The following is a 56,255-nucleotide window of genomic DNA, read 5'->3' on the forward strand; positions in this document are numbered from 1 at the left end:
ACGCCGTACATGTTCGGCGCGTACGCGGTGATGCCCGAGTCGAACTGGCCGCCGCTGAGCGTGTACTTGTTGCCGCCGACGGCCGGCTGGAGCGACTGGGTGACGATCGTGGCGCCGTCCTCGATCTGGGTGGTCGAGGCGTACACCTCGTACGTCTCGTCCCAGGTGACGGTGTTGTTGAGCATCGGGCGGAAGGTCAGCCAGGAGACCGGGATACCGCTGCGGATGGACTTGACGATGGTGACGCACTGGTCGGCGGCGGCCAGGGTCTGCAGGCCGTCGCTGTCGAACGCGATGGCGAGCTGATAGCTGGTCATGAAATCTCCTCCTTGGGAACGGCTGTCGGCTATCCGGCAGCCGGCATTCTGAATTCACCGATTCGGTCGCGTGTCGATGCGTTCGGCATTGTTGATCCCGAGCCAGTACGACTGCTTCCACGCCGCCCCTTTCCGATCTCCGAGCTCCGATGTGGACCGGCTTTTCCTGCGCCTTTCCACGGAGTTCAAACTAGGGCGACTCAGGCAACTTGGGCTGCGGAATTGCGAGGATCGTCAGGGTTTCCTGACGATTCGTCGTATTGGCGACTGCTCCACCCGTCCGCATCTGTCACGCTGGTTCGTCGTGCAGAGCGGAGAAGACTTGATCTGGCCCTATCTGTCGCCGTCCTTCGCCGGCTGGGAATGGGTCCCCGAACCGCGCGGCGCGCTGCGGCGGCTTCTCATTCCCCCGCTGTCGCCGGCGTCGTTCCCGACCGCCGCGGGCGCGCGTACCGCGCTCACGCTGGACGTCCTGGGCGGTCTTGACTCCCTGCTGCGGGCGGTCGAGTCCGATTCGCTGCTGCTCATCGCCGAGGCGTACCGGCGGGGGGCTTCCTGGGCACAGATCGCCGGGCGGCTCGGCCGCTCCAAACAGACCGTCCACGAGCGTTACCAGGCCAAGGTCAGCGCGCCGCAGACCGAGAACACGCTCCTCGACGATCTCGCGTACGCGCACCACCGCGCCCGGCACATCCACGAGCTGGGCGGCAGCCCGGACGATCGCGCGCGGGCGACGGCCTTCCTGCACCGCCATCCCCGGCCCCGGCAGAGCCGCCGCAAATAGCCCCCGGTCCGCCGGCTCCCGGTCCGCTGGCTCCCAGTCGGGCTGATTCCCGTCGGCTGGGTCCCGTCGGCGGCCCGGCCGCGTTCAGCGGCTCGCCGCCGCCAGGGACTGGCGCGCCAGCAGGTCCAGCTCCTCGGGGGTGCCGCCGAGGACGTCGCGGGCCAGCGCGTACTGGTCGTCGAGGGTGCCGCCGAACAGCAGCGGGTCGTCGGTGCCGAGCGCCACCGGGACCCCCGCGGCCAGGAAGGCCCGCAGCGGAATCTCCTCGACGCCGCGCACGACGCCGAGCGGCGCGTACGAGGTGGGGCAGAGTTCGATCGTGACGCCCCGGTCCGCCAGCAGGTCCAGCACGGCGGGATCGGTCGCGGCCGTGATGCCGTGGCCGATGCGGTCGGCGCCGAGCAGGCGTACGCAGTCCGCGACGTGGCCGGCGGGCTCGTAGAAGCCGGCGTGCGGCACGACGCGCAGCCCGGCCGCGGCCGCGATCGCCGCCGCCGGGACGAAATCGGCCACCCGGCCCAGCCGCTCGTCGTGGGACAGGCCGAAGCCGGTGACGCCGCGGGTCGCGTACCGGGCGGCGAGGGCGGCCAGGCGTTCGGCGTGCTCCGGCGGGCGTGCCCAGCTCGACGCGACGATCACGCTGCCGCGCCCGGGATCGACGCCGGCCAGGACCGCCTCGACGACCGCCTCCGGGCTGCCGAGCACCGGGGCGAGCGAGGTCGGGTCGATCTGGATCTCCGTCCACACCGCGCCGCAGGCGGCGTCGTCCTGGATCGCCTCCCGGGCCACCCGCGCCACGTCCTCGGCCGTCCGCAGGACCGCCCGGGCCAGGTCGTAGCGGCGCTGGAACTCCGGCCAGGTGTGCGTACCCGCGGGATCGAGAGGGGGCGGCTGGGGCAGGCCGAGGCGGTCGGCGTACTCGACGAGGGTGGTGGTCCTCATCGAGCCGGTGAGATGCAGGTGCAGGTTGGCGCGGGTCACGCGCGGAAGCTCTCGCCGCGCAGGACCGGGACGGCCGCGCTCTGCCCGAGTTCGGCGGCGATCGCGACGTCGAGCGGGTAGCCGTGGCCGATCAGCTCGCGGCCGCTGGCGCAGTCGTGCAGGGCCTCGCTGATGCGCCCCTCGACCTGCCGGTACGCGACGGCCGCGGCCTCCGCCTCGGGTGAGCGCCCGAGGGCCGGCAGGTACGCGACGAACGCCCCGGCGCCCCAGAGGTCCTCGACCGCCGGGCGCAGGGAACCGTCCTCGTCCCAGCGCTCCCCCGCCGGGATCACGGCGACGAAGTCGTCCTCGGAGAGCCGGGCCGCGACCCAGGCCGCCGCGGCGGCCGCGTTGCGCAGCGACACCCCGAGGACGGTGGTGCCGAGCTCGGCGAGGACGCGGGCGATCGTGGAACCGTTGGGAGACGGCAGGACCAGCCGCGTCAGCGACTCCGCGGCGCGGACGGTGGCCGGGGACAGGCTCACCTGGCCGGGCACCGAGCGGCCGACCGCCAGCGTGGCGTCGCGCTCGGCGGCGAAGGCCGCGGCCCGCTCGTCCTTCCACCGGTACGGGAACACCTCGACGCCCCGGTCGGCGGCGACGGTGAGCGTGGTCGTGAAGGACAGCACGTCCACGACGGCCACGAACCGGGCCCCGGCGCCGACCGTACGCGCGCCCACCGGGCCCCAGTCGAGGCGTACGCGGTGACCGGACTGCGCGTACGGGTTGATCATGAGGTCACTCTAGCCGACCGGCCGAGAGCGCTCCGGACACAGTCCACAGTGGTCTCCGCGAGAGCAGGTCGCGGATCGGGGAATCTCGCGGATCGGGGAAACCTCGCGAAGCGGGCGTCCGTTAGTCCTCCGGGAAGGGGGACCGGATGACCACTCGCCTGCGGGGCCTCGACGGCCTGCGCGCGCTCGCGGTGGCCGCCGTCGTCGCCTTCCACCTCGACGCCCCCTGGCTGCCCGGCGGCTTCCTCGGCGTCGACCTGTTCTTCGTCCTGTCCGGCTTCCTGATCACACGCCGGCTGCTGCGTACGGACCTGCGGCTGCGCGACTTCTACGCCGGCCGGGCCCGGCGCATCCTGCCCGCCGCCGTCGTGGTCGTCGTCGCGTGCGTCGCCGCCGGCCTCGTCCTCTGGCGCCACCAGGGCGGCCAGCTGCGCGGCGACGTCCTGGCCGCGCTGGCCTTCGCCACCAACTGGTGGGAGATCACCCGCGACGCGTCCTACTTCGTCGCCGCCGGCCCGCCCTCCCCGCTGCGCCACTTCTGGTCGCTCGCCGTCGAGGAGCAGTTCTATCTCCTCTGGCCGTGCGTGGTCGCCCTCGCCTTCCGCGGGTACGCCCTCCGCCCAGACGCCCATCACCCAGACGCCCCTCACCGGTACGCCCTTCGCCGGTACGCCCTTCGCCGGTACGCGTGGACAGGCGGTCTGGCTCTCGCGGGCGCGCTCGCCTCGGCCGCGGCGATGGCGGGGCTCGCGATCGCCCGCGACGTCCCGTTCAACGCCGACCCGTCCCGGGTGTACTACGGCACCGACACGCACGCGATGGGCCTGCTGCTCGGCGCGGCCGCGGCGGCGTGGCTGCCCCGGCGCCGGATCGTCGAGCCGGTCCCGTGGCTCACCGACGCCACCGGCTTCGGCTGCCTGGCCGTCCTGGCCGCCGCCATGCTCACCGCCGACCAGTCCAGCCCCGGGCTCTACCGGGGCGGCTTCCTGCTGCTGAGCATCGCCGCCCTCGGCCTGGTCCTGGCGACCGGGCGGCCGGGGTCGCTGCCGGGCCGGCTGCTGGATGTGGCGCCGCTGCGGTGGATCGGCGTACGCAGCTATGAGATCTACCTGTGGCACTGGCCGGTGATCGCCCTGCTGACCGACCTGGGCGTCGTCGGCACGGCCCGCGCGGCGGTCGCGGTACCCGCGGCGGTGGCGCTGGCCGCCGCCACCCACAAGTACGTGACCCGTCCGATCTGGCACCCAGAACCCACGACTGCGCCGACTACGACTGTGCCAACTGCGACTGTGCAAACTACGACCGTGCCGCTTCTGCGTCCGCGCACGCTGGCGGTCTGCGCGGGCGTCGTCGCGCTGGTCGCCGCGGCCCTGCCGCTGAGCAACCCGCCCCCGCCGGTCACGGCGACGATGCCCGCCGTGGACCCGTCCCCCGCTCCGCTGCCGTCCGCCCCGCCCGCGCCGGCCGGCGGGCCGATCTTCCAGCACCCGTCGTGGGTGCAGGGGCCGATCTCGGCGTTCGGCGACTCGGTGATGCTCGGCGCGCAGGACGCGATGTCGGCCTCCATGCCGCGCATCCGCTGCCTGGCGACCGTCAGCGCCTCCCCCGACCTGATCTTCAGCCGCGTCTACGAGGCGCGCAGCCGCGGCCGCCTCGCCCACGTCGTCGTCGTGCACGCCGGGGACAACGGCCTGCTGCGCCCCTCCGACGTCGACCAGCTGCTGGCCACCCTGGCCGACCGGACCCTCGTCGTCCTCGTGACCGACAAGATCCCGGAGGCGTACGGGCGGCGCAACAACTCGGTCCTCACGAGCGTGGCCGCCCGGCATCCCAACGCGGTGATCGCGGACTGGGCCCGGGCGAGTCGCGGCCACGACGGCTGGTTCGCGTACGACCAGACGCACCTGCAGCCGGCCGGGGCCAGAGCGTTCGCCCAGCTCATCACCGACGCCATCGCCATCGGCCCCCGCTGACCCGCTCCCCCTCCCGCTCTGTGGCGGGAGTCGGGGTGGCGGGGGTCAGGCGCTGCGGCCGATCAGGCGGTGGTGGTGACCCAGGTGCCGTCGATCCAGGTGGGTTCGCCGTCGAGCATCGGCGCCATCACCGTCTGGTACCACTTGTCCTGTTCGGGGTCGTCGGCCAGCGCCATGTACTGCTCCTTGCTGGCGAACTGGACGGCCACCACGACCGTCTCGCCGTCGTCGCCCGTCAGCGCGTCGGTACGCACATAACCGTCGACGTGCCGCTCGGCGTTCCACTTCTCGGACGCCGTGAACATCTCCGCGGGGTCGCCCTTGAACTTGCCGATCATGACTGTTCCGTACATGGTTCACACCCCCTGAAAGCCCTCCCCGTCACCGATTCTCCTCCGCTCGGCCCGGTCGCGAGTTCGAATCGGCGGGCCGGGACCCCGGCTTCGGCGTACCGCCCGGGTCGCCCGCCCCGCCGGACTTGACAGGGTCCCCGGTCCGGAGTGGACCATTCCCGCGTGGACATTCTTGTGGTGGGCGGCAGCGGCCTCATCGGCTCCCATGTCGTCGACGTTCTCCGCGAACGCGGGCACACCGCCCGGACGGTCGCGCGTACGCCGGGACCGGCCGTCGACCACGTCGCCGACATCGGCACGGCCACCGTCGACGAGCTGCGACCGGTGCTGCGCGGCTGTGACGGGGTGGTGTACGCGGCGCGTACCGATGAGCAGACGCCGCTGAAGAAGCCGCTCTACCCGGTGTTCCGCCGCGACCTCGTAGACCCCGTGGTACGCCTGTTCACCGCGGCCCGGGCGGAAGGACTGACGCGGGGTGTCCTCATGGGTTCGTACTACACGTACTTCCACCGGCATCATCCGGAGTGGACGCTGCCGGAGCGGCACACCTACATCCGCTGCCGGCTGGAGCAGGCCGCCGAGGGCCGTGCCGCCGCCGGGCCCGACCTGCCGGTGGCGGTGATCGAGCTGCCGTTCGTGTACGGCGTCGGCACCGGGATCAGCGGCGGCCGCCTGCCGAACTGGGCCGGACCGCTGGACCGGTGGGCGCGTTCGGGCTGGCCGCTGCTGGCACCGCCCGGCGGTTCGGCGGCCACCTCGGCGCGGCATGTGGCGGAGGCCGCCGTCGCCGCCCTGGAGCAGCGCGACGGCGGGGACCTGCCGATCGCCGACGAGAACCAGAGCTGGCACGACCTGATCGGCGGCATCGCGGCGGCCGTGGGAAGGCCGCGCCGGGTCCGGCGCCTGCCGGCCGCGATCGCCCGCGGCGCGATGAGACTCGGCGGGGCGCTCCAGGCGCTGGGCGGCAAGGAAGCCGGCATCAACGTCCGGCACGTCGACCGGCTCATGCTGATCGACCTGTTCGTCGAACCGGCGACCGGACGCCCCCTCGACGACGCCGTACGCGAGACGTTCGCCCCGTGACCGGCGCTCCGCCCTGATCGGGATTCGGGCCATGATCGGCTTCGCGGCTACAGTCGGCGTGTGCTGCCGCAGGAACACCTGATCGAACGCGTACGCGAACTCTGCCTGGCCGATGACGGCCTCGTCGCCGCCCTGACCTACGGGTCCTTTCCGCAGGGCTGCGGCGACGAGCACAGCGACGTCGAGTTCTGGCTGTTCGGGCGGCCCGACCCGGCGGCCGCGCGGGCCTGGCTCGACCGGATCGGCGAGATCCGGCACGTGGTGGTCAACGAGTTCGGCACCCACGTGGTCTTCTTCCCGGGCCTCGTACGCGGCGAGTTCCATTTCGCCGCCGCCGACGAGATCGCCGCGGTCGCACAGTGGCCAGCGCGCAGCGCGCCCGTCGACCGGATGATCATCCTGGATCGGACCGGCGCGCTGCGGGCGGCACTCACCTCGCTGCCGGACGCGGCCCGCGTACCGGTGGGCGGGCCGGCGGTCGAGGAACTCTGCGGGCGGTTCGCGAACTGGCTGCTGCTGGCCCACCACGTCGCCGCCCGGGGCGAACTGCTGCGCGCGCTCGACGCCCTGACCCACGTCCAGCGGCATCTGCTCTGGATGAGCCGCCTCGCGGCCGGGCAGACGCACACCTGGCTGACGCCGTCCCGCCGGGCGGAGACCGATCTCGACGGGCCCTCCGTCGGCGCGGTCGCCGCCGTCGCCGCCACCGCCGACGCGGCCGCCGTCCGGGAAGCCCTCGCGGCTGCGTGGCGCCGCGGCCGGGAGCTGTGGATCGAGCTGGCCGGCCGGACCGGCCGACCGGTGCCCGAGAAGCTGTTCGCCGACTTCGACGCGACCTTGCACCCACGACCGCCGCGGTGAATGACACCGACCTCCCGTTGGCACCTGACGTGCCATGGTCCGCGTACGCGTACTCCCTGACCAGCGGCGACGGGCGGCCGATGGGCGTACTGTCGTTCCCGTACCAGCCGGGCGCGCCTGCCGGAAGCACCGGAGTCGAGCAGGGCGGACCCGTGACGGTCCAGGCGAGACCGCTGATCCAGGCGAGAATGCTGATCCAGGAACGCGTGATCCAGGAACGCACGGCGACCCACCGGTACGCCGTCCGGGAAGGGCCAGGCGATGCAGCGCCGCCCCGATGAACCGAACAACTGTGAACCGAACAGCCGTGAATCGAACGGCTGTGAATCGAAAAGCCGTGAACAGGACGGCTGTGGCGCGACGGTGGGAACGTGCTTCGCGGTCACGCGTACCGATCTCGCGGACGCGATCGTGCTGACCGTCACCGGCTCGCTGGACGCCTTCACCGCGCCGGCGTGCGATCAGGCGATGGTCCGGGTGCTGGCCGCGGTCGCGCCCGGGCGGCTGCTCCTGCTCGATCTGCGGCGGCTGGACTTCCTCGCCGCCACCGGGGTCCGGACGCTGTCGCGGACCGTCGAGGCCGCCCGGCGTGCCTCGATCCCGATCCGGGTGGTCGTCGGGCCCGGCCAGTCCACGCGGCTGATCCTCGACCGGATCGACGTGGACGCCCGCATCCCGGTGGCCGGGCGGCTCGCCGGGCCGGACGGTAGGACACCGGCGGGGTGGGACCCGTCGAGGTACAGGAGGTGCGGGACCGATGAGCGGCAGTCACCACCACGACGCGCTGCCGTACGCCGACACCGGCGAGCTGTGCGCCGCCGTCGTGGCCGCACTGCGGGCGGAGGCAGGCCCGGATGACGTCGTCGTGCTGGCCGGCCGGCCGGAGCACGGCGACATGCTCGCCACGGCGGTCCGCGGACGGCTGCCCGGACTGCGGAGAGTGGTACGGGCGGACCCGCCGGTCGTCCACAATAGACCGGCGGTGGCCCTCGCGGCCCAGCGACGCCTCGCCCAGGAAGCGGCCCGCCAAGCCACCCGGCAGACGGATCAGCAGACCTCGCAGCATACGGCTCGGCAGGCCGCCCAGCAGACAGTCGTCCTGCCGACAGCCGTGCCCCTGACAGCCGAGCCCCTGAAAGCCGAGCCCCTGAAAGCCGTGCCGCCGACAGCCGCGCCTCTGACAGCCGAGCGCTCGACTGCGGAACAGGCAGCCGCCGCACGCGTCTGGTACATCGCCGAGCCCGACGTCGGGACCACCCGCGTCGCCTGGCGGCGGGCCGCGGACTACGAGGCCGCCTGCGGGTTCGCACTCGCCTCGTGCGCGCTGACGACCGTGTGCGCGTACCCGCGGTCGATGTTCGGCCCGGTCCTGGAGACAGTTCGGCGTACGCATCCGCGGCTGCTCACGGCCGACGGTCCGGTGCCCAATCCGGCGTACCGCGACGTGCTGCCGGCCGGGCTCGGGAACGGCCCCGCCCTACCGGAACCGGCCGGATCCCCCGTGCTGCACATCGCGGGTTCGGTCACGCTCGCCGAGGTCGCCGGCATCCGCGCCCGGCTCGCCGAGGCCCTGCGCGACGTGCCGGCGCTCGTCCGGACCGACTTCGTCGCCGCGGTCAACGAGGTGCTCACGAACGCGTACCTGCACGGGATTCCGCCGGTCGACCTCACGGTGTGGGCGTCGGCGGCGTGGATCGAGGGCCGCGTCACCGATCGCGGCCGCGGGTTCACCGATCCGCTCGCCGGATACGTGCCCGAATCCGACGGGCGGCGGGCGCACGCGGGGCTGTGGCTCGTCCGCCAGGCGTGCGACGAGTTCGACACGTGGCGTACGCCGGCGGGGTTCACCGTCCGCGTGGCGACACCGGTCACCGCCGACCTGCGGCTGTACACGGCCGGCCGGTGAGGAAGCGCGGCCCTGCTACCGTCGGGCGATGTTCACCGCACCGCAGGTCAACATCTACTCCGCGGACGTGCTCCGCGCGGTCGCGTTCTATTGCGGCTTCGGGTTCCGCGAAACCTTCCGTACGCCCCGCGACGGCGTACCGATCCATGTGGAGCTGCGGCTCGACGGGTTCACGATCGGCGTGGCGTCGGCCGCGTCGGCCGTCGCCGATCACGGGCTCGATCTCGGCGGCGACGCCCGGGGCATGGAGATCGTGCTGTGGACCGACGACACCGACGGCGCGTACGCGCGGCTCGTGGCGGCCGGCGCGCCGAGCCTGTCGGCGCCGAAGGACTGGCTGGGCAACCTGCGCGTGGCGTGGGTCGCCGACCCGGACGGCAATCCCGTCGAGCTCGTGCAGCGACGGCGTACGTGACAGGGCCCGGCGTTCGCCGGGCCCTGCTGTGACATGCCGACTGGCGCGGACGCTCAGCAGGTCCAGATCGCCGGGATCGACGTGTGCCCGCTCGACACGTCGCCGACGACGGTCCCGGTGTCGGCGATGAAGGCGCCGTGGACGGACTGTCCCTTCGCGAGCGGGGGCAGCGTGGCCACCCCGTCCGGCCGGAACACCTTGCCGGTCCTGTTGACGGCGGCGCCCAGCGCGTTCACGTCGGTGCCGATCTCCTGCGGCAGCACGCGTACCGCACCGGTGCGGATGTTCCAGACCGCCAGGGTGCCGTCATGGCCGGCCCGCCAGACGCCGCCGGTGGCCCAGTCGCCCCGGACCGCGTACGCGACCGCGGTCGTGCCCTGCGGCGCGTCCAGTTTCCGCCCGTGCCCCTGCACATCCCACACGTACGCGTCGCGGCCGGCGCCGTCGGCGTACGTGCCGCCGGCGATGGTGTTGTCGTCGGTGATCCCGAAGATCCCCGCCGAGTTCTTCGTGCCCGTGGGCAGCGGGAGCTTCTCGGCCGTCGTGCTGCCCGGCCGCCACAGCAGGGTCACGCCCCCGACGCCGCCGCTGTTGCCCTGCGGCTCGGCGTTGACCAGGACGTACCCGGCATCGTTGAGGTACGCCTGCGGGTAGTAGTGCCACCGCCCGGGCAGCCCGTTCAGCTTGGTGGCGTGCCCGTGCTCGTACCGGAACACCCACTCGGTCGCGAAGTCCGCCGAACTCGCGACGCCGGCCGCCGCGCCGGACCGGTTGACCGCGCCGATCTCGGCCGACGGCGCCCCCACGTCCAGCCTCGCCGGTACGCCGTCGGTCCACAGGATCGGCAGCGACCCGGAGCCGTGCACCGACCACCCGGCCACGTACCGGCCGGACGGGTCGATCGCGGTCACGGTGACACCCTGGGCGCCCGACGGCACCGCCAGTTCCCGCCCCTGGCAGGTCACCGCGACGGGCGACGGGCTGGCGCCGGACGCCGCCGCCTGCTCGATCACCGCGGCCGGATCCGCCGCCCCCGGCGTGGCCGGCGCATGGTCGCGTACCGCCGCCGGAACCGTGACCGCCGCCGCGACCGCCGCGATCACGGCCACCCCGCCGCACGCCTCGGCCACGCGCCGGCGCGTACGCCGACGCCGCCCGGCGCGCACCACCGTCTCCAGGTCCACACCGGACACCGGCGCCGCCGTCGCGTGCAGCAGCTCACGCGCGTCGTCCTCGTTCATGCTCACCGCTCCTCCACCTTCCCCACGCGGGCGGCCGTCACCGGTACGCCCCCCATCAGTTCGCGCAGTGTCGCCAGGCCGCGGGCGGACTGGCTCTTGACGTTCCCGGTCGAGCACCCCAGCGCCTCGGCGGTCTCCTCCACCGACAGGTCGCACAGGAACCGCAGGACCACGACAGCCCGCTGACCCCGGGGTACGCCCCGCAGCGCGGTCACCACGGCATCGCGGTCCTCGACCGGCGTACCGGCGGGATCCGGGCGTTCGGGCAGGCTGTCGGACAGCACGACACGCGCCCACGCCGACCGGCGCTCGTCGAGGAACCGGCGTACCAGGATGCGGTGCACGTAGCCCTCGATGTTGTCGGCGCCGCGGGCCCGGCCCCACTTCGCGTACAGGGAGACGAGCGTGGCCTGGACGATGTCGTCGGCCCGGGTGGCGTCCCCGCACAGCAGGTACGCCGCCCGGTGCAGGCGCGGCATCCGCCCGGTCACGTACTCGACGAACTCGCGTTCGACGTCGGCTCGCATGTTGTGTCCTCCCCGCTGTCCGGCCCACCCTTCTGTCGATCCCGGACCCGTGGGGGGTTGCAGTGTGGGGAATCAGAAAATCAAGATCTTTTTAGGCGTCAACGTTCATGCAGCGTGGGCCGGAATGCCACCTCACCCGCGGGCAGGGCCACTCAACGGGCCACTCGTTCACAACGCGAAGGCTTGATCAAGTTCCCGATTCCTGCAGAAAACAGGCCGATTCCGCAGCTCCAGGGAACTTGATCAAACCATGGAGATCAACTACTACAGAATCCGGGCACTTGATCGAGGCCCGGGCCATCGCCCGCAGATCAAGATCTTTTTTGTCCCGGGTTCGTCGATCTCACCTCCGCTCCTCCCGCGGGAGACCGTTCCGCCCCTATCGCTGCGCTCCGGGGACTCCACTGCCACCTGAGTGGGGCGAAGCATCATCCACCGTCGCCCGGTCGCCGTTTCGCGCCAACCCCCGACCGGCCCTTGTCGCGACTGTCCGACTGGTGCGACTGGTGGACCGTATACGTACCGCACGATCATCGCGCCCTCGCAAGCGAATGGAGGGCGCTGCGTTCGCGCAAGATCGCCGAGAAGCAGGCGGGGTGGGTTATGCGGCGGGGCGCTCCGCCTCCAGCATCACCGAGCCGTTGACGTCGTCCACTGTGAACAGTGTTCCCGGCGGGTAGTTCTCCAGCATCGCCGGCGGCAGCTGGACAGTGCCGTCCCCGGCGACCACCGCGAACTCGCGCCCGCCGCGGCCCTCGGCGCCGACCCGCCCGTCGCGGATCGTGACGACCCGGCCGAACGCCTCGCCGACCGCCGCGTCGTGCGTGACCGCGACGATCGTCGTGCCGCGCTCGGCGTTGACCCGGTCGAGCGCGTCGAGCACCTCGTCGCGGGCGTCGTGGTCGAGCTGGCTGGTGGGCTCGTCGACGAGCAGCAGGCCCGGCGACGCGGCCAGGCCGACGGCCAGCGCCGCCCGCTGCTGCGCGCCCGGCGACAGGTCGCGGATACGCCGGTGGCCGAAGCCGAGCAGGCCGACGAGGGCCGCGACCGACTCCGCCGGTTCGACGTCGGCCGGGCGTACCTTGCGGGCGCGCCGCTGGGCCAGCCAGAGGTTCTCCTCCAGGGTCGCGTACGGCAGGAGGTTGCGGGTCGCGCCCTGCAGGACGACGCCGATGTCGGTGCCCCGCAACCGGGCCAGCTCGCCGGCGGTCAGCTTGCCGATGTCGGCCAGCCCCACCTGCACCCGGCCGGCGCTGGGCCGCATCAGGCCGGACAGCAGCGCGATCAGGGTCGACTTGCCCGAGCCCGAGGGGCCCACGAGAGCCACTTTCTCACCGGGCGCGATCTCCAGATCCACCCCGGCCAGGGCCACGACGTCGCCGCCCTCGGCCCGGTAGATCTGCACGACCCGGCGGCAGATGACCGCGAGACCGTTCACTGTGGACTCCTCTCGACGGCGCGCCGCAGGGCGGCCACGGTGATCGCACTGGTGACGAGCAGCAGGACGGCGGCGGCCGCCGTGGTCACCCCGACCAGGTCGGCGCGGGGCAGCAGCGCCGGCGTCCGGGGAGCGTACCCGCTGTCGGCGAAGAACGGCACGACCGCCCGGGCGACCCACCACGCCAGCGCCGATGCCCCCGTCCCGGCGATCGCGGCAGCCAGCGTGAGCAGCGCGTACCCGCCGAAGGACTGGGCCAGCACGGCGCGCGCGGGCAGGCCCTGCACGCGCAGCGCCCGCATCATGCGCCGCTGCTCCTCGCTCTCCGCGGCCGCCGCGACCAGCAGCGCCCCGAGCCCCAGCAGGATCGCGGTCAGCGACACCACCAGGTAGAAGCGCAGCGCGAGCGCCGGCCCCGATCGATCCAGTTCCCGGGTACGCGCGGCGGCGGTCACGTCGCCGATGACGTCGAGCCCCTGCGACCGCAGCGCGTCGCGCAGACCGGCCGGGGCGTCGGCCGCCAGCCACACCTGCGGCTCCCGCACGGGCGACGCGGTCGACACGAGCGCGCCGAGGTACTCCATGTCCACGAGGCCGCCGGCTCCGCCGAGCCTCGGCAGCGCCGGCACCTGACCGGCCAGTTCCACGCCGACCGAATCCGCCGTCGCCTGTACGCGTTCGCGCGGCTGCGACACCCCGATCATCGGCAGCGTGGATCCCGGGGAGGCGCTGGGGTGCAACAGTTCCGCGGCCTGTCGCAACGAGACGGTGGCGTCCTGACTCCAGAACCCGACCGAGGCCAGCCGCGGGGAGTCCACGGCCAGCGCCGGGAACCGCTGATCACGCAACCGGTACGCCGCCATCGCGTACTTCCCGGTCGGGTCGGCGGCCCGGACGGCCTTGAGGAGTTCGGCGGCCGTCAGCGGGCGGACCTGGAGGACTTCGGGGGCGCCGACGTCGAGGCGGGCGCGCTCGGCGCGGGCGTCGGCACCGGTGGCCGTCGCGGCGACCGCGAACCCGACGACGCCGAACAGCACGACCAGCAGGGTCAGCAGCCGCGCCAGGCTCGGCCGGCGGGCCACCGACAGGGCGAACATCGCCGCGTTGAGCCGGCCCCGGCGCAGTCCCGCCCGGCCGGCGCGCTCGGCGAGCAGGGCCACGATCCGGCGGGCCACGAGACCGGTCGCGACCGCGACGAGCACCGGGGTCAGCAGCGCCACCCCGGACGGGTGGGCGTCCGCGGTGATCTGGTAGCCGGCGGCCACCGTCAGCAGCACCACGAACACCTCGCCCAGCCCCGCGACGACCGCCCGGCGCCGGGCCGGCGTACGCCGCATCAGGTCGGCGACGGGGCCGCGGGCGGCCCGCCACTGGGCGACGCTGCTCAGCACGGCGACCGCGGCGACGGCGATCGCGGCGTAGACGAGCGCCTGGACGGTGAGGTGCACGCTCGGCGCGCCCGGCAGTGCCCGCGCGGACAGGATCCGCACCAGCAAGAGTCCGGTGAGCAGGCCGATCGGTGCCCCGAGCACGGCCGGGAGCAGGTACTCGGCCGACGCGATCCACCACCGCGTCCCGCCCGGTACGCCGCGCAGCCCCGACAGCCCGAACTCCGACCGGCGGCGCAGCACCCCGGCGGTGACCGCGAGGTACAGCACGACCAGCGTCAGCAGGACCAGCGGCAGCGCGGCCACCTGGATCGAGCGGTCGAGCACCGACCGGTTGGCCTCGATCCGGGCGGCGAGATCGGCCATGCTGGTGTTCGCGGCGTACCCGTTCTCCTCGGCGAGGTCGGCCTCGTCCTGCGCCACGTAACGGACGTAGTCGAGGTCGGCGAAGGTCGCGTCCCGGGCGACCAGGTCGGTCGTCTGCACCGCGGTGCTGAACGGGCTGGCCGACACCGTCTCCAGCGTCGCGAACACGGCCAGGCCGTCGTCGCTGCCGTCGTCGTCGGGCCGGACCCCGCCGGCGAACGTGCGCCCCGCCCCGTACGCCGAAGCGAGATCGCCGAGGTCGTAGCGGCCCACGACGGTCAGCCGGGTGGGCGGGCCGTCGTCGTTGAAGCCGGCCGGGTGCCCGACATTGCCGGCCTGGAAGTCGACGAGGTCGCCGACGTCGAGCCCGAGCGCCTTCGCGACCGTGTCGGCCACGATCGCCTCACCGGCACCGGCGACGCAGCGCCCGGCGACGACGCGTACGTGCTCGCAGACGTGGTTGCGGTAGACGAACCAGGCCGGCGTGGACGCCTGGTCCGCGGGAGTCGGGTGCGCCGCGCTCATGACCCGCCCGGCGACCTGCAGGCCGCCGATCGTGTCGAAGCCCTCCCGGTACGGCAGCTGCGGCGCGATCTCGCCGGTCAGCCGGGGCGGCCCGAACCCCCGGTCCTGCCGGGAGACCAGCGCGTCGCGGGTGATCGAACGCTCGACCGGGGCCGCCTGCGCCACCTCGGCGCTCGTCGCCGCGGTCGAGGCCGCGGTGCGGTACAGCGGCCCGGCGACCGCCCCGGCGGCGGCGATCGCCGACAGGGCCAGCACGGTCAGCACCGCGCCGAGCCGCTCGCGGACCATGGCCACCAGCAGCCTGCTCATCGGGCGGCTCCCACCAGGTCGGGGGTGGCGGCGGCGGCCACCGGGGCCGGCGCGCCGTCGGAACGAAGGGCCCTGGCCAGTCGCGAGGCGGCGTACGCGCCGACCCCGCCGATGATCAGCAGGGCGACGGCCAGCCCGGCGAGCGCGATGCCCCACCCCGGCCGCACCGGTACGCCGGTAGCCGTCCACCGGTCGATGAACACCGGCACGGTCACCCGGGCCAGGCCGCCGACGGTGGCCGCGGCGATCACCGCTCCGGTCGCGACCCCGGCTCCGACGAGGACGGCGAAGGAACGGCCGACGGCGCGTACGGCGACCGGGAGGCGCAGGCCCTGGCGGCGCAGGTCCCGCAGTTCGGCAAGGCGCATCCGGTGCTCGGCGGTCGCGGCGACGGCCAGGCCGCCGGCCGCGAGCAGGACGCCGAGCAGCGCCGTGACGAGGCGGAAGCGCACGGACTGGCCGGGACCGGCGCGCATCATCCGGTCCTGGCGCTGCGCCACCGTCTCCTCCCCCGTCACCGAGAGGCTCCTGCGGATCGCCGCCAGTACGCCGGCCGGAGTGTCCGCCCGCGCCCACACCTCCGACGTCGCGCTGCCGAGGCTGGTGCCCGCGAGGCGGTCGGCGTACTCCTGGTCGAGCAGGTAGCCGTCGGCGCCGACCCCGGGCAGCCCGGCGACCGCGGCCGCGATGCGTACCGGCTGGACGCCGTTGGTCAGCACCGGCAGCTGGCGGACGAAGTCGGTCTGCGCCACGTCGGGCGTACCGGCCGCCACGACGGGCAGCGGCACCGGCATGTCCGCCGACAGGATACGCAGGTCGGAGGTCATGTGCCGGGGATCGTCGGGCACGTACCGGGCCGACAGCCAGCCGCCACTGTTCTGGCCGCCGCTGTTCGAGCTGCCACTGTTCGGGCCGCCGCCGTGCAGCACGGTCAGCTCGCCGGGCAGCGTGGTGAAACCGTCGCGGTACAGGCCGGGTTCGGCCAGCGCCTTGCCGTCGAGTACCGCGCGATCGGGGCCCTGCTGGGCCAGCCCGGTGATCCGGATGTCCTCGATGGACCGTTCGAACCCCAGGTACGCCAGCCGGCACCCGCTCGCGCAGCCGGCCAGCGGCTGGACGTAGTGCCCGCTGCCGGCCACCGGGAAGACGACGCGGATCGGGTTGCCGGCCGCGTCGACGAGGTTCACCTTGATCGGCGTCGCCACGACCGGTTCGACCGGCGCGGCAGGCTCGGCATCGGCCGGATCCGCCACGACGCCGTCGACGGTCTCGGCCGGCGGCTTGACCACCGTCACGTCGAGCGCCAGCGCCGTGCCGTCGACCGTGATCGCCGGGTTCGCCGCCGGGTGCAGCAGCCCGGCCAGCCGGGCCGCGTCGGGGGCCGTCCAGCCGGCGACGCGTACCAGGCGGTCGCTCTCCACCGCGACGACCCGCCGCGTGCCGATCTGGTCCCGGGCGGCCGCCAGCAGCCACTGGCCCTGCGGGTCGGCGGAGTGCACCGCCGCGCGTACCGCGGTGTAGGAGGAACCGGTGACCGTGAGGACGCGATCGGCGCCCAGTTCCAGGCGGGCCCGGTCCTGCAGGGCCGTGGACGTGGTGTCGTAGCCGGTGACCGCGAGCCCGAACAGCGCGACCGCCGCGACCAGCAGCGCGAACAGACGCGGCGCCGACGAGCGGCGCGAGATGTGCGCGGCCGCGAGGCCCGTGGCGAGGTCACCGCGGCGCAGGCGCTGCCCGCTCACCGCGACCGTCGCGGCGGTCAGCCCCCGCCCGGCCAGCAGCGCCGCCGCCAGCACGATCACCGGCGGCCCGAGCGGCGCGAAGCCGCGGTCCGGCGCGCCGGTGGCCAGCTGGTAGATCATCACGCCGGCCGCCGCGAGGACCGCCAGGTCCAGCGGGTCCACCCGCCGGCCGGACGACGCCGGGTGCGCCTGGCGCAGCGCCGCCAGCACCGGCAGCCGCAACGCCCGCGCCTCCACCAGGAGTACGCCGACCGGCAGCGCCACGAGGACGCCGGCCGCGAACACGGCGTCCCACATGGACAATGGCGTCGGGACGAGTACGCGTCCCGCGGCCGCTCCGAGCGCGGAGCCGAGCAGCGCGACGAGGGCCGACGGCGCCGCCGCGAACCACCAACGGGAGATCACCGGGACGCCGCGCAGCACCGCGAGCGTGGTCTTCGACGCCCGTTGGGCGGCCGCGTACCAGGCGGCCAGCAGCAGAACGAAGCCGCCGATGAGGATGACGCCGCCGGCCGTGGCCATGATCCCGGCCCCCAGCGCCCGCTCGCTCGCCGAGACCCGGTCGAAGAACTCCGGCACCTGGCTGGCGGCGGTGAACCCCTCCGGCGGCGACTGGCGCAGCTCGTCGAGGTCGGCCCGGGCGGTCGCGAGATCGCCCGGCAGGCTGTCCGCGTCGAGCGCCATCAGGTCGAGGATCGCCGTGACCGTGGTGGCGTTGCCCTTGTCGGCGGGCACTTCCTTCTCGGTGCCGCCGACCACCGGCACGGTGATGGCGCGCTGGGACGTGGCCACCTGGTTGACCGTGTCCGCGCCGGCGATGATCGGGGTGTCCGTACGCCGCGGGTCTGCCGACATGTCCGCACGCGTCGACCAGTAGGCGCTCCCGTTCGGCGGCGCGTACAGACCGGCGACGGTGAGCTGGAAGTCGAGCACCCCGCCGGTCCCGGCGGCCCGCAGGACGATCGTGCCGCCGGTGCTCACGCCGAGCGCCTTCGCCGCCGCCCGGCCGAGCAGCACCTCGCCGGGCTTGTCCGGGCACCGGCCGTCGATCGCGAGCCGCTCGCAGGCGCCGTCCCGGCTGATCAGCGAGGCGGCCAGCGAATCGGCCATCCCGTGCCCGCCGGCCCGCGCCCGCACGACCAGCTGCAGCGTGACGAACTGCGTCAGCCCGGCCTTGTCGGCGTCGGCCTGCAGCGTCTCACGGGCCCGGTCGACCTTGCCGCGGTCGCCCTGCTCGTCGAAGACGTCGTCGGCGCGCACGGTCACCGTGCGGTCGATCGGCGGGGCCACCGCGAGCTGAGCGTCCCGCAGCTGCGCCTGGGCCAGCCGCGCGTACGCGGGCGCGGCCAGCGCGATCGCGGCCAGGATGAAGCACAGTACGCCGAGGACGGCGGCCTGCCCCGGATAGGCGCGCAGCACCCGCCGCAGCATCCGCACCATGGCCACCTCCATGAGAGAGCGCTCCCAGTCCGGGCGCACCTTACCTGATCATTCGGCCCGCGGGCGGGCCCCCGTTGATCAGGATTAGCTCAAAGTCGGCTCGGCCCGAACGCTTCCCTGGTAAACGTGGTTATCGACGGGAAACACTGTCCCACCTGGTGGTCTTGCACGGTGGTCCTACTCGGTGGTCCTACTTGACGACCCGGGCCCAGATGTTCACGACGACGTCGGTGCTGCTGAGACTCATCCGCTCCAGCGGGACCGGATCGCCGGCCGGCCGGTCGAAAAGGCGTACGCCGCCGCCGAGCAGGACGGGCGCGACGATCGTGAGCACCTCGTCGAGCTGACCGGCGGCCAGGCACAGCCGCGCGGTCTCCGCACCGATCACGTTGACGTACTTGTCCCCGGCTGCCTCCTTGGCCATCCGGATGGCCGTTTCCGGATCGTGCACGAAGGTGAGATCCGCCGTGCTCGTCCGGCTCGTGTCCCGGGTGAGCACGAACTGCGGGCCCGACCAGCCGCCACCGAACGCCTTGCCCTCCCGCTCGGTGCCGCGATGAGGATCGTCCCCGCCCAGGGTCCGGCCGCCGACCAGCAGCGACCCGATGTTCGCGATCAGCTCGTCGACCAGCGGATTCGGCTTGAGGTAGGGAACCGCCCACGACATGTCGCCGCCGGGGCCGGTGATGTACCCGTCCAGCGACATCGTGACCGAGTAGAGCATCTTCGCCATGATTCGTCCTCCGATCCGGCTGCAGGGTCCGCCCGAGCCATCAGCGTCCGCCTGAACCATCAGCATCCGCCCGATCCTTCCGCCTCCGTCCGACATTCCCGTCGAGCCGGCGCCCGTGTCGCAGCCCGGCCAACAAAGGACGGCCTGTCCGCGGCGGCGGTCGCCGAGGCCGAACAGCGGCTCGGCTTCGCCCTGCATCCCCTGCTCGCAGCCCTGTACACGCAGGTGGCGAACGGCGGCTTCGGCCCCGAGTACCAGCTGCTCAGCCTGGCCGGCGGCCCGACCGGCGAACAGGCCGTCGACCTCTACCTGTCCCGCCGCACGCAGAACGCGGGCACGGACTGGGCCTGGCCGGAAGGCGTACTGCCGATCCTGACCTGGGGCTGCGGCATGTACGCGGCGGTCGACTGCCACAGTGCCGAAGGCATGGTCCTGATGTTCGAGCCGAACCCCGGCGACCCCGACGCGGCCTGGTACGTCGAGACGCCGAGCCTGGAAGCGTGGCTGACGGGCTACATCGAGGACTCGGGATGGTGGGTGGCGGCCGAGGCGGGCGAGGACTACGACGACATGCAGCCCTGGCCGCACGCCCGCGACCGGGCCTGACCACGGTGCGGGCAGCGATCAGCGCGTAGCAGGACCACCGGGAACAGACCACCGGGAGTGGGGGATCAGCCGCGCGGTTCGACGAGCCAATCGTCGTACGGCCACTGGTCCTTGCCCAGATCCACTGTCGTGCTGTGCCGGAACCGCAGCAGCTCCCGGCGCTGATCCAGCGGCAACCCGGCGGACAGGTCCCCCGCCGCGGTAAACCTGCGGTCGACGTTGTAGTGCAGCTCGTCGCCGACGACGTAATCGCGGCGGAAGTCGGTACCCCACTGGGAGCTGCCGCCCCACCCGTGGGACAGATCGGTGACCTTGCGGTTGCGGCGCCACCAGGCGAAGTACAGCGCCGACCGCTCCCCCAGCGCGGCGTCGAGCGCACGGTGCCCGGCCTGGACGACGACCCCGGCCCGCGCGATCAGCAGGCCGCCGACCAGGGCACCCGGCCACAGTTCCGCGAGCAGCGTGATCGGTTCGTCCGGGTCCGGCGACGGTACGACGCTCACGATCTCGTGGAAGAACGGGTGGAAGGCGGTTTCGTCCACCGTAGACGCGTTGATGAGAGCCAGGAATTCCGCCCAGGCGGCCGGATCCGGCAGCGGCCCCCGCCACCAGGGCCCGTTGTACGTGTGCGACAGCAGCGCCGGATCGTCGTTGACCGGCTGGTGCGGGCCGAGGAGGATCTCGGTGAGCCGGGAGAACGCGTACAGGCCGTAGAGCACCTCGGGGTCCGCTGCGACCACGCTGTTGTGCGGCCGGCCGATCTCGTGCAGTTCGGCGAGCACATGCGGGCGCTCGGCCAGCCACGGTTCCAGGACCGCCCGGCCGAAGCCGGGCGCGCCATCATCGCGCAGGTCGAGGACGAGGTAACGGAACTCCCACAGGGTCGTCTCGGACACCGTGCGACTCTAGGGGTGCATGACGCTCGCGCGCACCCACGTTTCGTCGGGCGTCAGGTACGCCTCCACGCCCAATCCGTTCTCCCCCAGCAGTTCCTCGAACGCCGCCTTGGTCAGCGGCCGGGACAGGAACGTCTGGCTCCACCCCGCGTCGGGGTACGCGTACTCGACGTGGACCGACCGGACCCCCGGGCGTACCTCCGTCGAGGAGACCACGGTGACTTCGAGGTCGCCCCGGGAGCTGGTCCGCGGGACGTCGTCGTGCCAGTCCGCGCCTTCTCGCTGGATCAGCACGACGCCGCCCGGTCCGGCGTGGCGTACGCAGGCCGCGAGCAGGCCGCGGGCGCGTTCGGGGTCGGGCACGTGCACCAGGCAGGAGCCGAGCAGCACGACGTCGAAGGTCTCGCCGAGATCCAGGTCCTCGATGGACGACCGGACCGTACGCGCGCCGCGGACGACGGCCAGCATCTCGGCGGACTCGTCGACGGCGGTGACCGCGAAACCCAGGTCCGCCAGCGCATGGGTGACGCGGCCCGCGCCGCAGCCGAGTTCCAGGATCGTGCCGCCGGCCGGTGTGTGCGCGGCGATGATCCCGGGTTCGGCACCCGGCCGCAGGCGCTGGTAGAGCTCGATCGAGCAGCCGTCGGGGGTGAACTCGCCCACGCCGGTGCCCGCGTATCCGTCACGTCCCATCCGGCGATCAGACCAGACCGGCCTGTGAGGACGCTGGGTCGAGCCCGGATCGGCAGCGCGGCGGCCCGCCGTCGTCGAAGCCGTGCAGCGCCTGTTCCCGCCGCACGGCGTTGGCTTGACAGCCCTCAGAGCATGCCGGAGAGGATGCGCTCCAGCCCCTGCCCCTTCCGGCTGACGATCAGCCGCGGGATGCTGCCCTGGATGGTCCGCTCCCGGCCCTCGGTCCAGGCCAGCTCGTAGTAGTAGTCGGCCAGCAGCAGCTCTTCGTCGGTCGCCGGCCGCTCGTCGGAGTAGGTCAGGGTGTGCCCGTCGTACTCGTCGCGGTACGTCGCGTACAGGATGACGCCGTCGCCGCGCAGTCGCAGGGACGGGCCCGCCTTGACGTTGAAGTACGGGTCGAGGTTGAGCGCGCCCTCGGTGAAGCGCTCGTAGAGGTGGCGGTAGCGGGGCAGGAGCCCGTCGGGGCGCGCGGCGGGCAGCCGGTTGCGGCGCCACCACGGCGTGGCGGGCGCGACCGCGCGGAACACGCGTCCGGCGGCATCACACGCCAGCGCGCGCAGCCGGGCGGCGTCCAGGCTGCTCGTCTCGTAGACCGCCAGGGGATTGCGGCTCTGGTGGCCGGCCACCCGCTGGTGGAAGCTCTGCTGGCTCGGCTGCTGGTTGTTCAGCTGGTGGTGGTTCGGCTGCTGGTGGTTCAACTGGTTGAAGCTCTGGTGGCTCACGTAGTCGACGTGCACGGCGGACACGCTTCCCTTCCTGCGGCAGCCTCCCCGCTCCGGCGCGACCCGCTCGCTGCCTGCTGGGACGGCCTCCCGTCAGGGATTCTGGCAAGGACCGGGCCGCCCCGGTCCCGGAGAACGTCCGCGTCACCCCGGCCGATCAGCCGACCGGGTACACCGATCGGGCCGGGCGCCGCTTGTCAGGCGCGGTGTGCCGACGGCCACGTGTCGCCCTTCCGACTGCCGTCCGACCCGCGAAAACACCCGGCCGACCCCGGAAGGACCCACGAAAGAACCTCACTCTTCGGCGGCGTCCCGGCCCTTGTGCTTGCCGTGGTCGCCGGAGCCGCCGCCTGGCCCACCATCGCCTGGCCCGCCGCCGGGACCGCCGTTGCCCGGGCCCGTCGTGACCGGAGCATGCGTGCTCGCCTGCACCGGAGCCCCGGCGATCGGCCGGGTGCCGGGAACCCCGAGGACGGTCGCCGTGCACGGCTGGTCGTTCACCGTGAACCGGGTCGGCAAGGGGTTGCTGCCCGCGTACGCGCCGGCGAAATCGAGCTGCGCGGCCTTCGCGGGATCGAGGCCGGCGGGCTGGGGGCGGGAGGTGACAGTGGTGTCCTGTTCCGTCCATTGCGCCCCGACCGCGGGATCGACCCGCTGGCCGCCGGGCAGGCCGAACGCCACCCGCCACCCCGCCAGCGGCTGCGCGCCCGTGTTCGTCACGGTCACCGACGCCGCGAACGCCCGGCCGTCGTCCTTCGTCACCTGATAGGCCACGTGGCAGGCGGCCGCGGGCGGCGTACCCCCGGTCGCGGCCGTGGGCGCCGCTCCATGGACGATCACGAAACTCCATGCGCCGATCAGGGCCACCAGCGCCGCGATCCCCAGGATCCGGCCGCGGCCGCTCAGTCGCCGCTTCGGCGCCGGACCCGCCAACAGCATCCGGGTCACGCCGGGCAGGTCGGTCACCGCGGGCGTACCGGCCGCCACGACCGCCGCGACCGCGGCCACCTCCGCCGCCGTGGGACGCCGCTGCGGCGCCTCCGCCAGGCACCGCTCCAGCAGCACCGTCACCTCGGCGGGAAGGCCCTCGACGATCGGCACCGGCCCGCCCGGAAGACACCCGAACAAAGCCTGATGCAGCAGTACGCCGAGCGCGTACACGTCGGCCGCGGGCCCGGCCGGCGCACCCGCCAGCCGTTCCGGTGCCACATACCCGGGTGTACCGAAGTACGTCTCGGGTGCCCCGGTCGCCGCGCCGATGCCGAAGTCGACGACCTTCACCCCGTCGGCCGAGAGCAGGACGTTGCCCGGGGCGATGTCGCGATGCACGAGACCCTGCTCGTGCGCGGCGTCGAGCGCCTCGGCGACCTGGCCCGCCAGGCGTACCGCGGCCGGCCAGGGCAACCGGCCGCCGCCGTGCAGCAGGTCGCCCAGCGAGACCCCGTCGATCAGTTCGAGGACGAGGTACGGGACCTCGTCCCCGGCTTCACCGGCCGCCGTGCCGGACTCCGCACCGGCCCCTTCGCCGGACCCCGTGCCGTGCCCTTCGCTGGACCATTCGCCAGGCCCCGTGCCGGACCATGCGCCCGGCCCTTCGCTGGATCCTGTGCGGTGGGGACGGCGATCGGTGCCGTAGTCGTAGAGCGCGGCGATCCGTGGATGATTCAGCCGGGCGAGGATGACCGCCTCCTGCCGCAGGCGTTCACGGCCGACGGGATCGGCGAGCAGCGCACGGTCGAGTACCTTGACCGCGACCGTGCGCCCGAGAAGTTCGTCCCAGCCGCGCCACACCCCGGCGGTTCCGCCGATCGCGAGTGGTTCGAGCAGCCGGTACCGGCCCACCATGTCCGTCATGCCGTCCGCCACCCGGCTGCCATACCCGCCGCGCCCGCCCTTAACCGGCCCAGCTTGTGACTCCCACAACTGTCGGGAGTCACAGCTGTCGGGAATCACAGCTGTCGGGAATCACGCCTGTAGGAAATCGATGACTCCCGCATTGCCCCACAGCTGTGTCACCGTGTGATTCGCCGACACTGCCTCGATTCCCGCATCCGTGCTGTACGCGACGCGCCCGTCGGTCGTCCAGGTCAGCTGCCCGATACCGTGCGCATCGGACGTCAGCCGCGTGTCGGTCAGGCCGCCCTTGTCGCTGGGACGCTTGCCCGACACGACCTTCAGGACGTGCACCTGCCCGTCCGTCCCCGCGTACGCGACCTTCAGCCCGTCCGGCGCCACGGCCGGGGAGCTGCCGAGCGCGGCCTTCGACGCCATCGGCTCCCGGGAGTTCCCGTCGCGTACCCAGATCTCCTCGCCCTGCGGTCCGGCGTGGCCGAAGGCGTAGTCGACGTGGAAGCGGTCGTCGTTGACGTCGCGGGTGCCGAAGTAGCGGCCGTCCGGTGCGGTGTTCCCCGTCGCGCCGAGGTTGTCGGCGACCCCGAGGTAGGCGTCGACCTCGAGCTTGCCCTCCCACGGCGGATCCTCCGCGATCGCCTTGATGCGCACGGTGCCGTTCGCGTGCTCCTCGAAGTTCACCTCGGTGCCGACCGTCGTCGGGTTGGCCCGGTACACGCTCCGGTCGGTCTTGGTCAGCACCTTGCGAGCGGTACCGTCGTACTTCGCGGTCGAGATGTTGCCCTCGGCGTCCACGAACGCGATCCGCTCCGCGGACAGCCACTTCGCCCCGGTGACCGTGGTCGGGAACTGCACCGCGACCCCGCCGACCCACACCGTCCGCGTCCCGTTGGAGATCAGCGCCGTCCCGTGCTTCGGCTTCGCCGGCTTGGCGTTCCCCGCCAGGCTCGGCACCGCGCTCGCGCTCGACGGCGTACCCGGGGCGCTCGGGCCGCTGCTCGCCACAACACTCGGCGAGGCGTCCGGCCCCGCCACCGTCCCCGGCTGAGGCCCGCAAGCCGCCAGCACCGCCCCCGAAGCAGCGATCACCGCGGCAACCGCCGCCCGCCGCCGAGCATCCTGCGTACGCATCGTGTCCACTCCGTTCGTCTGTGTGACCGGATAGACGTACGCGTTGCCGCGAACCGTTGGTGGCAAAAGGATCGAATCGCAAGAGCACCCATTCGACGATGGTTGCCGCCCGAAGGGGTGGATCCTGCGCGCGCGGCTTTGACGGCGTCGCCGCGATTCGGGCAGAGTGGACACGTGACGTTCTTCGCCTGGCTGTGCGGCTTGGACAAGACCGAACTCGGCCGGGTGATCGCGCACCGCCCGGAGTCGGTCCTGCTGGCCGGACCGCCGCGCGACCGCGCCGCCCTCGCTTCCCTCCTCCAGCACGAGGCCCTGGTCGCCGCTCACCTTCAGACCGCTCACCGACCCGTCCACGACGTCGTCGACATGGTGGCCGCCCTGGGCGGGCAGTCGACGATCGAGGCACTGGCGAAGGCATTCGACCTCGCGGCCGACGACCATGACCTCGCCGACGCCGTGGCGTGGCTGACGACGCGGGCGCTGGCCTGGACGGATGCCCAGGGGCTGCATCTGCTGCCCACCCTGATGCGGCTCATCCCTCATCCGCACGGGCTCGGCGTTCCGGCCCGTACCCTGCTGGAAGCCCAGACCGTCGCCGAGCTGACGGCGATCGCCTCGCGGTGGGGACTACCGCCGACCAAGCCCAAGGCCCGCCTCGTCGACACGATGAACGGCTGGCTCACAGATCCGGACAACGTCCGTCAACTGCTGCGTACGGCACCGGCGGAGCTGCGCGACGCCCTCGACCACCTGGTGTGGGACGGCCCGGTCACGACGGCCACCCAGGCACCGGCGGTGGCCTGGGCACTGAAGCACGGGCTGGTCTACCACCATGACTGGACTCTCGCGCAGATGCCCGGCGAGGTCGGCCGAGCGCTACGAGGTCCGGGGTGGCGGCCCACCTTCACGCCTCACCCTCCGGACCCGCCCACGGTCACCGTCGCGCCCGCCGTCGTCGCCCGAGAGTCGGCGGCCGCCGCCCTGGCCCTGCTGGATCAGGTCGGTACGCTGGTCGCCGAATGCGCGCGTAGACCGCTGCCGGCCCTGAAGACCGGTGGCATCGGCGTACGCGAACTGCGCCGCCTGGCCAAGACGGTCGGCTGCGACGAACGCTCGGTACGCCTGTGCCTCGAAGTCGCCTTCGAAGCCGGACTGCTGGACTTCGAGGACGGGGAAGCCGGTGGTGGGCAACTGCTCGCCACCGCCGCGTACGACGTCTGGCTGGCGAACGATCCAGCGGCCCGGTTCGGGGATCTGCTGACCGGTTGGCGGGAGCTGGCCACCGAGCCGTGGACGGGCAGCAGCGCCGAAACCCGGGTCGCAGCCTTGATCGAACCGGACGATCCCAGCCACTCGGCAGGGCTGACCCGGCGCGAGTTGCTGGCCGCGGCCGGGAGGTTGCCGCATGACCGCGGTCTGGTCTCCGACGACGGTCTGGCGCCGGTCATCGCCTGGCAGTTGCCGAAGCTGCCGTTGGCGACGGCCACCCTCGCGAGCCTGTGGCAGGAGGCGCGGGCGCTGGGCATCGCCGCGCACGGCACCCTCTCGTCGGCCGGCCGCGCCTTGGCCGCCGACGACGATGACGCGCTCCTCGCGGCCGCCCGCGACCTCGTCGGCGCGCCGACAACGAGCGCGATCTTCCAGGCGGACCTGACCGTGATCGTGCCCGGCATACCCGACTACGCCCTGGCGCGCCTGCTCGATTCGGCGGCCGATCGCGAGTCGCGGGGCGGTGCACTGATCTGGCGCTTCTCCGCCTCCTCGGTGCGGCGCGCCCTCGACGCCGGCGCCACGTGCGATGAGCTGGCGGCGCAGCTGATCGATGCGAGCGGTGGCGGAGTCATCCCCCAGCCGCTCGCGTACCTGATCGCCGACATCGGACGGCAGTACGGCCGCGTCCGGGTCCGCGACGTCGGCTGCGTGATACACGGCGTGGAGGAAACTCTGCTCACCGAACTGCTGACCGCCAAGGCTCTGCGCGGCTTGGGCCTCACCCGCCTGGCCCCGACCGTCCTCGCCGCCGCGTCACCGCAGGCCGAAACCCTTGCCGCACTGCGCGCCGCGGGCTATTTCCCCGCCGCCGAACAAGCGGACGGAAACCCGCAGAAGCCGACGACCGCCCAGCCGCGGGCCCACACCGGCTCACAGCAGACGGCAGGCCGCGGTCCTTCCCCCCTCGCTTCCTCCCTGTCCGCATCACCCCCGTTCGAGGGCGCCGCCGCCGGCGAGGTCGACGCCTACCAGCTCGCCGCGCAGCTGTGCGGCCGCCCGCCGGGCAAGGAGCAGCGGTACCCGATGCCGATATTCGGCCTGCCGTTCGACACGGCCGGCCCGGGCCGCGCACCGTTCCGAGGTCTGGACCTCGGCCTCGAACTCGGCCCAGAGCTCGGCTTCGGCCCCGGCTTCGACGAAGACGAAGTGGGCAGAGGCGTTTCCGACCGGCACGCGATCCTGCACCGGGCCATCGAGGAGTACGCCGACAGCATCGATCCCGATGGCAGTTGCGCGCTGGCCACGGCGATCGAGCTCACGGAACCGGTGCGGGTGACGTACCGGCCGGCCGGCTCGCGCACCAAAATCCGTGTCATGATCGTCCCGGAGACGCTGGCCGGTGGGTACGTGCGTGGTCACGACGTCTCGTCGGGCAGCCCGGTCAAACTGCGCCTGGGCGACATCGAACGAGTCCATCCGATGTGAGCGACATCCGGATCCGACTCCCACGACCGCCACCGAGCTCAGGCAGACGGCCGGCGCGGTCAGCAGCAATCAGCGGCCGGCAGGTTCTTGCCGTCCAGCCGCAGAAGCAGAATGCCGCCTCGGCCGGCGTGCCCGGCAGCCCCGGACGACAGGTGGGGCCGGCGCACCACCGCCGGGCGCCGGCCCCGGGCTCGCACCCGCCCGTAGAACATCGCGCGTTCCGCTCCGGACGGCAACTCGAACGCCCATATGTGGCAGCATCGCCGTCCGGTCCCGAGCGCTTCTCCTACATTGCGGCGGGGGATCCGCTACGGCACGGGATACGTCGCGGCGCGGGGATACGTCGCGGCGCGGGGATACGTCGCGGCGCGGGGATACGTCGCGGCGCGGGTGCAGCAACGTGAGCGGCTCGGCTCGCGCGGCTGCGGTGGAAAGCCGTGCGCCGACAGGCGGCCCGCGATCGGCGTGCGGCCCGGTCCCGGCGTCGATCGACGCACCGAAAACACTGCTGCTGAACTGCCGACGCACCAGCCGCCGAGGTGATCCGGCCGCTGATGAGCGGTACAACCCGATGAGCGGTACAGCCTGACTAGCGGTGCAGCCTCGCTAGCGGTACAGCTGGAAAGTAAGGGTGAAGGCGGACATGCGGCCGGTCAGGAACACCGTAGTGAGCAATCGATTTCTGAGCGCGACCGTACCGTGCGGCGACTCCACGGTCAAGGGCGGCGGCCCGCCGAGACATAGACCGATGCCTCTCAACAGCCCACATCGCCCTCTCGCTGCGCAGCCGCGACGCAGACCGACAGCGCTGCCGACAGCGCAGCCGACAGCGCAGCCCCGCAGTCCAGTCCCGTCATGCGGCACTCACCACGCCGGAAGGCCGCCAGCCGGCGGCCCCGCCGATGAGCTCAGAGGGGAATCGATTTCCCTTGCTAAGCTCGCGGCACCCGCCGGAAGTGAGGACCCGTGGTCACCATCTACGACGTCGCCAAGCTCGCCGGCGTCTCGGCCGCGACCGTCTCGCGTGTGGTCAACGGCCGGTCCTCCGTCGACGCCGGCCTGGCCGCGCGTGTACAGCAGGCGATGGCCGAGCTCGACTACCGGCCCAACGCGGTCGCCCGCAACCTGCGCCGGCAGAAGACCAGCATCTGGGCCGTGATCATCTCCGACATCGGGAACCCGTTCTTCACTTCTCTCGTACGCGGTGTCGAGGACGTCGGCCAAGCGGCGGGCTACTCCGTGGTGCTCTGCAACAGCGACGAGGACCCGGCCAAGGAGGCCCGGTACGTGGCGGCCGCCCTGGCCGAGCAGATGGCCGGAGTGATCATTTCCTCGACCGGCAAGGCCGCCAACCTGAGCCGCCTGGTCGACGCGGGCACTCCCGTCGTCGCGATCGACCGGGAGGTACGCGCGGCCGCCGTCGACACGGTCCTCGTCGACAACGCGCACGGCGCCGACCTGGCCACGAGCCACCTGGCCGAGCAGGGCTACCGGCGGATCGCGTGCATCACGGGTCCCCGGCGGCTGCCGACCGCCCAGCGCCGGTTGCAGGGATACCGGGCGGCGCTGACCGCGTACCGCCTGGAACCGGACGACAACCTCGTACGCTACGGCGACTATCGCGAGGAGGGCGGCTACCAGGCGATGGCGTCCATTCTGGACAGCGGGGCCGCGCCCGACGCGGTCTTCGCCGCCAACAACCTGATGACGGTCGGCGCCCTGGAGTGCCTGGTCGACCGGGGCATCACCGTCCCGGCGCAGATGGGCGTGGTCGGGTTCGACGACATCCCCTGGGCCCACCTGGTACGCCCTTCGCTCAGCACCGTCGTGCAGCCCACCTACGAGCTCGGGCGCACCGCCGCCCTGCTGCTCGTCGAGCGGATCGCCGAGCCGACGCGGCCGCTGTCGACCGTCACGCTGCGGACGGAGCTCAAGATCCGGGACAGCTCGGCACCGCGCGAGCAGCGGTTTCGGTAGTCACAATTGTAAATATTTTCGAACCGGGAAATGGATTTCTTGACGCGCGTCGGGCCCGGTTGCTAGGTTCCCCCGCAAAGGTGGAACGCATTCATACCTGTACATCTTCACGTTCCTAGATCAGCCTTCCCCGCACCCGGCCGCTGTCGGCGGGTGCCCGGATGCCGTGCCCTCGTGCGGGCGGGACGGCCCGATCCATCCGACATCTCCCTACCCGCAGCTCTTCCGCCCACCGCGCTCTTCCACCCACCGCGCTCTTCCACCCACCGCGCTCTTCCACCCCACCGCGCTCTTCCACCCACCGCAAGACACTTCCGGCGAGGAGCAAGCCATGCGACGTCTGCTCGCGATGGCGTGCGCCCTGATGGGCGCCGTCATCCCGGCCACCGCCCTGTCCGTCACCTTCGCGGCCACCCCCGCCGCGGCCAACTGCACCTCCATCCCGCCCAACGCCGACCCCTCGGTCCTGCTGGTGGTCCACCGCGAGGCCCGCAGCCTCGTCGTCAACGACAAGGTCCTGCTCGCCGGCTTCGAGGCCGGTTGGGTCGAGTCCCGCATGAACAACCTCCCCTGCGGGGACAAGTCCTCCCTCGGCGTCTTCCAGCAGCGCTGGGACTACGGCTGGGGCACACCCGAACAGATCATGGACCCGGTGTACGCGGCGACGCAGTTCTACACCCGAGCGGTCACCTGCGACCGCAACCATCCCGCGTACAGCGCCGGGCAGGTGGCGCAATGCGTACAGGGGTCGGCCTTCCCGGACCGCTACGACCAGGTGGCCGGGACGGCACAGAGCTTGATCGCCCAGGCCCGTCGGATGGCGGAGATGACCGCGGGTTCGCCGACCGACTTCAACGGCGACGGCAGATCCGACATCGTCGCGTTCAACCAGGGTTCGGCCGGGGACGCGTACGTGGCGACGTCGACCGGCTCCTCGTTCGCGGGCACGAGCGTGAAGTGGAACGACTACTTCGGGCTCGGCGGCGAGACCACGCTGACCGGCGACTTCAACGGCGACGGCAAGGACGACGCGGTCACCTTCACCCACGGCGACTCCGCCAACGGGCCCGCCGGCGCGGACGTGTACGTGGCCCTGTCCACCGGCGGTTCCTTCGCCGGCGGTGTGAAGTGGCACGACTGGTTCTCGCCGGCGGCCGAGATCGCCGCGGTCGGCGACGTGAACGGCGACGGCAAGGACGACGTCATCACCTTCACCCATGACGCGATCGTCAACGGGACGGCCAACGCCGACGTGTACGTGGCGCTCTCGACCGGCAGTTCGTTCGGCGCGGGCCAGAAATGGCAGGACTTCTTCGCTCCCGCCGGCGAGTACCCGGCGGTCGCCGACGTCAACGGCGACGGCAAGGCCGACATCATCACCTTCACGCAGGGACCGTCGACCGCCGCGGACGTCTACGTGGCGCTCTCCACCGGCTCGTCCTTCGGCCCCGGCGTGAAGTGGCACGACCTGTTCGCGGTCGGCAACGAGGTGCCGCGTGTCGGCGACGTCAACGGCGACGGCAAGGCTGACATCGTCACCTTCACCTGCGACGCGAACGCCGACGTCTACGTCGCGCTGTCCAACGGATCGTCCTTCGTCGGCACCACCGTCAAGTGGAACGACTACTTCTGCCTGCCGGGCGAGTTCCCGTACCTGGCGGACGTCAACGGGGACGGCAAGGCCGACGCGCTCACCTTCACCAAGGGCTCCACCAACGACGTCTACGTCGGCCTGTCCAACGGCAGCTCGTTCGCGGGCGGCGTCAAGTGGCACGACTTCTTCGGCCTCAACGGCGAGACGACGCTCTGATCCCCCTCCCACAGGAGAATCCACATGAGTCACAGGAGTATCCACATGAGAATGCACGCCTCACGGCGACGGGGAGCGGGCGCCCTGCTCGGCGCCGCCGTTCTGACCGCCGTCACCCTCGCGGCCACGCCCGCCGGCGCCAGCCCCGCCCAGCCCATCGCGAAGCAGCACCTGCCCGGGCTCAACGGCGCGTTCGCCGACGCGGCCGCCGCGTACCACGTGCCGCGCGATCTGCTGGTGGCCGTCGGCTACGCGGAGAGCCGTCTCCTCACGCACAGCGGCCCGAGCCAGGACAACGGCTACGGAATGATGCACCTCGCCGACAACCCCGACAACCATTCGCTGGCGAAGGCCGCGTCCATCACGGGTCTGAGCGCCGCCCGCCTGAAGTCCGACGTCTCCGCCAACGTCCGCGGTGCGGCCGCCGTGCTCAGCGCGTACGCGGATGAAGAGAAGATCGATCGCGCGGACCCGGCGGCGTGGTATCCGGCAGTGGCCCGGTACGCGGGCGCGGGCAGCGCGGCGACGGCGCGCCTGTACGCCGACGAGGTCTACAAGGATCTGCGGACGGGCGTACGCACGGCGCAGATCGCGACCACCCCGAAGCGCGTGCAGCCGATCCTCGGCCGGTACGCCGCGACGCCGGCGGCGGGCTCGGTGTCCACCGGCGGTACCGCTGCCGTTGCGCTGGCGGCCGCCGTTCCGCAGTACCCGCTCGCGCACTGGGTTCCGGCCAACGCCAACAACTACCAGGCCGGGCGCTCGTCGGCGATCACGACGATCGTCATCCACGTGACCCAGGGCTCGTACGCGAGCACGGTCAGCTGGTTCCAGAACCCGTCGGCGGTGGTGAGCGCGCACTACGTGGTCCGCTCCTCCGACGGCGACATCACGCAGATGGTCCGCGAAGAGGACACCGCCTACCACGTACGCAGCGCCAACGCGTACGCGATCGGCATCGAGCATGAGGGCTTCGTCGACCAGCCGCAGTGGTTCACGGACGCGATGTACCGCTCGTCGGCGGCCCTGACCCGCTACCTGGCCGACAAGTGGGGTCTGCCGCGCGACCGCAACCACATCAAGGGCCACGTCGAGATGCCGGGCAACGACCACACCGACCCCGGCCCGTACTGGAACTGGGACTACTACATGTCGCTGGTGAACGCCGGCGGCGGCGCGAAGATCCCGGCCGGCTCGCCGACGGACTTCAACGGCGACGGCAAGGACGACATCATCACCTTCAACCAGGGCAGCCTGAACGACGTGTACGTGGCGACGTCGAACGGTTCCTCGTTCGTCGGCACGAGCGTCAAATGGAACGACTACTTCGGCCTGACCGGCGAGAAGCTGCTCACCGGAGACTTCAACGGCGACGGCAAGGACGACATCGTCACGTTCACCGGCGGTACGCTCGGCGACGTCTACGTGGGACTGTCGACCGGCTCGTCCTTCGCCGGCGGAGCCAAATGGCATGACTGGTTCTCCCCCGGCACCGAGATCCCGGCGGTCGGCGACGTGAACGGCGACGGTAAAGACGACATCATCACCTTCACCCACGACGGCCTCGGCGACGTCTACGTGGCGCTGTCCACGGGTACGGGCTTCGGCGCAGGCGTGAAATGGAACGACTGGTTCGCCCCGGCGGGCGAGACCCCGGCCGTCGGCGACGTGAACGGCGACGGCAAGGCCGACATCATCACCTTCACCCAGGGCGACGCGGCCACCGGCGCCGACGTCTACGTGGGCCTGTCGAACGGCAGCTCCTTCGCCGGCGGCGTGAAGTGGCACGACCTGTTCTCGGTCGGCAACGAACTGCCGCGCGTCGGCGACTTCAACGGCGACGGCAAGGCCGACATCGCCACCTTCACCTGCGACGCCAACGCCGACGTCTACGTCGCGCTGTCCAACGGCACGTCGTTCGTCGGCACCACCGTGAAATGGAACGACTTCTTCTGCCTCGGCGGCGAATTCCCGTACACGGGCGACTTCAACGGCGACGGCAAGGACGACATCGTGTCGTTCACGAAGGGGTCCACCAACGACGTGTTCGTGGGACTCTCCAATGGAAGCGGCTTCCTCGGCGGCGCCAAGTGGCACGACTTCTTCGGCCTCAACGGCGAGACGACCTACTGAGGCAATCGCAACTCTGAGCAGGTACCGCAGAGCAGGCACCGTAAAGCAGGCAGTGCTGAGCACCGCGGATCGAGCGCGGATGCGGAGCGGGGCGGAGCGGGGCGGGGGCGGGCGCAACGCAGCGTCCGCCCTCATGCTCCGTCCGGCCTCATGCTCCGCCCGGCCTCATGCTCCGCCCGGCCTCATCGTTCTCGATGTGACGCGTTCCGCTGTCGCACTCTTCGCCCTGCGGGACAGGCGGTGCGGCGATGGGTGCTCTCGGGCGACGATGTTGATGATCGAGCGCTATCGCGCCCAGGCGTTCAGCGGCGATATGAGTTGGTCCTGGGCCTCATGTTCGCCGGTGGATGTTGTTGCGGCGCGCGCGTTGCAGCGGGTCAAGGTGTTTGGGTGGGATGAAGTCCGGGTGCCGGTCGTGGGCGTTGATGCGGACTTCCCACGCGCCGCGGTGGATCTCGCGGTGGTGATGTCCACAGAGGAGGACGGAGTTGTCGAGGCTGGTCGGTCCGCCGTCCTGCCACGACAGCACATGATGCCCTTCACACCAGCGCGGCGGGCGGTCACAGCCCGGCCACGCACAGCCCCTGTCCCGCAACACCAGAGCCCGCCGCAGCGGGCCGTCGATGAGGCGGCGGGCGCGGCCGACGTCGAGGATCTGGCCTTCGCCGCCGAGGACCGCGGGGATGATCTTCGCGTCGCAGGCGAGCCGACGCACGGTCTCAGGAGTGAGCAGGTCACCGGTGTCCAGAATGCCGTACCCGTACTTGGAACGCAGCTGCTCCCACGACAACATCACCACCAGCTGCGGACGTTCGCCACCGGACTCCGGCAGGTCACCTTCGGCGAGGGCTTGCGCGCACAAGAACGTCAACGCGTCGGCGCGGCGGGCGGCCGCGGTACGGGTGTCACGACCGACCTCATCCACCATCCCGTCCAGACGCCCGGCCAGATCGCCACCGAACCCGCCGCCGGCCCAGCCGCCCGCAGCAGCAGCCGGGGCGGGGGCGGTAGGGGGATGGCCGAGGAGTGATCGTGGTGCGCTGATCGGGTCGATCGCCGCTCGGACGTAGGCGGCCGCGGCGCTGTCCAGCACCCCCGACAGTCGGTACTCGCCTTCACCGTGTGGGGTCAGGGTGAACCCGCGCCGCTGGAACGCCGACCGGTTCGCCCGCTCCAACTCCCGACGCAGCCGTTCCTCCGCGGCCTCCGGCGACACTGCTTCCAGGACGGCCCGCCGGTGCTCGGCCAACACTTCCGGCCGCAGGCGCTGCCCCACCGCCAGGTCGGTCAGGACCCGCTCCGCGCGGGCCTTTCCCGTCGCGCCGACTTCCGGGGGAAGCTCACCGATCAACCGTGCGATGGCCGCCGCCTGTTCCGCGTTCAACGCCCCCGACGCCAGCGCTTCGCCAACCGCGGGCCGGCGGGGCAACGCGTCGGCGAGTTTGACCAGGCCGGCCGCCGACCGTATCGACACCGCGAGGAGATCGGCCAACCACACCCGGGTACTGGAAGCACCGTGCCGGGCCGGGATACCCCGGGCGGCGGCCTCACCGACCTGAGCGGCGACCCGCGCCGTCAACCGCTGCGTCGCGGTGAAAACAGCCGACAGCTCCGCGAGAAGTGCATCGTCCGGCAGCGACGACAAGGGAGCCACCAACAGGTCCTCCACCACCGCCGCCAACGCCTCGCTCACCCGCCGACCCTAACCACCCCCTATGACAAAACCTCAGCCAAAGACGGAGACCGGATCGGGGGCGAAACCGCAGGCCAAGCCGCCGTTACACACAGCGAGCGTCCACAACAGACAGAGACGATCAACGCAAGCAACGCGACCGTCCAAGCAAAGGCATCGGTGATGTCGACGTCCGCGGACCACTCGAATCGGGTCGACAGGCTCATCCGCGCCGGATGCATCGTCCAGCGGCAGCCCCACGGAAGCCCCACACAGAAGCCCCTCACGGCAGACCAGCCGACGGCCGGGGAAGCCGTGGATCCGCCCCCATCCCGCTCCCCCATTTCCACCCGTTCTGAACGAATCGCATACCGTCGGACAGGCTCACGAACACGTCGCCGGTCGCGCCGCCGGTGTAGGTGACGGCGTCCGCGCGGCCGTCTCCGTCGAAGTCGCCCACTCCCGGGCGCTCGGTGCCGATCGCGAAATTGTCGTGCCATTTCACCGCGGTCCCGAAGGACGACCCCGAGGACAGGTGAGCGTAGACGTCCGCCGACGAGCCCCGGGTGAAGACGACCGCGTCGTCCCGGCCGTCACCATCCACATCGGCCAGTGCGGCAACCTGGCCGTCGGCCAGCGAGACGCTGCCCCACAGCCAGCCGTTCTGGACGAACCGCGTACCGTCCGACAGGGCGGCGTAGGCCTGCGTGCCGGTGAAGGTGACGACGTCGGCCAGGCCGTCGCCGTTGACGTCGGCGACCGCCGGGGTCTCGGTCCCGATCGCGAAGCTGTCGTGCCATTTCACGCCGGGGCCGAAGGAGCTGCCGGTCGACAAGGCGACGTACACGTCCGCGTTCGCGCCGCGGGTGAACGTGATGATGTCCGCCCTGCCGTCGCCGTTCACGTCGCCCACCGCCGGGATCTCCTGGTCCGCCGCGAACCAGTCGTGCCACTTCACGCCCGGACCGAACGCGGAACCCGTCGAGAGCGCGACATAGACGTCCGCCGTACCGCCGCGGGTGAACGTGACGATGTCGGCCTTGCCGTCGCCGGTCAGAGGCACCTCCTGGTCTGCCGCGAACCAGTCGTGCCACTGACTCCGCGCGCCGAACGACGCCCCGGAAGACAAGGACACATAGACGTCCGCGCTGGTCCCCCTGGTGAAGTCCACGACATCGTCCCGGTGGTCACCGTTCACATCACTTGCATTGGGCGTACGCGTAGAGCCGCCGACGGCCGCCGAGGACGTCGCGGCGTTCCCGGCCGCATCGACGGCGACCACCCGGAAGTAGCGGGTCTGGCCGGCGGCGAGGGGTCCGTAGCGGAAGGTCGGTCCGGCCACGCCGCCCACCAGATTCGCGGCCGTGATCGGGACCGAGCTGCTGGTCGACGCGTACACGCGGTAGGAGGCGACGCCGACGTCGTCGGACGCGGGCGACCAGGTCAGCGCGAGCGCGTGTACGCGGCCGGGGCCGATCGCCAGACCGGTCACCGCGCTCGGGGCGGTCGTGTCGGTGAACGGCGGGACGGTCGACAGGGCCGAGTACTGGGCGGCCGTCCAGGTGGAGCCGGTCGGGGCCGGGGTGATCGCCACGGTGATCGAGGACTTGCCGGCGGTGAGAGCGGCGGGGAGGGCGTACTCGTCCGTGAGCCAGCGCTGGATCGGGTTGGCGAGCGGCTGGGTCCAGGTTCCCGCCGGAGTGCCGTCGACCGTGACGGCGGCCGACTGGTACGCGGTCTGCTGATCCGAGGTACGCCGGATGCGTACGCCCTGGTTGGCGGGGTCGATGGGAAGGGTGACGGTCGTCGGGCCGGAGTGGACCTGGGCCGTGACGGGGGTGGTGTCGTCGTCGCCCTCGAAGACGGAGGTGAGCGAGATGCCGGCACCGGCCGAAACCGGGGCGCTCTGCCGCAGGGCCGCCGTGGGCTGGGTATAGAGGAAGGCGGTCGAGCCGTAGGTGGCGGGCGCGTCGTCGGCGGCGCCGTGCTCGATGCCGAAACGCAGCGCGCCGGCGTAGCCGACGGCGTCGGTCAGCATGAGCCGGTACGCGGAGTCGCACTCGTACGTGCAACCGCTGGTACGCGACGCATGTGCGGTGTTGCCGGTGAAGACGCCGCTGTAGGTGCCGCGGTTGAAGTACCAGCCGGATTCGTAGAAGTCCTCGGTGCCGGTGCCGTGCAGCGCGGGGCCGGCCGCACCGTCCACATAGGCGCGCTCGTCGCCTTCGAGGTAGCCGCGGGTGTTGCCGCCGGTGATCAGTCCGTGCACGGTCTGGCTGACGCCGACGAACCGGCCGCGGCCAGCCTGGTCGGCGAAGAGCCAGTCCTGGCCCGGTGCCACGGCGCCCGTACGCGACTGCGTGGTGAAGTAGCCGAAGTCGGCCAGAGTCTGCGGGGCGGAGGTGATCTCGGCGGTGACCCCGTTGACGGTGGTGCCGGTCGTGTTCGCCAGCGTCACCGTGGCCGAACCGAGGAACGGCATCGGCCACCAGGACGAGTACCAGCCGCCCGTCCCTGTGCCGCCGGGGCCTGAACCACCCGGTGTCGTGTCCATGGCGAACATGAGCGACCGGACCGGGCGTTCGCCGAGGCCCGAGCCGAAGAACTCGGCCACCGGGGAGTCGACCGTCGCCCGCCCGTCGAACGTGATCCGCAGCCGCAGGCCGGCCAGCGCCGCGTCGGTCGCCGCCGCATCCGGTACGCGCAGCCGCAACGCCGAGATCGCCCGCCGCCCGGAGAGTGTGGCGAGCGTGGCGGAACCGTTGCGGGGCACCGACACGGTGGTGGACACGGTGGACGCGCCGGGCTGGGCGGGCTTGGGGTCGCGCGTACCGGCCGCGGCGAGGGTGGCCAGGACGTCGGCCGCCCGATCGGCCGGGTCGAACGCCGTCATACCGTCGGCGTCGGCGAACTTCCGGTAGGTCACGTGGTAGAACAGCGGATTGTTCTGCGTCGTGATCCGCATCGACGACCGGTACGCCATCGGCACCTTGACGGTGACCCCGCCCGAGGTCTGGTCGGCGTCGCTGACGAGCGGGGCGGTGAACGGGGCGCCGAGGCCGCCGTCGACCAGGTTCTGCAGGCCGGTGTCGACGACGGTCGCGCCGTCCAGCTCGATCCGGATCCAGCCGGTCGCGGTCACGTCCCCGCTGTCGCGGGTGAACCAGATCGAGTCGACCTCGCCCGGGCCGGAATCCTCGGCGATCACGCAGCCGCCGAGCGTACGCAGACAGCTGTAGGTGCCGGCGAAACCGTCGTTGTTGGACCCGTCCCGGCCGAAACTGGAGAACTGCCGCGTCTGTATGCCCGCCGGCAGCGTCGGCAGCAGATCGAGGCGGCGCAGCGACGCCCAGCCGATCGGCCCCTTGTCCGCCCCGGCCGCGGATACGGCTCCAGCCGCCGGCACAGCCCCGGCCGAGGACGCAGCCCCTGTCATGGGCACTGCGGGAGACCCGGAGGCCGGCTTCCCGGTGGCCACGGCAGTCATGGGCAGGGCCGCCACGAGGGCGAGCGCGGCGGTGGCCGCGCGCCGGGATGCCGACGCGTACACGGGGTTCTCCTCATCGTCGCGAGCAGACCGGCGTCCCGGCCCGGGCGTCACCCGGTACGGGAAATCGATTGCTCGCGACGATGGGCGCGCACTTGCCGATCTGTCAATGTATGGCGGGCCGCCCGCTCACTCGTCCGGCCCGGTGACCGACTCGATGACCCGGCTGGCCACCAGGCCGATCAGCAGCAGGACGCCGAACATCGTGTAGACGATCCAGTACCGTCCATTGTGGATCTGAATGATCGTCTCCAGACCTACCCCGATCACGGCGGCGGACAGGACACCGGTGACGCCGCCCCGGCGCCCGAACACGCTGACACCGCCGAGCAGCGCGATCGCGAGCGCGATCAGGGTCGTCCCCGAGCCGGCGCCGCCCGGGCTCGCGTGCAGGCGCAGCACCAGGGCCGCTCCCGCCAGCCCGGCGACGAGGCCCGACCCGCCGAGGCCGACCACCGCACCGAGGCCGGCCCGCCAGCCGCCCCAGCGTCCGGCCGGGACGGATCGGGTCGCGCTCAACGCGTCGCGTACGCCGGGAATGAGGAACAGCGCCCCGCCCGCCAGGGTGAGGACGGCGAAGAGCCCGAACCAGAGCACGGGCTGCCCCGCGCCCACCGAGACCGAGATGATGCCGCTGGAGTTGGCCGAGGTCAGGCTCACATCGATGACGGAGGCGGCGCCGAGCGTGACGGCCCACGCGGGCACGGACAGCGCGCCGACGAGGACGCCGAGCAGGAGCCCGGTGGCGCCGGCCGCGAGGACGCCGACGGCGATGGCGGCGGCCTCCGGCGTGCCGTGGTTCATGAGCGTCGCCATGATCGTGCCGCCCAGCGCGGCCAGCGCGCCGGCGGCCAGGTTGACCGTCCCGGTCCGCAGCGACAGCGAGACGGCCACGGCCAGCAGGGCGGTCGGGCCGAGACTGCCGAGGAAGTTCACGAGGGTCGGGTGCGGGCTGGGCAGCAGGACGGCCGCCAGCACCGCGAGCGCCAGGACGAGGAGCAGCACCTCCCACGCGGCGTGCACGACCAGGCCGCGCCGCCTGGACCGATGCTCCGGGGCGGGCGCGGGCTGGCCGGCGGAGATCGGGCCGGCGTACGCGGGGGCGCCCTGGAACCCGAACGCCGGCTGGCCAACCGGAACCGGCTGACCAGCGGGAACGGGCTGGCCAGGGGACACAGGCTGCACAGGGGACACGGGTTGCACAGCGGGAACGGGCTGGGGGCCGGACTGCTCGCTGCCGGGGACGGAGGGGGTGTCTGTCATGCAGCACATCGTGTCGTACCGGGCCGAAAAATGTGGATCATCCATGCGGAGCCACCTCGGCCGCCAACCGGCGTTGATCGACGAGTCATGCATCGACGAACATCGAGGAATGCCTTAGCATCACGGCATCCCTCGCCGGAGCGGGCGGTCACGCCACGATCCCCACCGCGCTCCCCGGCACTTCCACCACCCCGACCCGGGAGGACCACCGTGAGACGAGCGAGCACTGTGCGGCGAACGACCACCGTGCGGCGAACAACCGCAAGAAGTACAGCCAGGCGCGCGACAGCCCTTGTCACAGCGCTTCTGACCGGCGCGTTCGGTCTCGTCGTGGGCGCGGCCGCCCCGGCGTACGCGGCCTGCACACCCGCCCAGGTCGTCGGCGACCCCGGGTTCGAGTCGGGTACCACGGCGTGGTCGTCGAGTTCGGGCGTGATCGGCACCTTCAGCGGGGAACCCGCGCACGGCGGCACCCGCGACGCGTGGCTCAACGGCTGGGGTTCGACGCACACCGACACGTTGTCGCAGTCGGTGACGCTGCCGGCCGGGTGCACGACGGCGACACTGACGTACTGGCTGCACATCGACACCGCCGAGACGACGGGCAGCACGGCGTACGACACGCTGACGGCCAAGCTCGGCACGGCGACCCTCGCCAGCTACTCGAACCTGAACAAGAACACCGGTTACCTGCAGCGGACCGTCGACGTCAGCGCGTACGCGGGCCAGACCCTGACGCTGCTGTTCACCGGGGTCGAGGACGCGAGCCTGCAGACGAGTTTCGTGCTGGACGACGTGCAGCTGAACGTGTCGGGCGGGACCACGAGTCCCAACCCCGTCGTCACCAACCCCGGCGCGCAGACGTCGACCGTGGGCACCGGCGTCAGCCTGCCGATCCAGGCGACCGACCCGCAGGGCGACACGCTCACCTACAGCGCGACCGGGCTGCCCGCCGGCCTCACGATCAACAGCACCACCGGCGTCGTCAGCGGTACGCCCACCGCGGCCGGGACGAGCACGGCCACGGTCACCGCGACCGACCCGGGCGGCAACCCGGGGTCGGCCTCGTTCTCCTGGACCGTCAGCCAGCCGGCCAGCCCGACGCGTACGCCGGCCCGCGGCGCGTACACGCTCAGCCTGACGAGCGACGCGACCGGCGCGACCTGGACCGGGCACGAGAGCATCACGTTCACCAACGTCTCGGCGACCGCGCTGCCCGAGGTCTACCTGCGACTGTGGGACAACTACCACGGCACGTGCCCGTCGAATCAGCCGATCCAGGTCGGCAACGTCACCGGCGGTACGCTCGGCGCCCTCGAAGTCGCCTGCACGGCCGTGAAGATCACGTTGCCGGCCCCGTTGGCGCAGAACCAGTCCGGCACGGTCGGCTTCGACGTGTCGATCGCCGTTCCGGACGGCAGCGACCGGTTCGGGCGCGACGGCGCGTACAACTTCATCGGCAACGCGATCCCCGTCCTCGCGGTACGCGACGGCGGCGGCTGGCACCTCGACCCGTACACGAACAACGGCGAGAGCTTCTACCAGCTGGCCAGCGACTACTCGGTGACGCTCGACCACCCGACCTCGGTGCTGACGCCGACGACCGGCACCGCCACGGAGGCGCCCGGGTCCGCCGGCCGCACGGTCACCACCGCGACCGCGACCAACGTCCGCGAGTTCGCCTGGGTCGCCGGGCCGTTCGTCAAGACGTCGACGACCACCTCGGCCGGCGTCGTGGTCAACACCTGGCGGACCAGCTCGATCTCGGCGAGCACCGCGTCGAGCATGCAGTCGACCGCCGCCTCGGCGATGTCCGGGCACGCCTCCCGCTTCGGCGCGTACCCCTACGGCGAGGTGGATCTGGTGCTGCACAACAACTTCTGGTTCGGCGGCATGGAGTACCCCGGGCTCGTGCTGTCCCAGGCGAGCGCCACGCCGGTCATCCACGAGCTCGGCCACCAGTGGTTCTACGGGATCGTCGGCGACGACGAGTACACCACCCCGTGGCTCGACGAGGGCTTCACCGACTACGCGACCGACATCCAGCGCGGCGTCACCGGCTCCGGCTGCTGGTCCAGTGTCAGCTGGCAGAGCAGCGCCGAGAAGATCACGAACTCGATGGCGTACTGGGACGCGCACTCCAGCCGCTACTCCACAGTGGTCTACACCTACGGCAAGTGCGTGCTGCACGACCTGCGCCGGCAGCTCGGCGACAGCGCCTTCAACACGATGATCTACAACTACGCCCAGGCCCACTGGTTCGGAATATCCACCGTCGCCGATTTCAAGGCGGCCGCTCAGGCGGCGTCCAGCACCGACCTCACGTCGTTCTGGACTACCCACCGCATCGACGGTTAACCTCACTGTTACGGCTCCGGGCAGCATGCATGCCCGGAGCCGTCCACTATCTCCGGACCATCTCGACGGTGCCGCCGACGACCCTGCCACCCAAGCCGGTCAGCAGGCTCACGCTGGGCACGTTGGTCACGTCGGCCTCCGCGCGTACCACCGGGACGCCCCGCGCGGCGAGCGGCTCGAACACCGCCGCCAGCAACGCCTTCGCCAGACCCTTTCCCCTGTACGCGGGGAGCAGCGCGATGAGGCCGAGCCGCCGGACGGGTTGCGGGCCGTTCCACACCCGCGCGAGTCCGGCGAGGGTCACTCCACCGTTCCCGGCAGACTCCTGGGCGAGGTCCCGGGTGACATCCCGGGCGACCAGATAGGTCTCCGGATCGAAGAACGGGGACTGGTAGGTCTCCTCCATGAACCACTGGAGGTCGGGCTGCCAGCCGGCCGACCCGGGGACGTCCTCGCGCAGCGCGCAGTCGAGCAGCATCAGCGCTTCCGGCTCGATCTCGGCCGCACTGACCAGGTCGATGCCCGCGGGGACCGGCGCCGCGAACCGGGTCACCGGGATCTCGAACTCGGACTCCCGGCGGTGCTCGGCGAAACCGGCCCCGGCGAGCGCGGCGATCACCTCGGCGTCGGCCGCGTCGACCGTCGTCCGGCATTCCCCGTCGGCCATGGCGGCCAGCGCCACGTACGCGTCCGGCGTACTCCGGTCGTAGTAGAGAGTGAGGTGACCATCGGGCCTGGTCCACGGCTGCATGACCCCGACGACGCGGCCGGCGTCCCAGGCGAGCCAGAGCGGGCGGTCCTCGGAGTGGTACTCCTCCTGCTGGCGCAGCTGCTCGACGGTGTCACCGGTCCAGGCGGCGACCTGTTCGTACTCCCCGGCGAACGCAGCGACGACGATCGACATGGCCGTGACCCTAGGAGGGCATCGGTCCGCGCGCGAGCGGTTTTCTCTATGCTCACCGGGTGGCGGATCAAGGTGGAACCTGGGATGTGGCGGTCGTCGGGGGCGGTCCGGCGGGACTCGCGGCGGCGGTCACGGCCGCGCGCGCCGGGGCGCGGACGGTGGTCCTCGAACGCGGGCAGCACCCCCGCTACAAGACCTGCGGCGGCGGGCTGATCGGCATCTCGCGCGGCGCGGCCGCCGACCTGATCTCCGTTCCGTCCCGGCAGAGCGTCGACGCGGCCACGTTCACCCTGTACGGCGGCCGGGAATTCACCCGCCGGCACGCCGAACCGCTGCTGCAGATGGTGGTACGCGACGAGTTCGACGACGCCCTGCGCAAGGCCGCCCTCGATGCCGGCGTCACCGTACGCGAGCAGGCCCTCGTCCGCTCCGTCGACACTTCCGGCGGCGGCTCCGGTGACACCGCGTCCGCCCGCCTGGTCGACGGCGAGGTCGTCACGGCGCGCGTCCTGATCGGTGCCGACGGTTCCGGTGGCGTCACCGCGAAACGGGTCGGCGCGAAGTTCGCCCAGGTCGACGTCGGTCTGGAGGTCGAACTCCCGGTCGCCGACCCGCCCGAGTGGGCCGGCCGCATCCTCATCGACTGGGGCCGCCTGCCGGGCTCGTACGGCTGGGTGTTCCCGAAGGGCGACCGGCTCACCGTCGGCGTCATCGGCGACCGGGCCTCGGGTCCGGCGCTGAAGGCGTACCTGGCCGAGTTCGTGACCCGGCTCGGGCTCGACGGCCTCGAACCCCTGCACGACTCCGGGCACCTCACCCGCTGCCGGGCCGACGACTCGCCCCTGGGCGCCGGGCGCATCCTGCTCGCCGGGGACGCGGCCGGGCTGCTCGAACCATGGACCCGCGAAGGAATCAGCTTCGCCCTGCGCTCCGGCATCCTCGCCGGTCGGGCCGCGCTCACGGTGGACCCGGTGACCGCGTACACGGCCGCCGTCTCGGAGGGTCTGGCGGCGGAGATGGCCGCCGGCCGGCAGCTGCTCGACGTGTTCCGCAAGCGGCCGGCGTTGTTCCACCGCGCGCTGCGTACGCCGATCGGCTGGCGGGCGTTCGCGTCGATGTGCCAGGGCCGGCTGACCTTCGACCGGGCGCTACGCCACGCCCCGGCCCGCGCCGCCCTCCGCCTCTTCACCTGACCCGCCCGTCCCCACTCCCGCTCTGCGCCCTCACTCCCGCCAAGATCCCGTTTGGATCAGGTTTTTCACCCGAATCATGGCCCAAGATTCGGGTGATTTCCCTGATCCAAACGGGATCTTGGCGGGCTTGGCGGGTGGGGGCCGGGGCCGCCGGGGCCGGGGCCGCAGGGGCCGGAAGTCTCAGCGGTTCGCGGGGGCCGGTTCGGGCAGGGCGGGCGCGGGGACCGGCGCGGGGACCGAGGTGGCGGTGGTCCGCGGGGCGGCGACCCGGCGGATCACGCGCCAGCCGGCCGTCGACAGGATCAGCGCCGCCGCCACGCCGATGATCAGCTGGGTGTTGGTCGCGTGCAGCAGCTTGAGCGCGCTCGCGAACAGCACGACCGCCAGCGCGCGCCGGACGAGCCCGCCCGGGGCCCGCGACGAGATCAGGGCGCCGATGAACGCGCCGGGGACCGAGCCGATGAGCAGGGCGGCGGTCACGCTGAACCGGAAGTCGCCGAACAGCAGGTGGCCGAGGGCCGCCGCGGTCACCAGCGGCACCGCCTGCACGAGGTCGGTGCCGACGAGGTCGTTCGGGCGCAGCATCGGATAGAGGGCCAGCAGCACGACGATGATCAGCGAGCCCGAACCGACGCTGGTCATCCCCACGACGAGGCCGCCGATCGCTCCGAGCACCACCGTCGGCAGGACGCGTACGCGTACCCGGGTGATGCCGGCGGGCTCCGCGCCCGACCGGGTCTCCCGCAGCCGCATGTACGCGCGCAGCACCAGACCGATGACGGCCAGCAGGAGCGCGATGCCGAGGGCGGTCTGCACCACGTTCTGGACGCGCTGGCCGCTGCCGAACGACTTGGAGACGATCACCCCGCAGAACGCCGCCGGTACGCTGCCCAGGCACAGCCAGCCGACCAGGCGCCAGTCGACGCGGCCCCGGCGGATGTGCACGAGCGAGCCGACCGGCTTCATGACGGCGCTGGCCACGAGGTCGCTGGAGACGGCCGCCAGCGGCGGTACGCCGAAGAAGAGCACGAGGATCGGCGTCATCAGGGCGCCGCCGCCCATGCCTGTGAGGCCGACGATGATGCCGACCCCGAGTCCCGCCACCGCCAGCCACCAGTCCATGAAGCCTATTATTCCTATAAAGTTGGTCGAGAATCCAGTATTACCCGCCGACCAGCTCACATGCTGGGCGAGCCGGCCGGCGGGCGTACCGAAATGTGTCAGGCGGCGGTGCACACAGCCGTCGGCGCGGCATTGGCGGCGTTGTTCCACGTGGCGTTGAAGCCGAACGACGTGCTGACGCCCGGGGCGAGCGCGCCGTTGTAGCTCATGTTCTTGACGGTGACCGTTCCACCACTCTGCGTATAGGTTCCGTTCCAGAGCTGGGTGATCGTCTGACCGTTCGCGAAGGTCAGGACGACGGTCCAGCCGGTGAGCGCCACACTGCCGGTGTTGGCGACCGTGACGTCCGTGCCGAAGCCGCCCGGCCACTGGTTGGTCACCTTGTAGACCACCCCGCAGCTCTTCCCGGCCGAGCCGCTCGCGGACGGACCGGCCGACGCGCTCCGGCTCGGGCTCGCCGACGGCGAAGCGGACCGTGAAGCAGACGGTGAAGCGGACGGTGAGACAGACGGGCCGGCCGAGGCGCTGCGGCTGGGCGACGAGCTCACGGACGCGCTCGGGCTCGCCGATCCGCCGGGCGTCAGCAGGGCCGACAGCGGCGGGTACCAGCGGTCGGACATCTTCTGGTCGCCCGAGGCGTTCGGGTGCACGCCGTCACCGGTGTCGGTCGCCGTGTTGAAGCCGGTCCACTGGTCGACGACCGTGATCGGCGATTGCGCGGTCGACTTCGACGCGGCCCACGCCGGGATCGCCGCGTTGAAGTTGATCACCCGCTGGCCGCACTCGGCGCACGACGAGGGGTTCATCGGCAGGATCTGCGCCACGAGGATCTTCATCGCCGGGTTGCTCGCCCGCATCTGGTCGACGAGCGTGCTGAAGGCGGTCAGGATCGTGGCGGGCGCGATGCTGCTCCACACGTCGTTGGTGCCGAGGTGCATCACGACGATGTCCGGGGTGGTCGCGGCGAGCCAGGCCGGCAGCAGGTTCTGGTTGGCGATGTTGGTGGCCAGGTAGCCGCCGTGCCCCTCGTTGTCCCCGTCGTACGCGACGCCGCAGCCCTGAGGCGGCAGCGTGCCGACGAAGTCGATGTTGGTGTAGCCGCTGGACTGGAGGCGGTTCCACAGCAGCGCCCGCCAGCAGCCCGGCGATCCCGTGATCGAGTCGCCGAGCGGCATGATCCGCACCGGCGCCGCCGCCAGCGACGTGCCGGCGGCGGCCGGTGTGGTGACGGTGGTCAGCCCGACGGCGACCGCCGCGGACAGGGCCGCGAGGAGCGCGGCGAACAGAGCCCGGAAGATGGGCCGCTTCATGAGGAGTGTCCCTTCGCGAATGCACGCAGGGCCGCCGCCCACGCGGGCACCTGCGAAGACAGGTGTCGGCGATGCCGTCTACCCGGGCTCCGGCGGGGAGGCATCGTCCACGATGGATCATAGCCGCCACCACCGGGAAGAGCAAAACACCATCGATGCAGAGAAAGCTTGCGATGATGGGAGGATGGAGATGAGCTGGTTCTGGGCCCACGACGCCCAGGCCGATCAGCTGTCAGCGCTGGTCGATACAGGGCTGGGCGATACGGGGCTGGTCGATACAGGGCTGGGCGACATGGGGACGGGCGTACCGGGGCTGGGGCTGGTGCGGCTGGCGAGCTACGGCGACGGCCCGGCCCGGCGGTTCGCCGCGCTGCTGCGTACCGGGCCCGCCCGCACCTTCGAGGTCGACGTCCCCGCCGACCGGATCCCCGTGGACACCGTCGCGGTCACCGGCACCGGCCCCACCTTCACGGTGGTCCGGGAGGCGGGCCGCGCCAGCTCCGTCCACTTCGGAGAGTCACTGCCCCCGGGAAACTCACTGCCCGCCGGGCGCGTTCTCGACATCTCTTCGAGTACGCCCACCGCCGCCTACGTCCTCGCCCAGCCGCCCGGGTCCGGCGGGCCGCCGGCGCAGCAGGTGCTGGCCGGGCTCGACGAGCGCGAGCTGAGACGCGCCCTGCGGCGGCTCGACGCGCAGCCGACACTCGTGCGGCTGGGCATCGACGGGAGCCTGACGGCCGTGGCCGAGCCGGGCCCGCCGACCCGGTGGGCGGCCGGGATCGACGCCGACGAGGTCGCGCACGAGCTGAACCGGCGCGGCGCCTACCCGCTCGACCTCGACGCGGTCCGCACCGGCGCGGGCGTCCGGTTCTCGGTGGTCGTCCGGCGGCCGGACTGAGCCGGCTCAGGGACGCTGCACCGCGACGGCGTACGCGGCCGCGCCGGTCGCCTCGGCGTCGGGCACGGCCACCAGATCGCCCTGCCCCTTCCAGAGCAGCATCCCCATGGCGATGGTGGTCCTGCCGTTCAGGCACACGTCGTCGGTGTCGCCAAACCGGATCATGACGCGGCCCGTGCCGGCGCATCTGATGTCGACGTACACCGAGCCGGTGCCGAGGTCCTTCTCCCGCACCAGGACCGTACGCCCGAACAGCACCCCCGACCGGTCGAGCGGGTTGCGCCCCGACGGCGGCAGGCTCAGGGCCGCACGGGCCCGCACGAGGACCGGGTCGGTGAGCGAGACGGCGTACGCGCCGTGCAGCAGGGCGGCGTCGTCAGGCGTGACGGTGACCGCGATCGGCGCCGTCTTCCGCATCGTGAACGTGGCGGCGGCGGGGGTCTTGTCGCCGCATTTCGCGACCGTCTCGCCGCCGGGGTGGCTCACGGTCACCGAGCCCGTGCCGAGGCAGGCGACGCGCACGTCGTAGACGCCCGCCGGATAGGGCTCGGCGGCGCTGCCGAAAGTCTGGGTGAGCTGCACGGCGGGCCCGGAGAGCACGTCGGGGCGGCGGTCGGCGGGGCGGTCGAGCACCAGCACACGGGCCTGGGCCGCCAGCGCCTCGCGGCCGGCGTCCGGCGACGCCGCCGGGGTCGTCGGCCGGCCCTGAGGCCGCGCCCCCGCCTCCGGTCCGCAGGCGGCCGCGCCGAGAGCCAGGACCAGGACGACCGCACTTATCCGAACAACCCTGCCCATCCGAACAACCGTGCCGATCCGTGCACGCATATCGCATTCCTCCCCGTAAATCCGTCGGCCTCCTTGGTAGCAACGGCCCGCAACGGGCACCATGAGCGCATGGATCTCGACTCCGGCGCCGGCCTGCTGCACCGTCTGACCTCCTACGTGCCCGACCGAGACTGGGACCAGGTCGTCGACGACAACGATCCGCGGGTCCGGCAGGACTTCACGTCCATGGATCCGGACACCCGCCCGCCCCAGTTCAAGGAGTACGCGGACGGCCTCGACGAGATCTCGCTGCCCCGGGTCTGGGCGGAATCCGAGTCACCCGCGACCGCGTTGCTGGCAGGCGTACCGGTGACGGCCGGTGCCCTCGACCGGACTCAGCTCGGCCGGATCCTGTTCCTCGGGGCGGGCGTCGTGCGTACCGCGACCCGCTGGGAGCAGCCGTACTTCTACCGGGCGGCCGGGTCGGCGGGCAGCCGGTTCCCGCTCGAACTGTACGTGAGCACGCGTGCGGTGGAAGGCGTACAGGATGGCGTGTACTGGTACGACGCGCAGCGGCACGTGCTCGTGCGGGTGGGTCCCGCGGCGCTCGGTGAGACGACGACGCTGGTGGTGACCGGGGTGCCGTGGCGGACGGGCTGGAAGTACGCCGAGCGCGGCTGGCGCCACCTGTACTGGGACGCGGGCACGGCGTTGTCGCAGCTCATCGCGGCCGCGGCCGGGTACGCGCCGGCGCTGCGCACGGTCTTCCCGGACGCGGCGGTGACGCGGCTGGTCGGCGCGGACGGGGTCGACGAGTTCCCGCTGGCGCTGCTCACCCTCGGCGCGGGTACGCCCGCGATCGAGCCGACCGGCCCGGCGGTGACGGGATCGTTGCCGCACAACGAGTTCAGCCTGTGTACGACGGCGCAGCGGGCCGGCGACGGCGACGAGCTCGGCGCGGCGTGGGCCTTCCCCGAGGTCTTCTCCGAGGCTGCGGTGCGGTCGGCGGCCGAGGGATCGCTGGACGCGGTGATCCGGCGCCGGGGCTCCCAGCGGCGGATGGACCCGGCCGGCCGCCTGCCCCGCGCCCAGCTGGAGTACGCGATGACCGTCGCGCTGCGCGGCATCGACATCCCGCACTGGGTGGCCGTGCACGCGGTGGACGGGGTCGAGCCGGGCCTCTACCGTTGGCCGGACCTGGCCGCGCCGATCCACCGTGGCGACCTGCGCGCCGAGCTCGAACGGGTCTGCCTGGGCCAGGGGCTCGCCGCGGACTGCGCCTACGTCGTCATCGCCGCCGCCCCGCTGTCCATACTGGACGACCGGTCGTACCGCTCCGCCCAGGTCGCCGCCGGGATCGTGGAGGGCCGGCTGCATCTGGTGGCGTACGCGATGGACGCCGGCGCGACCGGCATGACCTTCATCGACTCGGAGGTGCCCGCACTGATCGGCGAGTCCGACGTGGCGGGGCTGCTGTTCACCTGCGTCGGCGTGCCCGCGTACGCGAACCGGGCGGGGGGTCGCCCCGGGGAGCCTGTGACGGTCACCCCGGTGACGACCCGGATCGCGCACTGAGCCGAACTACCGGCTGAGCCGGGTCACTGGTTGAAGGTGAACCAGTTGAGGTTCACGAGGTCACCCGCGCCGCTGGTGGTGAAGGTGACGTAGACGGTGTGCGTACCGGTGGCCGAGCCGGTGAGCGTGGTCGTGGCCGAGGTCCAGTTCTGCCAGCCGCCGGTGGAGCTGACCGGCACGCTCGCGATCACCGGTCCGGTCGCCGAGTCCAGCCGGTACTGGACGGTGCCGGTGACGCTCGCCCCCGACGCGAGCCGGGTCGTCACGGACGTCCCGGCGGTCGAGCCGAAGTCGACCCCCGAGTACGCGAGCCAGTCCCCGGCCGTGATGTAGCCGACGTCCTGACCGCCGCCCGTGTCGGTGGTGGTCTCCAGCTGCGTACCCGACTGCGACGAGTAGCCCTCCGCCTGCCGCTGCTGGTACGCGTTCGGCGTACCCGCGTGGTTGAACTGGAACCAGTTCAGGTTCAGCAGATCGCCGGAACCGCTCGTCGTGAACGTGGCGTACAGGCTGTGCACACCGGTCGCCGAACCCGTCAGCGCGGTCGTCGCGGACGTCCAGTTCTGCCAGCCCCCCGTCGAACTCACCGGTACGCTCGCCACGATCGGACCGGTCGTGGAGTCCAGCCGGTACTGGACGGTGCCGGTGACGCTCGCCCCGGACGCGAGCCGCGTCGTCACCGAAGCGGCCGCCGACGAGCCGAAGTCCACCGGGCCGTAGTTGAGCCAGTCCCCCGCCGTGATGTACCCGACGTCCTGACCGCCGCCCGTGTCCGTGGTGGTCTCCAGCTGCGTACCGGACTGGGTGGCGTAGCTCTCCGCCTGCCGTTGCGCGTACGCGTCCGCCGCGGGCTGCGTACCGTAGGACAGCCCGAAGCCGTACGCGAACAGCGGCGTCTGCCCGTCGCCGTCGTTGATCGGCTGCTGGCTCGCCGACTGCATCCACGTGTCCGGCAGCTTCCCGGTCGGCGCGTAGTCGCCGAACAGCACGTCCGCGACGCCCTGGCCCTCGGTGCCGGGCAGCCACGACTCGATCAGCGCGTTCCAGTTGGGCAGCTGCGCGCCGATGTCCAGCGGCCGCCCCGACACCAGGACCACGACCACCGGTACGCCGCTCGCCTTCAACGTGTTGAGCGTGGCCAGATCGGTGCTGTCCAGGCCCATGCCGCTCGGCCGGTCGCCGGCGCCCTCGGCGTACGGGGTCTCGCCGACGACCGCGATCGCGGCCCGGTAGGAGCTGTCGATCCCGGTGCCGTTCGCGTTGTAGGTGACCGTCGCGCCCGATCCGACGGTGGTCCGGATCCCTTGCAGGATGGACGTTCCCTGGGTCGTCGGGCCGCTGCCGCCCTGCCACGAGATCGTCCAGCCGCCGCTCTGGTTGCCGATGTTGTCGGCGTTCTTGCCCGCGACGAAGATCTTCCCGCCCGACTTGGCCAGCGGGAGCACGTTGCCGCTGTTCTTCAGGAGCACCTGCGACTCGCGCACGGCCTGGCGGGCGATCGCCCGGTGGGCGGCGTTGCCGACGGTCGGGGTGTAGGTCCGGTCGGTCAGCGGCTTCTCGAACAGGCCCAGCTCGAACTTCTTGGTCAGGATCCGGCTCACCGCGTCGTTGATCCGCGACATCGCGATGTGGCCGTTGTTGACCTCGGCCTTGAGCGTAGTGATGAACTGCTGCCACGCGGTCGGCACCATGACCATGTCGATGCCCGCGTTGATCGACTGCGTGACCTCGGCCGCCGTGAAGCCGGCCTGGCCGTCGATCTGGTCGATGCCGTTCCAGTCGGAGACGACGAAGCCGGAGAAGCCCAGCTCCCCCTTGAGCAGCGTGGTGATCAGATACTGGTTGCCGTGGTCCTTGACCCCGTTCCAGCTGCTGTACGAAATCATGATCGAGCCGACGCCCTTCTGGACGGCGGCCTGGAACGGCGGCAGGTGGATCGCCCGCAGGTCGGCCTCGGAGATCTGCGTGTTGCCCTGATCCGTTCCGTTCGTCGTCCCGCCGTCGCCGATGTAGTGCTTCGCCGTCGCGAGCACCGACGCCGCCCCGCCCAGCGTCGTACCCTGCAGGCCGGTGATGTAGGTCGTCATCGACGACGGGATCTCCGGCTTCTCCCCGAACGACTCGTAGGTCCGCCCCCACCGGTCGTTGCGCGCCACGCACAGGCAGGGCGAGAAGTCCCAGTCGATGCCGGTCCCCGACACCTCCTCGGCCGTCGCCCGGCCGATCTGCTGCACCAGCGCCGGATCACGGGTCGCGCCCAGACCGATGTTGTGCGGGAAGATCGTCGCACCGTACACGTTGTTGTGCCCGTGCACGGCGTCCACGCCGTAGATGATCGGAATCCCCAGCCGGCTGTTCAGCGCCGCGTTCTGAAACCCGTCGTACATGTCCGCCCAGCTCGACGCGGTGTTCGGCGACGGTGCCGAGCCGCCGCCGGACAGGATCGAGCCCAGCGCGTAGTTCGTGATGTCCGCATTGGACACGGACGCGCGCTCGGCCTGCGTCATCTGGCCGACCTTCTCGTCGAGGGTCATGCTCGCCAGCAACTGGCTCACCCGAGTCGCGACGGGCAGCGAAGGATCGGGGTAGGGCAGGTGGGCGTCGCCGCGGGCGGGGGCTATCAGGACGGCGGCGACCAGGCCGAGGACGGCCGCCGCGGGGACGGTTCGGCGACGGGGCACGACGATCACTCCAGACTTTTTACGAGGCTTAAATCAAAAGGCAACCTATCTGACTTCATCATTGTCAGTCAATGAATCGACCTCTCCGACCACACCGGCTCCGACCCCCACCGCCGGAGAGAACTCCCAGGCAGCAACCGTTTCGACGGCCACCGTGGCGACGACGGTCCGCTGATGCCGCGCCGCGTACAGCAGCACATCCGTCCTCATCGGCAGGTCCATCGCGTCCAGAATCGCCCAGCCGGCTCCATCGAGCTGCTCGCGCACGGCCGGCAGGAGAATCTTGGCGAGCATGATCGCCTCTTCGCCCATGTCGCCCCAGGCCCGGCTGAGCGTACGGACCATTGACGTCACCTCGACACGGGAGGATTCGTCGCCGATCAGGATCTGCCAGGCGCGGGAGAGTGAGGCGCGAAGCGCCAGGTCCGCCTGGGCCGCTGCCAGCAGGTCAGGCAGTACAGAGGTTCTCGGCCGCGGGTCGAGGAGCGCCGAGACCGCCCGGACCCCCTCCACATGTGACGTTTCGTCGCCCGCCCAGTCGACCGCCTTCTCCAGGACCAGCCCCGCGAGCCCGTCGAGCCGGGCTAGGACACGCAGGGCTTCAGCGACAGCCACGCAGTGCTGCGGCGCCGCTTCCGCGCCTCTGATGAGATGCCGGAGTCGGCCGAGCGATGCGTGAGGCAGCCGCGGGCCGAGAATCTCAGCGCACAGTCGCGCCAGGGCAGGAATCGCATCGACACTTCCGCGGTACGCCCATTCCCACAACTTCCTCCGCAGCAACGGTTCCGTACTCGGATCGCTGAGGCCCTTCTCGAGGATCAGGTAGCCCAGTCGGGCATCCGGCGCCCCTTTACTGAGCCAGCCGTAGGCGGTGTCGAGAAGCCGCGCGGCGGGGAACTCGGCTGCGAGATAGGCGTGGACTCCCGCGATCCGATCCGTGAACGGACTGGTGGCCGGAGCGTGCACCAGCCCGTGAAGCCACTTCAGAAGGGCGGAGCGGAGTCCGGGATGTTCGCGGTAGACCCATCCGATCACCGCGAGATCAACCCCTGGCCTCTTGTCGTCCATCCAGGTTCGGTCGTCGCGTACGGTTGCGCCGATCTCCCGCGTCCGTTCCGTCCAGCCCGGGGTCTCCAGCACCCGGAACGGCGGTGCGCTGTGCAACCTGAGCGCGACGCCCAGCGACGCGTCGGCCGCGGCGACTGCCTCCGAAGAGCATCCGTTCAACGCGGCCGCTGCCACGAACAGCACACGCCGGTCCGCCGTATCCGGCTCACGCACGCCCAACTGCGTTCCGATGTAATGACCCCACCTGCGGCACTCGTCGATGACGAGTTCCAGATCTCCGGCTTGTCCACGAGACAGCTTCTCCGCCACCTCCGCGGCCTCCGCAGGACTGGCCTCCCGCCCCGCCAGCTCGGCCATGAGGCTCACGACATCGTTGCGTGCCAAGAGCGCCCGGCTGCGACCATCACCGCCGTGGTAAGCCAGGTGGGCGCGCATGATCTCATCGGCCGGTCGCGCGTCGAAGGAGACCGTGAGGCTCTCCATCATCGGCCTGACACGGTCCCACACCAGCGGCGTCACGATCACCACGACCATGGAGTGGATCTTTTCGAGCTCCTCTCCGTAGCTTCTCAGCGATCGAGCGAACGACTCGGTCACCTCGCGCTCATTCGAGAGATCGAGGATGAACCGGCCGCGGAGGATCCGTGGTAGGCCGACGGTCGTCGGCTCGTCCCAGTCGACCGGCAGTTGCTGGAGGGTGAGTGTGCCGCCGTGGACGTCCGGCTCACGATCACGGTAAGCCAGCAGGCGGTAAGCGTCGGTCTCCCGCCCCGTACCGCGGTCGCCTTCGATCACGACGACGCCCTGACCGTCGAGGCAGGTTTCCGCCTTTCTGTAGGCGACAGGATCGGGCTTCACATAGAACACTGATCGGGCGAACTTCACCAGGTGCTCACCGACGAAGCCCGGGGCACGGCCGCTGTAGACATGAGTGACGTTGTGGAGAACGCCGATCGCGGTGGTGCGGGAGCCGTCCCCGCCCAGCGCTGACACGTTGATCGGGGTTCCCAGCAGCGGTCGTTCCACGACGGGACTGCCCGCAGGCTCCAGCTCATGGCGCGGAATGGCGGGGAGTCCTGAGAACACCGGCCCGAGGTCCGCGCCTCCCGGCGTCATCGGCCGCTCCCGTCGCCGCGCGTCTGATGGAACGTGCCACCGTACGCGTTGCCGATGACGAAGCTCATCGACCCGTCGCCCGCTACGTTGACGACCGACGTGGCACCGTATCCGCCGGTCGTTTGCGCCGAAGCCACAGCAGCCGCGATCTCCGCCAAACGGTCGGCCCCGGCGGCCCACGCCCTTCCCGCGCCTGCGATCGCCGCCCGGACCGCGTCCGATTCCGCGGCACCCTTCCGGTCGGCCTCGAGCCTGGCGGCGAAGCCCGCGTACAGTTCGTCCCACCGGCGTTCGATCGCGACCTCCTGGTCGCGGACCTCTGCGGTGAGGGCCGATTGCCGTTCAGTGAGCCACGCGGCACCGCGCCCCGGTCCGCCGTCGCCGGCCTGTTCGAGCAATCTCCGTTCGAGCACGGTCAGCCGTTCCCGGATCTGGTCGAGCGCTTCGCCATCGTCGGTGGTCGCCGGGGTGGGCAGCTCCTGCGCGTGCGGCGGGACGAACGCGCGTACCTCCTCTCGGCGCGTGAGGACGTTGTGCAGCCAGAGACCGAGGTCGAAGCAGCTGTGCACCACGCGGAGAGCGCGCTCCGCGTCGCGTACGCGACCATGGACGCCTTCGTTTCCCTCACGCCGGACGAAGTGGAGCGTGGTACGCACGGCGGCGTCGAGGATGCTCGCGGAGGCCAGTTCGTTGATCCGCTGCTCGAGCTTGAGCCGGTCAGGCCGTGACACTCCCACCCGCTCGGCCAGCTTGCACGTCATGATCTCGATGAAGTGCCGACTTTTGAACAGGGCAGACGCCGGATCGGTGTACACATAGGATTCCGCGCTCGCGCCGTCGTAGGCCAGCAGTGGCTCGTGCTCCATGAGGTACCCGAAGTTGGCCGAGCGAGCCACGAGCCCATCCAGATGATCTGTCACCGTTTACCCCCATTTCTGGCATGGCCAAAGCCTTCCAGAATAGGAGGAGCCATCGGCGTCCACAATGTCGTATCTCCGACGGCGCCCCCGACCGCGACGATCTTGCGCGAATGCCTCGAATTTCGCGACGAATGCCCGGGTGGTTTCAACCGGTGGGTGCAAGTAGGAGTTGGTTGAGGCGTTCGGTGGGGGTGTCCCAGTCGAGGGTTTGGCGTGGTCGCCGGTTGAGTT

At 71.8% G+C, this 56,255-nt stretch carries 42 protein-coding genes (1 of these 42 cut by a window edge); 17 read left to right on the forward strand and 25 right to left on the reverse strand.

The features are described 5' to 3' along the window. A protein-coding gene (locus G401_RS0122990; RefSeq protein WP_027344357.1) for a hypothetical protein crosses the window boundary here: on the reverse strand, positions 1-317 show its 5' portion. The gene continues 301 nt to the left of window position 1, outside the view; 317 of the gene's 618 nt are visible here — the first part of the coding sequence; it begins with the start codon at positions 315-317; the stop codon falls past the left edge of the window. Between the two features lie 322 nt (positions 318-639). Here G401_RS0122990 and G401_RS47680 point away from each other — a divergent pair, with 322 nt between their 5' ends. Further along, entirely contained in the window at positions 640-1,101 is a 462-nt protein-coding gene (locus tag G401_RS47680) for a helix-turn-helix domain-containing protein (protein ID WP_034592689.1), read from the forward strand. A gap of 84 nt (positions 1,102-1,185) precedes the next feature. On the opposite strand, the gene add is transcribed toward G401_RS47680, so the two are convergent. Together add and G401_RS0123005 are read right to left on the reverse strand one after the other, a co-directional pair. Beyond that, a complete protein-coding gene (add, locus tag G401_RS47685; RefSeq protein WP_034592765.1) occupies positions 1,186-2,082 on the reverse strand; it encodes an adenosine deaminase in 897 nt (298 codons plus the stop codon). After that, positions 2,079-2,816 carry a 2-phosphosulfolactate phosphatase gene (locus G401_RS0123005; protein WP_027344358.1) on the reverse strand — a complete coding sequence of 246 codons (738 nt, stop codon included), beginning with the start codon at positions 2,814-2,816 and terminating at the stop codon, positions 2,079-2,081. The genes add and G401_RS0123005 overlap by 4 nt, the downstream gene beginning before the upstream one ends. 146 nt (positions 2,817-2,962) lie before the next feature. On the opposite strand from G401_RS0123005, the gene G401_RS0123010 reads away from it, so the two are divergent. Beyond that, positions 2,963-4,789, forward strand: a complete 1,827-nt coding sequence (locus tag G401_RS0123010) for an acyltransferase family protein (RefSeq protein WP_027344359.1) — start codon at positions 2,963-2,965, stop codon at positions 4,787-4,789. A 62-nt stretch (positions 4,790-4,851) separates the two neighbouring features. On the opposite strand, the gene G401_RS56075 is transcribed toward G401_RS0123010, so the two are convergent. Continuing rightward, on the reverse strand, positions 4,852-5,142 hold the full coding sequence (locus tag G401_RS56075) for a hypothetical protein (RefSeq protein ID WP_157546170.1): 291 nt from the start codon (positions 5,140-5,142) through the stop codon (positions 4,852-4,854). Between the two features lie 162 nt (positions 5,143-5,304). Here G401_RS56075 and G401_RS0123020 point away from each other — a divergent pair, with 162 nt between their 5' ends. The 6 genes from G401_RS0123020 to G401_RS0123045 all read left to right on the forward strand — a co-directional run bounded on the left by G401_RS0123020 (position 5,305) and on the right by G401_RS0123045 (position 9,407). Beyond that, positions 5,305-6,225 carry an NAD-dependent epimerase/dehydratase family protein gene (locus G401_RS0123020; RefSeq protein WP_027344361.1) on the forward strand — a complete coding sequence of 307 codons (921 nt, stop codon included), beginning with the start codon at positions 5,305-5,307 and terminating at the stop codon, positions 6,223-6,225. A 60-nt stretch (positions 6,226-6,285) separates the two neighbouring features. Then, positions 6,286-7,086, forward strand: a complete 801-nt coding sequence (locus tag G401_RS47690; protein ID WP_051367007.1) for a hypothetical protein — start codon at positions 6,286-6,288, stop codon at positions 7,084-7,086. After that, positions 7,083-7,367, forward strand: a complete 285-nt coding sequence (locus G401_RS0123030) for a hypothetical protein (protein ID WP_157546173.1) — start codon at positions 7,083-7,085, stop codon at positions 7,365-7,367. The genes G401_RS47690 and G401_RS0123030 overlap by 4 nt, the downstream gene beginning before the upstream one ends. Positions 7,368-7,449: 82 nt before the next feature. Next, on the forward strand, positions 7,450-7,944 hold the full coding sequence (locus G401_RS56825; RefSeq protein ID WP_034592691.1) for an STAS domain-containing protein: 495 nt from the start codon (positions 7,450-7,452) through the stop codon (positions 7,942-7,944). A gap of 319 nt (positions 7,945-8,263) precedes the next feature. Next, positions 8,264-8,992 (forward strand): ATP-binding protein, encoded by a 729-nt coding sequence (locus G401_RS58635; RefSeq protein WP_407636908.1) that lies wholly within the window; start codon positions 8,264-8,266, stop codon positions 8,990-8,992. A 28-nt stretch (positions 8,993-9,020) separates the two neighbouring features. Continuing rightward, the gene (locus G401_RS0123045) at positions 9,021-9,407 is read left to right on the forward strand and encodes a VOC family protein (RefSeq protein WP_027344363.1); all 387 of its coding nucleotides are present in this window, start codon (positions 9,021-9,023) and stop codon (positions 9,405-9,407) included. 53 nt (positions 9,408-9,460) lie between these two features. Here G401_RS0123045 and G401_RS0123050 read toward each other — a convergent pair whose 3' ends face one another. The 6 genes from G401_RS0123050 to G401_RS0123075 all read right to left on the reverse strand — a co-directional run bounded on the left by G401_RS0123050 (position 9,461) and on the right by G401_RS0123075 (position 19,116). Then, entirely contained in the window at positions 9,461-10,654 is a 1,194-nt protein-coding gene (locus tag G401_RS0123050) for a hypothetical protein (RefSeq protein ID WP_027344364.1), read from the reverse strand. Beyond that, positions 10,651-11,175, reverse strand: a complete 525-nt coding sequence (locus G401_RS47705; protein ID WP_034592694.1) for a SigE family RNA polymerase sigma factor — start codon at positions 11,173-11,175, stop codon at positions 10,651-10,653. Before G401_RS47705 ends, G401_RS0123050 begins: the two co-directional genes overlap by 4 nt. Before the next feature lie 601 nt (positions 11,176-11,776). Then, complete coding sequence (locus G401_RS0123060) at positions 11,777-12,613, reverse strand: ABC transporter ATP-binding protein (RefSeq protein ID WP_027344365.1); 837 nt, start codon at positions 12,611-12,613, stop codon at positions 11,777-11,779. Then, entirely contained in the window at positions 12,610-15,201 is a 2,592-nt protein-coding gene (locus G401_RS0123065; RefSeq protein WP_027344366.1) for an FtsX-like permease family protein, read from the reverse strand. Before G401_RS0123065 ends, G401_RS0123060 begins: the two co-directional genes overlap by 4 nt. Continuing rightward, positions 15,198-18,383 (reverse strand): hypothetical protein, encoded by a 3,186-nt coding sequence (locus tag G401_RS0123070; protein ID WP_157546176.1) that lies wholly within the window; start codon positions 18,381-18,383, stop codon positions 15,198-15,200. Before G401_RS0123070 ends, G401_RS0123065 begins: the two co-directional genes overlap by 4 nt. Before the next feature lie 190 nt (positions 18,384-18,573). Next, positions 18,574-19,116 carry a dihydrofolate reductase family protein gene (locus G401_RS0123075; RefSeq protein WP_027344368.1) on the reverse strand — a complete coding sequence of 181 codons (543 nt, stop codon included), beginning with the start codon at positions 19,114-19,116 and terminating at the stop codon, positions 18,574-18,576. Between the two features lie 144 nt (positions 19,117-19,260). Between G401_RS0123075 and G401_RS56830 the strand changes: the two genes are divergently transcribed. Next, a complete protein-coding gene (locus G401_RS56830) occupies positions 19,261-19,722 on the forward strand; it encodes an SMI1/KNR4 family protein (protein WP_281174206.1) in 462 nt (153 codons plus the stop codon). A 65-nt stretch (positions 19,723-19,787) separates the two neighbouring features. Here the strand turns inward: G401_RS56830 and G401_RS53185 are convergent, their stop codons facing one another. From G401_RS53185 to G401_RS47720, 5 genes are all read right to left on the reverse strand, one after another. Continuing rightward, complete coding sequence (locus G401_RS53185; RefSeq protein ID WP_051367009.1) at positions 19,788-20,618, reverse strand: hypothetical protein; 831 nt, start codon at positions 20,616-20,618, stop codon at positions 19,788-19,790. 9 nt (positions 20,619-20,627) lie between these two features. Beyond that, positions 20,628-21,311: a class I SAM-dependent methyltransferase gene (locus G401_RS0123090; protein ID WP_027344369.1), complete on the reverse strand. Its 684-nt coding sequence runs from the start codon at positions 21,309-21,311 to the stop codon at positions 20,628-20,630. Positions 21,312-21,436: 125 nt separating this feature from the next. After that, positions 21,437-22,057 carry a hypothetical protein gene (locus tag G401_RS0123095; RefSeq protein ID WP_027344370.1) on the reverse strand — a complete coding sequence of 207 codons (621 nt, stop codon included), beginning with the start codon at positions 22,055-22,057 and terminating at the stop codon, positions 21,437-21,439. 270 nt (positions 22,058-22,327) lie between these two features. Further along, positions 22,328-23,887, reverse strand: coding sequence for a serine/threonine-protein kinase (locus G401_RS0123100; RefSeq protein WP_027344371.1), 1,560 nt, complete (start codon positions 23,885-23,887; stop codon positions 22,328-22,330). A gap of 111 nt (positions 23,888-23,998) precedes the next feature. Continuing rightward, the gene (locus tag G401_RS47720; protein WP_157546182.1) at positions 23,999-25,015 is read right to left on the reverse strand and encodes a hypothetical protein; all 1,017 of its coding nucleotides are present in this window, start codon (positions 25,013-25,015) and stop codon (positions 23,999-24,001) included. Positions 25,016-25,189: 174 nt separating this feature from the next. Here G401_RS47720 and G401_RS0123115 point away from each other — a divergent pair, with 174 nt between their 5' ends. From G401_RS0123115 to G401_RS0123130, 4 genes are all read left to right on the forward strand, one after another. Beyond that, complete coding sequence (locus tag G401_RS0123115) at positions 25,190-27,712, forward strand: helicase-associated domain-containing protein (protein ID WP_027344374.1); 2,523 nt, start codon at positions 25,190-25,192, stop codon at positions 27,710-27,712. Between the two features lie 966 nt (positions 27,713-28,678). Beyond that, positions 28,679-29,689 carry a LacI family DNA-binding transcriptional regulator gene (locus G401_RS0123120; RefSeq protein ID WP_027344375.1) on the forward strand — a complete coding sequence of 337 codons (1,011 nt, stop codon included), beginning with the start codon at positions 28,679-28,681 and terminating at the stop codon, positions 29,687-29,689. A 331-nt stretch (positions 29,690-30,020) separates the two neighbouring features. Further along, a complete protein-coding gene (locus tag G401_RS0123125) occupies positions 30,021-31,499 on the forward strand; it encodes an FG-GAP repeat domain-containing protein (protein WP_027344376.1) in 1,479 nt (492 codons plus the stop codon). 45 nt (positions 31,500-31,544) lie between these two features. Then, a complete protein-coding gene (locus G401_RS0123130; RefSeq protein ID WP_027344377.1) occupies positions 31,545-33,632 on the forward strand; it encodes an N-acetylmuramoyl-L-alanine amidase in 2,088 nt (695 codons plus the stop codon). 331 nt (positions 33,633-33,963) lie between these two features. On the opposite strand, the gene G401_RS53195 is transcribed toward G401_RS0123130, so the two are convergent. The 3 genes from G401_RS53195 to G401_RS0123150 form a co-directional block, all read right to left on the reverse strand. Further along, a complete protein-coding gene (locus G401_RS53195; RefSeq protein ID WP_322787746.1) occupies positions 33,964-35,304 on the reverse strand; it encodes an HNH endonuclease signature motif containing protein in 1,341 nt (446 codons plus the stop codon). A 283-nt stretch (positions 35,305-35,587) separates the two neighbouring features. Further along, entirely contained in the window at positions 35,588-38,854 is a 3,267-nt protein-coding gene (locus G401_RS54165; RefSeq protein WP_084557504.1) for a DUF2961 domain-containing protein, read from the reverse strand. A gap of 126 nt (positions 38,855-38,980) precedes the next feature. After that, on the reverse strand, positions 38,981-40,114 hold the full coding sequence (locus G401_RS0123150; RefSeq protein WP_169734238.1) for an ABC transporter permease subunit: 1,134 nt from the start codon (positions 40,112-40,114) through the stop codon (positions 38,981-38,983). A gap of 330 nt (positions 40,115-40,444) precedes the next feature. Between G401_RS0123150 and G401_RS57165 the strand changes: the two genes are divergently transcribed. Further along, positions 40,445-42,472, forward strand: coding sequence for a putative Ig domain-containing protein (locus G401_RS57165; protein ID WP_407636906.1), 2,028 nt, complete (start codon positions 40,445-40,447; stop codon positions 42,470-42,472). A 46-nt stretch (positions 42,473-42,518) separates the two neighbouring features. Here the strand turns inward: G401_RS57165 and G401_RS0123160 are convergent, their stop codons facing one another. Further along, positions 42,519-43,376, reverse strand: a complete 858-nt coding sequence (locus G401_RS0123160; protein WP_027344380.1) for a GNAT family N-acetyltransferase — start codon at positions 43,374-43,376, stop codon at positions 42,519-42,521. 59 nt (positions 43,377-43,435) lie between these two features. Between G401_RS0123160 and G401_RS0123165 the strand changes: the two genes are divergently transcribed. After that, positions 43,436-44,569 (forward strand): geranylgeranyl reductase family protein, encoded by a 1,134-nt coding sequence (locus G401_RS0123165; RefSeq protein WP_027344381.1) that lies wholly within the window; start codon positions 43,436-43,438, stop codon positions 44,567-44,569. A gap of 180 nt (positions 44,570-44,749) precedes the next feature. Here G401_RS0123165 and G401_RS47740 read toward each other — a convergent pair whose 3' ends face one another. Next, positions 44,750-45,691, reverse strand: a complete 942-nt coding sequence (locus G401_RS47740) for a sulfite exporter TauE/SafE family protein (protein WP_051367011.1) — start codon at positions 45,689-45,691, stop codon at positions 44,750-44,752. A gap of 98 nt (positions 45,692-45,789) precedes the next feature. Then, positions 45,790-47,001: a cellulose binding domain-containing protein gene (locus G401_RS0123175; protein ID WP_027344382.1), complete on the reverse strand. Its 1,212-nt coding sequence runs from the start codon at positions 46,999-47,001 to the stop codon at positions 45,790-45,792. Between the two features lie 184 nt (positions 47,002-47,185). On the opposite strand from G401_RS0123175, the gene G401_RS0123180 reads away from it, so the two are divergent. Next, positions 47,186-47,899, forward strand: a complete 714-nt coding sequence (locus G401_RS0123180; RefSeq protein ID WP_027344383.1) for a hypothetical protein — start codon at positions 47,186-47,188, stop codon at positions 47,897-47,899. 6 nt (positions 47,900-47,905) lie between these two features. On the opposite strand, the gene G401_RS0123185 is transcribed toward G401_RS0123180, so the two are convergent. Further along, positions 47,906-48,694 (reverse strand): hypothetical protein, encoded by a 789-nt coding sequence (locus G401_RS0123185; protein WP_027344384.1) that lies wholly within the window; start codon positions 48,692-48,694, stop codon positions 47,906-47,908. Positions 48,695-48,793: 99 nt separating this feature from the next. Between G401_RS0123185 and G401_RS0123190 the strand changes: the two genes are divergently transcribed. Continuing rightward, the gene (locus G401_RS0123190; RefSeq protein WP_034592698.1) at positions 48,794-50,239 is read left to right on the forward strand and encodes a nitroreductase family protein; all 1,446 of its coding nucleotides are present in this window, start codon (positions 48,794-48,796) and stop codon (positions 50,237-50,239) included. Positions 50,240-50,262: 23 nt separating this feature from the next. Here G401_RS0123190 and G401_RS57840 read toward each other — a convergent pair whose 3' ends face one another. The 3 genes from G401_RS57840 to G401_RS0123205 form a co-directional block, all read right to left on the reverse strand. Beyond that, positions 50,263-52,920 carry a glycoside hydrolase family 3 N-terminal domain-containing protein gene (locus tag G401_RS57840; RefSeq protein WP_157546188.1) on the reverse strand — a complete coding sequence of 886 codons (2,658 nt, stop codon included), beginning with the start codon at positions 52,918-52,920 and terminating at the stop codon, positions 50,263-50,265. Between the two features lie 45 nt (positions 52,921-52,965). Further along, positions 52,966-55,014, reverse strand: coding sequence for a hypothetical protein (locus G401_RS0123200; RefSeq protein ID WP_157546192.1), 2,049 nt, complete (start codon positions 55,012-55,014; stop codon positions 52,966-52,968). A gap of 86 nt (positions 55,015-55,100) precedes the next feature. Then, the gene (locus G401_RS0123205) at positions 55,101-56,000 is read right to left on the reverse strand and encodes a DUF4145 domain-containing protein (RefSeq protein ID WP_027344387.1); all 900 of its coding nucleotides are present in this window, start codon (positions 55,998-56,000) and stop codon (positions 55,101-55,103) included. Between the last annotated feature and the right edge of the window lie 255 nt (positions 56,001-56,255).

The organism is Hamadaea tsunoensis DSM 44101 (assembly GCF_000428945.1).
GTDB lineage: Bacteria > Actinomycetota > Actinomycetes > Mycobacteriales > Micromonosporaceae > Hamadaea > Hamadaea tsunoensis.

Bases quoted from the DNA above. Each gene is read 5' to 3' on its own strand.
- G401_RS0123100 (WP_027344371.1), bottom strand. From the start codon at position 23,887: ATGACGGACATGGTGGGCCGGTACCGGCTGCTCGAACCACTCGCGATC.
- G401_RS0123185 (WP_027344384.1), bottom strand. From the start codon at position 48,694: ATGGGCAGGGTTGTTCGGATAAGTGCGGTCGTCCTGGTCCTGGCTCTC.
- G401_RS0123065 (WP_027344366.1), bottom strand. From the start codon at position 15,201: ATGAGCAGGCTGCTGGTGGCCATGGTCCGCGAGCGGCTCGGCGCGGTG.
- G401_RS0123150 (WP_169734238.1), bottom strand. From the start codon at position 40,114: ATGACAGACACCCCCTCCGTCCCCGGCAGCGAGCAGTCCGGCCCCCAG.
- G401_RS0123125 (WP_027344376.1), top strand. From the start codon at position 30,021: ATGCGACGTCTGCTCGCGATGGCGTGCGCCCTGATGGGCGCCGTCATC.
- G401_RS0123045 (WP_027344363.1), top strand. From the start codon at position 9,021: ATGTTCACCGCACCGCAGGTCAACATCTACTCCGCGGACGTGCTCCGC.
- G401_RS0123090 (WP_027344369.1), bottom strand. From the start codon at position 21,311: ATGGGACGTGACGGATACGCGGGCACCGGCGTGGGCGAGTTCACCCCC.
- G401_RS47740 (WP_051367011.1), bottom strand. From the start codon at position 45,691: ATGGACTGGTGGCTGGCGGTGGCGGGACTCGGGGTCGGCATCATCGTC.
- G401_RS0123005 (WP_027344358.1), bottom strand. From the start codon at position 2,816: ATGATCAACCCGTACGCGCAGTCCGGTCACCGCGTACGCCTCGACTGG.
- G401_RS0123180 (WP_027344383.1), top strand. From the start codon at position 47,186: ATGGAGATGAGCTGGTTCTGGGCCCACGACGCCCAGGCCGATCAGCTG.
- G401_RS0123160 (WP_027344380.1), bottom strand. From the start codon at position 43,376: ATGTCGATCGTCGTCGCTGCGTTCGCCGGGGAGTACGAACAGGTCGCC.
- G401_RS47720 (WP_157546182.1), bottom strand. From the start codon at position 25,015: ATGCGTACGCAGGATGCTCGGCGGCGGGCGGCGGTTGCCGCGGTGATC.
- G401_RS0123070 (WP_157546176.1), bottom strand. From the start codon at position 18,383: ATGGTGCGGATGCTGCGGCGGGTGCTGCGCGCCTATCCGGGGCAGGCC.
- G401_RS0123075 (WP_027344368.1), bottom strand. From the start codon at position 19,116: ATGGCGAAGATGCTCTACTCGGTCACGATGTCGCTGGACGGGTACATC.
- G401_RS56075 (WP_157546170.1), bottom strand. From the start codon at position 5,142: ATGTACGGAACAGTCATGATCGGCAAGTTCAAGGGCGACCCCGCGGAG.
- G401_RS0123130 (WP_027344377.1), top strand. From the start codon at position 31,545: ATGAGAATGCACGCCTCACGGCGACGGGGAGCGGGCGCCCTGCTCGGC.
- G401_RS0123175 (WP_027344382.1), bottom strand. From the start codon at position 47,001: ATGAAGCGGCCCATCTTCCGGGCTCTGTTCGCCGCGCTCCTCGCGGCC.
- G401_RS47705 (WP_034592694.1), bottom strand. From the start codon at position 11,175: ATGCGAGCCGACGTCGAACGCGAGTTCGTCGAGTACGTGACCGGGCGG.
- G401_RS0123010 (WP_027344359.1), top strand. From the start codon at position 2,963: ATGACCACTCGCCTGCGGGGCCTCGACGGCCTGCGCGCGCTCGCGGTG.
- G401_RS0123190 (WP_034592698.1), top strand. From the start codon at position 48,794: ATGGATCTCGACTCCGGCGCCGGCCTGCTGCACCGTCTGACCTCCTAC.